Annotated in this window: 63 protein-coding genes, 4 tRNA genes and 1 rRNA gene; 56 read left to right on the top strand and 12 right to left on the bottom strand. The window is 57.2% G+C overall.

The features are described from left to right. The first annotated feature begins 199 nt into the window (after positions 1–199). The 51 genes from rrf to bfr all read left to right on the top strand — a co-directional run bounded on the left by rrf (position 200) and on the right by bfr (position 37071). Positions 200–315: ribosomal RNA gene (gene rrf, locus MKZ87_RS08205) — 5S ribosomal RNA — on the top strand. Between the two features lie 132 nt (positions 316–447). Beyond that, on the top strand, positions 448–1401 hold the full coding sequence (gene birA, locus MKZ87_RS08210) for a bifunctional biotin--[acetyl-CoA-carboxylase] ligase/biotin operon repressor BirA (protein WP_085705133.1): 954 nt from the start codon (positions 448–450) through the stop codon (positions 1399–1401). Next, positions 1391–2140 (top strand): pantothenate kinase, encoded by a 750-nt coding sequence (locus MKZ87_RS08215; protein ID WP_085705130.1) that lies wholly within the window; start codon positions 1391–1393, stop codon positions 2138–2140. Before birA ends, MKZ87_RS08215 begins: the two co-directional genes overlap by 11 nt. A 7-nt stretch (positions 2141–2147) precedes the next feature. Further along, on the top strand, positions 2148–2588 hold the full coding sequence (locus tag MKZ87_RS08220; RefSeq protein ID WP_085705128.1) for a hypothetical protein: 441 nt from the start codon (positions 2148–2150) through the stop codon (positions 2586–2588). A gap of 144 nt (positions 2589–2732) precedes the next feature. Next, a tRNA-Tyr gene (locus MKZ87_RS08225) sits at positions 2733–2817 on the top strand. 25 nt (positions 2818–2842) lie between these two features. Then, positions 2843–2916: transfer RNA gene (locus MKZ87_RS08230), tRNA-Gly, on the top strand. Between the two features lie 26 nt (positions 2917–2942). After that, positions 2943–3018 (top strand) — tRNA-Thr (locus MKZ87_RS08235). Between the two features lie 85 nt (positions 3019–3103). Then, a complete protein-coding gene (tuf, locus tag MKZ87_RS08240; RefSeq protein WP_028614144.1) occupies positions 3104–4297 on the top strand; it encodes an elongation factor Tu in 1194 nt (397 codons plus the stop codon). 53 nt (positions 4298–4350) lie between these two features. Then, a tRNA-Trp gene (locus tag MKZ87_RS08245) sits at positions 4351–4426 on the top strand. Positions 4427–4471: 45 nt separating this feature from the next. Further along, positions 4472–4840, top strand: coding sequence for a preprotein translocase subunit SecE (gene secE, locus MKZ87_RS08250; RefSeq protein WP_007957600.1), 369 nt, complete (start codon positions 4472–4474; stop codon positions 4838–4840). Positions 4841–4849: 9 nt separating this feature from the next. Then, a complete protein-coding gene (gene nusG, locus MKZ87_RS08255) occupies positions 4850–5383 on the top strand; it encodes a transcription termination/antitermination protein NusG (protein ID WP_007957598.1) in 534 nt (177 codons plus the stop codon). A gap of 117 nt (positions 5384–5500) precedes the next feature. After that, on the top strand, positions 5501–5932 hold the full coding sequence (gene rplK / locus MKZ87_RS08260) for a 50S ribosomal protein L11 (protein ID WP_003228756.1): 432 nt from the start codon (positions 5501–5503) through the stop codon (positions 5930–5932). Next, complete coding sequence (rplA, locus tag MKZ87_RS08265; RefSeq protein WP_011336175.1) at positions 5932–6627, top strand: 50S ribosomal protein L1; 696 nt, start codon at positions 5932–5934, stop codon at positions 6625–6627. The genes rplK and rplA overlap by 1 nt, the downstream gene beginning before the upstream one ends. Positions 6628–6825: 198 nt before the next feature. Then, a complete protein-coding gene (rplJ, locus tag MKZ87_RS08270) occupies positions 6826–7326 on the top strand; it encodes a 50S ribosomal protein L10 (RefSeq protein ID WP_007957597.1) in 501 nt (166 codons plus the stop codon). Between the two features lie 79 nt (positions 7327–7405). Continuing rightward, on the top strand, positions 7406–7771 hold the full coding sequence (gene rplL / locus MKZ87_RS08275) for a 50S ribosomal protein L7/L12 (protein ID WP_003255496.1): 366 nt from the start codon (positions 7406–7408) through the stop codon (positions 7769–7771). Positions 7772–7991: 220 nt separating this feature from the next. Then, a complete protein-coding gene (rpoB, locus tag MKZ87_RS08280; RefSeq protein ID WP_085697681.1) occupies positions 7992–12065 on the top strand; it encodes a DNA-directed RNA polymerase subunit beta in 4074 nt (1357 codons plus the stop codon). A gap of 63 nt (positions 12066–12128) precedes the next feature. Further along, on the top strand, positions 12129–16328 hold the full coding sequence (rpoC, locus tag MKZ87_RS08285) for a DNA-directed RNA polymerase subunit beta' (RefSeq protein ID WP_085697680.1): 4200 nt from the start codon (positions 12129–12131) through the stop codon (positions 16326–16328). Positions 16329–16543: 215 nt separating this feature from the next. Continuing rightward, the gene (rpsL, locus tag MKZ87_RS08290) at positions 16544–16915 is read left to right on the top strand and encodes a 30S ribosomal protein S12 (protein WP_003186084.1); all 372 of its coding nucleotides are present in this window, start codon (positions 16544–16546) and stop codon (positions 16913–16915) included. 109 nt (positions 16916–17024) lie between these two features. Then, complete coding sequence (gene rpsG / locus MKZ87_RS08295; protein ID WP_007957592.1) at positions 17025–17498, top strand: 30S ribosomal protein S7; 474 nt, start codon at positions 17025–17027, stop codon at positions 17496–17498. Between the two features lie 30 nt (positions 17499–17528). Then, positions 17529–19676, top strand: coding sequence for an elongation factor G (gene fusA / locus MKZ87_RS08300; protein ID WP_085697679.1), 2148 nt, complete (start codon positions 17529–17531; stop codon positions 19674–19676). Positions 19677–19709: 33 nt separating this feature from the next. Continuing rightward, positions 19710–20903, top strand: coding sequence for an elongation factor Tu (tuf, locus tag MKZ87_RS08305; protein ID WP_028614144.1), 1194 nt, complete (start codon positions 19710–19712; stop codon positions 20901–20903). Positions 20904–21060: 157 nt separating this feature from the next. Then, on the top strand, positions 21061–21372 hold the full coding sequence (gene rpsJ / locus MKZ87_RS08310) for a 30S ribosomal protein S10 (RefSeq protein WP_003186070.1): 312 nt from the start codon (positions 21061–21063) through the stop codon (positions 21370–21372). An 80-nt stretch (positions 21373–21452) separates the two neighbouring features. After that, positions 21453–22088, top strand: coding sequence for a 50S ribosomal protein L3 (gene rplC, locus MKZ87_RS08315; RefSeq protein ID WP_007955641.1), 636 nt, complete (start codon positions 21453–21455; stop codon positions 22086–22088). Positions 22089–22100: 12 nt separating this feature from the next. Then, complete coding sequence (rplD, locus tag MKZ87_RS08320) at positions 22101–22703, top strand: 50S ribosomal protein L4 (protein ID WP_003228735.1); 603 nt, start codon at positions 22101–22103, stop codon at positions 22701–22703. Then, positions 22700–22999, top strand: coding sequence for a 50S ribosomal protein L23 (gene rplW / locus MKZ87_RS08325; RefSeq protein WP_002555488.1), 300 nt, complete (start codon positions 22700–22702; stop codon positions 22997–22999). Before rplD ends, rplW begins: the two co-directional genes overlap by 4 nt. A 14-nt stretch (positions 23000–23013) precedes the next feature. Beyond that, positions 23014–23838, top strand: coding sequence for a 50S ribosomal protein L2 (gene rplB, locus MKZ87_RS08330; RefSeq protein ID WP_007924198.1), 825 nt, complete (start codon positions 23014–23016; stop codon positions 23836–23838). A gap of 16 nt (positions 23839–23854) precedes the next feature. Then, a complete protein-coding gene (gene rpsS, locus MKZ87_RS08335; RefSeq protein ID WP_003228731.1) occupies positions 23855–24130 on the top strand; it encodes a 30S ribosomal protein S19 in 276 nt (91 codons plus the stop codon). A gap of 11 nt (positions 24131–24141) precedes the next feature. Next, positions 24142–24474, top strand: a complete 333-nt coding sequence (rplV, locus tag MKZ87_RS08340) for a 50S ribosomal protein L22 (protein ID WP_003103908.1) — start codon at positions 24142–24144, stop codon at positions 24472–24474. 13 nt (positions 24475–24487) lie between these two features. Beyond that, positions 24488–25174, top strand: a complete 687-nt coding sequence (gene rpsC / locus MKZ87_RS08345; RefSeq protein WP_085688068.1) for a 30S ribosomal protein S3 — start codon at positions 24488–24490, stop codon at positions 25172–25174. Between the two features lie 12 nt (positions 25175–25186). Continuing rightward, positions 25187–25600, top strand: coding sequence for a 50S ribosomal protein L16 (gene rplP / locus MKZ87_RS08350; RefSeq protein WP_003228729.1), 414 nt, complete (start codon positions 25187–25189; stop codon positions 25598–25600). Further along, positions 25600–25791 (top strand): 50S ribosomal protein L29, encoded by a 192-nt coding sequence (gene rpmC / locus MKZ87_RS08355; RefSeq protein WP_002555481.1) that lies wholly within the window; start codon positions 25600–25602, stop codon positions 25789–25791. Before rplP ends, rpmC begins: the two co-directional genes overlap by 1 nt. Before the next feature lie 2 nt (positions 25792–25793). Beyond that, on the top strand, positions 25794–26060 hold the full coding sequence (gene rpsQ / locus MKZ87_RS08360) for a 30S ribosomal protein S17 (protein WP_003194644.1): 267 nt from the start codon (positions 25794–25796) through the stop codon (positions 26058–26060). Between the two features lie 23 nt (positions 26061–26083). Continuing rightward, on the top strand, positions 26084–26452 hold the full coding sequence (gene rplN, locus MKZ87_RS08365) for a 50S ribosomal protein L14 (RefSeq protein ID WP_002555479.1): 369 nt from the start codon (positions 26084–26086) through the stop codon (positions 26450–26452). An 11-nt stretch (positions 26453–26463) separates the two neighbouring features. Further along, positions 26464–26778, top strand: coding sequence for a 50S ribosomal protein L24 (gene rplX, locus MKZ87_RS08370; protein WP_003186046.1), 315 nt, complete (start codon positions 26464–26466; stop codon positions 26776–26778). Positions 26779–26798: 20 nt separating this feature from the next. After that, positions 26799–27338 carry a 50S ribosomal protein L5 gene (gene rplE, locus MKZ87_RS08375; protein WP_003194642.1) on the top strand — a complete coding sequence of 180 codons (540 nt, stop codon included), beginning with the start codon at positions 26799–26801 and terminating at the stop codon, positions 27336–27338. A 13-nt stretch (positions 27339–27351) separates the two neighbouring features. Next, positions 27352–27657, top strand: coding sequence for a 30S ribosomal protein S14 (gene rpsN / locus MKZ87_RS08380; RefSeq protein WP_007955639.1), 306 nt, complete (start codon positions 27352–27354; stop codon positions 27655–27657). Between the two features lie 208 nt (positions 27658–27865). Continuing rightward, on the top strand, positions 27866–28258 hold the full coding sequence (rpsH, locus tag MKZ87_RS08385) for a 30S ribosomal protein S8 (protein ID WP_011336171.1): 393 nt from the start codon (positions 27866–27868) through the stop codon (positions 28256–28258). Between the two features lie 12 nt (positions 28259–28270). After that, positions 28271–28804: a 50S ribosomal protein L6 gene (gene rplF, locus MKZ87_RS08390; protein ID WP_085697678.1), complete on the top strand. Its 534-nt coding sequence runs from the start codon at positions 28271–28273 to the stop codon at positions 28802–28804. A 10-nt stretch (positions 28805–28814) separates the two neighbouring features. After that, a complete protein-coding gene (gene rplR / locus MKZ87_RS08395) occupies positions 28815–29165 on the top strand; it encodes a 50S ribosomal protein L18 (RefSeq protein ID WP_003186037.1) in 351 nt (116 codons plus the stop codon). A gap of 3 nt (positions 29166–29168) precedes the next feature. Beyond that, a complete protein-coding gene (rpsE, locus tag MKZ87_RS08400) occupies positions 29169–29669 on the top strand; it encodes a 30S ribosomal protein S5 (protein WP_007955637.1) in 501 nt (166 codons plus the stop codon). 2 nt (positions 29670–29671) lie between these two features. Next, positions 29672–29848 carry a 50S ribosomal protein L30 gene (rpmD, locus tag MKZ87_RS08405; RefSeq protein WP_003176408.1) on the top strand — a complete coding sequence of 59 codons (177 nt, stop codon included), beginning with the start codon at positions 29672–29674 and terminating at the stop codon, positions 29846–29848. A 3-nt stretch (positions 29849–29851) separates the two neighbouring features. Then, complete coding sequence (rplO, locus tag MKZ87_RS08410) at positions 29852–30289, top strand: 50S ribosomal protein L15 (protein WP_011336169.1); 438 nt, start codon at positions 29852–29854, stop codon at positions 30287–30289. Then, complete coding sequence (secY, locus tag MKZ87_RS08415) at positions 30290–31618, top strand: preprotein translocase subunit SecY (protein WP_003228718.1); 1329 nt, start codon at positions 30290–30292, stop codon at positions 31616–31618. 27 nt (positions 31619–31645) lie between these two features. Then, positions 31646–31762 (top strand): 50S ribosomal protein L36, encoded by a 117-nt coding sequence (rpmJ, locus tag MKZ87_RS08420; RefSeq protein WP_002555468.1) that lies wholly within the window; start codon positions 31646–31648, stop codon positions 31760–31762. A gap of 130 nt (positions 31763–31892) precedes the next feature. Beyond that, positions 31893–32249 carry a 30S ribosomal protein S13 gene (gene rpsM, locus MKZ87_RS08425; RefSeq protein ID WP_009045849.1) on the top strand — a complete coding sequence of 119 codons (357 nt, stop codon included), beginning with the start codon at positions 31893–31895 and terminating at the stop codon, positions 32247–32249. Positions 32250–32279: 30 nt separating this feature from the next. Next, complete coding sequence (gene rpsK / locus MKZ87_RS08430) at positions 32280–32669, top strand: 30S ribosomal protein S11 (RefSeq protein WP_002555466.1); 390 nt, start codon at positions 32280–32282, stop codon at positions 32667–32669. An 18-nt stretch (positions 32670–32687) separates the two neighbouring features. After that, positions 32688–33308: a 30S ribosomal protein S4 gene (rpsD, locus tag MKZ87_RS08435; RefSeq protein ID WP_003176404.1), complete on the top strand. Its 621-nt coding sequence runs from the start codon at positions 32688–32690 to the stop codon at positions 33306–33308. A gap of 22 nt (positions 33309–33330) precedes the next feature. Next, the gene (locus tag MKZ87_RS08440; protein WP_003186012.1) at positions 33331–34332 is read left to right on the top strand and encodes a DNA-directed RNA polymerase subunit alpha; all 1002 of its coding nucleotides are present in this window, start codon (positions 33331–33333) and stop codon (positions 34330–34332) included. A 42-nt stretch (positions 34333–34374) separates the two neighbouring features. Further along, positions 34375–34761, top strand: coding sequence for a 50S ribosomal protein L17 (rplQ, locus tag MKZ87_RS08445; RefSeq protein WP_007955635.1), 387 nt, complete (start codon positions 34375–34377; stop codon positions 34759–34761). A gap of 238 nt (positions 34762–34999) precedes the next feature. Continuing rightward, positions 35000–36454, top strand: coding sequence for a catalase (locus tag MKZ87_RS08450; protein ID WP_085697677.1), 1455 nt, complete (start codon positions 35000–35002; stop codon positions 36452–36454). Positions 36455–36603: 149 nt separating this feature from the next. Next, a complete protein-coding gene (gene bfr / locus MKZ87_RS08455; protein ID WP_085697676.1) occupies positions 36604–37071 on the top strand; it encodes a bacterioferritin in 468 nt (155 codons plus the stop codon). Positions 37072–37136: 65 nt separating this feature from the next. Here bfr and uvrA read toward each other — a convergent pair whose 3' ends face one another. Next, complete coding sequence (uvrA, locus tag MKZ87_RS08460; protein ID WP_266200604.1) at positions 37137–39971, bottom strand: excinuclease ABC subunit UvrA; 2835 nt, start codon at positions 39969–39971, stop codon at positions 37137–37139. A 191-nt stretch (positions 39972–40162) separates the two neighbouring features. On the opposite strand from uvrA, the gene MKZ87_RS08465 reads away from it, so the two are divergent. Together MKZ87_RS08465 and MKZ87_RS08470 are read left to right on the top strand one after the other, a co-directional pair. After that, entirely contained in the window at positions 40163–41560 is a 1398-nt protein-coding gene (locus MKZ87_RS08465; RefSeq protein WP_085697674.1) for an MFS transporter, read from the top strand. Positions 41561–41569: 9 nt separating this feature from the next. Beyond that, the gene (locus tag MKZ87_RS08470; RefSeq protein WP_007966163.1) at positions 41570–42088 is read left to right on the top strand and encodes a single-stranded DNA-binding protein; all 519 of its coding nucleotides are present in this window, start codon (positions 41570–41572) and stop codon (positions 42086–42088) included. Between the two features lie 76 nt (positions 42089–42164). Here the strand turns inward: MKZ87_RS08470 and MKZ87_RS08475 are convergent, their stop codons facing one another. From MKZ87_RS08475 to MKZ87_RS08505, 7 genes are all read right to left on the bottom strand, one after another. After that, entirely contained in the window at positions 42165–43322 is a 1158-nt protein-coding gene (locus MKZ87_RS08475; RefSeq protein WP_266200605.1) for a glutathionylspermidine synthase family protein, read from the bottom strand. Between the two features lie 2 nt (positions 43323–43324). After that, positions 43325–44017, bottom strand: coding sequence for a DUF1190 domain-containing protein (locus MKZ87_RS08480; protein WP_039771974.1), 693 nt, complete (start codon positions 44015–44017; stop codon positions 43325–43327). A gap of 17 nt (positions 44018–44034) precedes the next feature. Next, complete coding sequence (locus MKZ87_RS08485; RefSeq protein WP_085697671.1) at positions 44035–44460, bottom strand: DUF350 domain-containing protein; 426 nt, start codon at positions 44458–44460, stop codon at positions 44035–44037. A 13-nt stretch (positions 44461–44473) separates the two neighbouring features. After that, positions 44474–45124 (bottom strand): DUF2491 family protein, encoded by a 651-nt coding sequence (locus MKZ87_RS08490; protein ID WP_085697670.1) that lies wholly within the window; start codon positions 45122–45124, stop codon positions 44474–44476. A 123-nt stretch (positions 45125–45247) separates the two neighbouring features. Further along, complete coding sequence (locus tag MKZ87_RS08495; protein WP_007955625.1) at positions 45248–45946, bottom strand: PspA/IM30 family protein; 699 nt, start codon at positions 45944–45946, stop codon at positions 45248–45250. Between the two features lie 17 nt (positions 45947–45963). Continuing rightward, the gene (locus tag MKZ87_RS08500; RefSeq protein WP_007955624.1) at positions 45964–46632 is read right to left on the bottom strand and encodes a YjfI family protein; all 669 of its coding nucleotides are present in this window, start codon (positions 46630–46632) and stop codon (positions 45964–45966) included. A gap of 155 nt (positions 46633–46787) precedes the next feature. Then, positions 46788–47342 carry a cysteine hydrolase family protein gene (locus MKZ87_RS08505; protein ID WP_266200606.1) on the bottom strand — a complete coding sequence of 185 codons (555 nt, stop codon included), beginning with the start codon at positions 47340–47342 and terminating at the stop codon, positions 46788–46790. Between the two features lie 101 nt (positions 47343–47443). Between MKZ87_RS08505 and MKZ87_RS08510 the strand changes: the two genes are divergently transcribed. From MKZ87_RS08510 to MKZ87_RS08520, 3 genes are all read left to right on the top strand, one after another. Beyond that, complete coding sequence (locus MKZ87_RS08510; protein WP_085697668.1) at positions 47444–48439, top strand: GlxA family transcriptional regulator; 996 nt, start codon at positions 47444–47446, stop codon at positions 48437–48439. A 177-nt stretch (positions 48440–48616) separates the two neighbouring features. After that, the gene (locus MKZ87_RS08515; RefSeq protein WP_266200608.1) at positions 48617–49723 is read left to right on the top strand and encodes a DUF3182 family protein; all 1107 of its coding nucleotides are present in this window, start codon (positions 48617–48619) and stop codon (positions 49721–49723) included. Then, the gene (locus MKZ87_RS08520) at positions 49713–50471 is read left to right on the top strand and encodes an alpha/beta hydrolase family protein (protein WP_085705118.1); all 759 of its coding nucleotides are present in this window, start codon (positions 49713–49715) and stop codon (positions 50469–50471) included. The genes MKZ87_RS08515 and MKZ87_RS08520 overlap by 11 nt, the downstream gene beginning before the upstream one ends. A 111-nt stretch (positions 50472–50582) precedes the next feature. On the opposite strand, the gene MKZ87_RS08525 is transcribed toward MKZ87_RS08520, so the two are convergent. From MKZ87_RS08525 to MKZ87_RS08540, 4 genes are read right to left on the bottom strand one after another with little or no spacing between them, the layout of a single operon-like run. After that, positions 50583–51569 carry a lysylphosphatidylglycerol synthase domain-containing protein gene (locus MKZ87_RS08525; RefSeq protein ID WP_085697666.1) on the bottom strand — a complete coding sequence of 329 codons (987 nt, stop codon included), beginning with the start codon at positions 51567–51569 and terminating at the stop codon, positions 50583–50585. Then, positions 51566–52852 (bottom strand): cardiolipin synthase ClsB, encoded by a 1287-nt coding sequence (gene clsB / locus MKZ87_RS08530; RefSeq protein ID WP_085697665.1) that lies wholly within the window; start codon positions 52850–52852, stop codon positions 51566–51568. The genes MKZ87_RS08525 and clsB overlap by 4 nt, the downstream gene beginning before the upstream one ends. Then, entirely contained in the window at positions 52849–53646 is a 798-nt protein-coding gene (locus tag MKZ87_RS08535) for an endonuclease/exonuclease/phosphatase family protein (RefSeq protein ID WP_085697664.1), read from the bottom strand. Before MKZ87_RS08535 ends, clsB begins: the two co-directional genes overlap by 4 nt. Further along, a complete protein-coding gene (locus MKZ87_RS08540) occupies positions 53643–54569 on the bottom strand; it encodes a DUF72 domain-containing protein (protein WP_085705116.1) in 927 nt (308 codons plus the stop codon). Before MKZ87_RS08540 ends, MKZ87_RS08535 begins: the two co-directional genes overlap by 4 nt. Positions 54570–54580 lie beyond the last annotated feature (11 nt).

Consider the following 54580-nt stretch of genomic DNA (forward strand, 5'->3'; position numbering starts at 1 on the left):
GCGTTGAGCTAACCAATACTAATTGCCCGTGAGGCTTGACCATATAACACCCAAGCAATCTGCAGACTCGAAAGAGACCAGATTGCGGTGTGTGAAGACGCAATGAACCGAAAGTTCGACGCTCACAAAACACCGAAAGCTGTCACATACCCAATTTGCTGAAGCGAGGCCATCTGGTCACGAGTCAGTACCCGAATTTCTTGACGACCATAGAGCGTTGGAACCACCTGATCCCATCCCGAACTCAGAAGTGAAACGATGCATCGCCGATGGTAGTGTGGGGTTTCCCCATGTGAGAGTAGGTCATCGTCAAGATTAAATTCCGAAACCCCAATTGCGAAAGCAGTTGGGGTTTTGTTTTGCCCGCAGGAAAGTGGATTTTTTGAATTCTATGCAACGGCCCGGTGCATGGCTATTATTCGGGCCTCATTCAGAGGCGAGACCTGCATGCTGACGTTGTTGAATCTCCTGAAGGATGGTCGATTCCATTCCGGTCAGGCTTTGGGTGCTGCCTTGGGAGTTAGTCGAAGTGCGGTGTGGAAGCAGCTTCAACACCTGGAGGCTGAGCTTGGATTGTCCATACATAAAGTTCGGGGGCGGGGCTATCAATTGGCCTCGCCATTGACATTGCTTGACGTGCTCAAGATAGAGGAAGGCCTTTGCGGCTGGTCTGTCAGTATCTTCGATTCTGTCGACTCTACTAATGCTGAATCGCTGCGCGCGGTGGATGGGGGGCGGGCGGCTCCCTTTATTGTATTGGCTGAGCGCCAGAGCTCAGGGCGTGGGCGCAGAGGCCGTAAATGGGTGAGCCCGTTCGCTGAAAATCTCTATTACAGCCTCGTGTTGCGTATTGATGGTGGGATGCGTCAGCTTGAGGGGCTGAGTCTTGTTGTCGGGCTCGCCGTCATGCAAGCCTTGCATGTGCTTGGAGTGCCAGGTGCAGGTTTGAAGTGGCCCAATGATGTATTGGTCGGGCGAAAAAAAATCGCCGGGATTCTGTTGGAGCTGGTTGGGGATCCTGCTGACGTGTGTCACGTAGTGTTGGGTATAGGCATCAATGTGAACATGCAGACTACGGATGAAGTCGATCAGCAATGGACTTCAATGCGTTTGGAGTCGGGGCAGGCGTGTGATCGCAATATTCTGGCGATTGAGCTAAGTAAGCAGCTGCAGCTTTATTTGCAGCGTCACCAATCGGACGGCTTCGCTGCGCTACAGGCGGAATGGGAGGCGAGCCACTTGTGGCAAGGGCAGCCGGTTTCCCTCACTGCTGGTGTCAACCAGGTGGATGGTGTGGTGCTGGGAATCGATAATCAAGGCGCGCTGCGGCTGAAGGTAGATGGCGTGGAAAAAGTCTTTAGTGGCGGTGAGCTCAGCTTGAGGTTGCGTGATGATTCTTGAGCTCGATTGTGGAAACAGCTTTATCAAGTGGCGTGTGCTGCGCGTTGAGGCGGGTACCGTGATCGCGGAAGGTGTGGCCGACTCTGATGAGGCATTGGTAAGCAGTCTTCGATCGCTAGAGAAGGTGTCTCTCGATAAGTGCCGTCTCGTCAGCGTAAGAACTGAAGATGAGACTAATTTGCTGATTGGCGTGCTCAAACATGAGTTCGGCGTTTCCGTTGTTTGTGCGGCGCCGGCTCGCGAGATGTCCGGTGTTAAGAATGGTTACGACGATTATGAGCGCCTTGGCCTTGATCGCTGGTTGGCAATGCTTGGTGGTTTTTACTTGGCTAAAGGGGCTTGTCTGGTTCTTGATTTTGGCACTGCGGTGACTGCTGATTTCATCTCGCCGGAAGGTGAGCATCTAGGAGGTTTCATTTGTCCTGGCATGCCGCTAATGCGTAATCAGTTGCGTACTCATACTCGAAAAATTCGCTATGGAGACCTCGCAGCGGAGCAGGCATTGACGAGTCAGGCGCCTGGACGCAATACGGCTGAGGCTGTCGAGCGTGGTTGTGCGTTGATGCTCAGAGGATTCGTACTGACGCAGTTGGAGATGGCGCGTGCCTACTGGGGTGGTGATTACAGTCTCTACATTACGGGGGGGGACGCCGAGCTGGTCTCGGATATCGCGCCTGAGGCTAGGGTTGTTCCCGATTTGGTATTCGTGGGTTTGGCTATGGCGTGTCCTTTGTCCTGAGGTTTGTATGCGTTGGTTGTTCCTTCTGCTCCTGGTACTCAATGTTTTTTATTACGTCTGGCATCAGCAGGAGGCGCCGCTACGCGCAAAGGATGTCACGCCGCTCAGTCTCTATCGTAGCTCGCAACAGGATATTCGCTTGCTGAGTGAGGCTGGTGGTGATGCTTCTAGTGAAAAAAGGACTGGAGGAAAGCCTGATGTTCAGTGTCTATATATAGGTGGTTTGAGTCGCCCTGAGTCCGCCCAGGCATTGGAGCAGCGTTTGGCAGGGCTTGGGGCAAAAGCTCTTCCTTCGGCCAAAGAGTCTTCCGGCAGTTCGTATTGGTTCCAGATTACGCCCGAAACCCAGCGTTTGCTGGGTGATGCTCAGCTGCAAAACCTTTCTAAGGAATTCAATGAGTTAAAACATAAAATAATGCTGTGCGAGGGGGTTGCACCTACTGAGTAGTTTGCATAGAATGGCGCCCGCTCCACAGCGAAGACCTGAAAAGGTCACTGCGGCGGGGTGATGTCAATGCAGCTAACCTCATGTTTTTTAAATGAGAAAATGCTTGACAGGGGGTTGGCATAGTATAGAATGCCGGCCTGATTAGGAGGGGTTCCCGAGCGGCCAAAGGGATCAGACTGTAAATCTGACGTCTACGACTTCGAAGGTTCGAATCCTTCTCCCTCCACCAGATTTTAGCGTGAGCTGCAGGCTCCGCGGGTATAGTTTAGTGGTAGAACCTCAGCCTTCCAAGCTGATGATGCGGGTTCGATTCCCGCTACCCGCTCCAAGTTTGCAGGTTGTGCAAAGTGTTACGCTCTTGTAGCTCAGTTGGTAGAGCACACCCTTGGTAAGGGTGAGGTCAGCGGTTCAAATCCGCTCAAGAGCTCCATATGACAAGGCAGATATGAAAATATCTGCCTTTGTTTTAATGGCTTGTGTTGTTTGCTCAATTTCTTCTGTTAGGGGTGATATCGATGGCTAAGGAAAAATTTGATCGTTCCCTGCCGCACGTCAACGTTGGCACCATCGGTCACGTAGACCACGGTAAAACCACGCTGACCGCTGCTCTGACTCGCGTCTGCTCCGAAGTTTTCGGTTCGGCCGTAGTTGAATTCGACAAGATCGACAGCGCTCCAGAAGAAAAAGCTCGCGGTATCACCATCAACACCGCGCACGTTGAGTACAACTCGAACATTCGTCACTACGCTCACGTTGACTGCCCAGGTCACGCTGACTACGTGAAGAACATGATCACCGGTGCTGCCCAGATGGACGGCGCGATCCTGGTTTGCTCGGCTGCCGATGGTCCGATGCCACAAACTCGTGAGCACATCCTGCTGTCCCGTCAGGTAGGTGTTCCGTACATCGTGGTTTTCCTGAACAAGGCTGATCTGGTAGACGACGCAGAGCTGCTGGAACTGGTTGAGATGGAAGTTCGCGACCTGCTGTCCACCTATGACTTCCCAGGTGACGACACTCCGATCATCATCGGTTCGGCTCGTATGGCGCTGGAAGGCAAAGACGACAACGAAATGGGCACCACTGCTGTCAAGAAGCTGGTGGAAACTCTGGACAGCTACATCCCAGAGCCAGAGCGTGCTATCGACAAGCCGTTCCTGATGCCAATCGAAGACGTGTTCTCGATTTCGGGTCGCGGTACTGTTGTGACCGGTCGTATCGAGCGCGGTATCGTTCGCGTTCAGGATCCGCTGGAAATCGTTGGTCTGCGTGACACCACCACCACCACCTGCACCGGTGTTGAGATGTTCCGCAAGCTGCTGGACGAAGGCCGTGCTGGCGAGAACTGCGGCGTTCTGCTGCGTGGTACCAAGCGTGACGACGTTGAGCGTGGTCAGGTTCTGGTCAAGCCAGGTTCGGTTAAGCCGCACACCAAGTTCACCGCAGAAGTTTACGTTCTGAGCAAGGAAGAAGGCGGTCGTCACACTCCGTTCTTCAAAGGCTACCGTCCACAGTTCTACTTCCGTACTACTGACGTGACCGGTAACTGCGAACTGCCAGAAGGCGTTGAAATGGTAATGCCAGGTGACAACATTCAAATGACTGTTACCCTGATCAAAACCATCGCGATGGAAGACGGTCTGCGTTTCGCAATCCGTGAAGGCGGCCGTACCGTTGGTGCTGGTGTCGTTGCCAAGATCATCGAGTAAACAGTTGTAATGTCTTTTTCGGGCCGGCATAATGGTCGGCCTGATTTTGTTTTAGGTCAGTAGCTCAATTGGCAGAGCGACGGTCTCCAAAACCGTAGGTTGGGGGTTCGATTCCCTCCTGACCTGCCAGATTCACTCGGTGTTTCTGGCTTTCTTTTCACAGGATCTTCATAGATGACTCCTAAAGCTGAAGCTCAAGGCTCTCGCTTCGATTTGCTCAAGTGGCTGGTAGTAGTCGCTTTGGTAATTGTTGGCGTTGTCGGCAATCAGTATTACGCTGCTTCGCCGATCCTGTACCGTGTACTCGCATTGCTTGTCATTGCTGCTGTGGCTGCCTTTGTAGGTCTGCAGACTGCCAAGGGCAAGTCTTTCTTTGTACTGGTTAAGGAAGCTCGCACCGAGATTCGTAAAGTCGTTTGGCCAACTCGCCAAGAAACCACGCAGACCACGCTGATAGTTGTGGCTGTTGTCCTGGTTATGGCGTTGCTGTTGTGGGGGCTTGATTCCCTGCTCGGCTGGCTTGTTTCCTTGATTGTTGGCTAAGGGTGTCCCGTGGCTAAGCGTTGGTACGTTGTGCATGCTTACTCGGGTTACGAGAAGCATGTCATGCGTTCGTTAATCGAGCGCGTAAAGCTGGCTGGCATGGAAGATGGCTTCGGCGAAATTCTGGTTCCCACTGAAGAAGTGGTTGAAATGCGTAATGGCCAGAAACGCAAAAGCGAGCGCAAATTCTTCCCAGGTTATGTGCTGGTCCAGATGGATATGAACGAGGGTACTTGGCACTTGGTCAAAGATACTCCTCGGGTGATGGGTTTTATTGGCGGTACTGCTGATAAGCCGGCGCCAATCACCGATAAAGAAGCTGAGGCGATTCTGCGTCGCGTTGCCGATGGTAGCGACAAGCCGAAGCCGAAGACTCTGTTTGAGCCAGGCGAAACCGTTCGAGTCAATGACGGGCCGTTCGCTGACTTTAACGGTGTTGTCGAAGAAGTTAACTACGAAAAGAGCCGGATCCAAGTGGCAGTGCTTATTTTCGGACGCTCTACTCCGGTAGAGTTGGAGTTCAGTCAGGTCGAAAAGGTCTAGCTGAACAAGCATCCCAACCCCGCAGCCCTAGGCTGTGGGGTTTTGTCGTCACTGGGATAAACGCGCAAGTAACCGGGGAGCCTTTCGAGGCGTTCGAACCCGTAATTGGAGTGCCTCATGGCCAAGAAGATTACCGCTTACATCAAGCTGCAAGTGAAGGCCGCTCAGGCTAACCCAAGCCCACCTGTTGGTCCTGCTTTGGGTCAGCACGGCGTGAACATCATGGAATTCTGCAAAGCTTTCAACGCCCGTACCCAGGGCCTGGAAGCTGGTCTGCCGACTCCAGTGATCATCACTGTCTACAGCGACCGTAGCTTCACTTTCGAAACCAAATCCACCCCTGCTTCGGTTCTGCTGAAGAAGGCGGCCGGTCTGACCAGCGGTTCCGCTCGTCCGAACACCGTTAAGGTTGGCACTGTTACCCGTGCTCAGCTGGAAGAAATCGCGAAAACCAAAAACGCGGATCTGACTGCAGCTGATATGGATGCAGCCGTGCGCACTATCGCCGGTTCTGCTCGTAGCATGGGCCTTAACGTGGAGGGTGTGTAATGGCTAAGCTGACCAAGCGCCAAAAGGCTATCGCTGAAAAAATCGAAGCGGGCAAGTCCTACAACTTCGAAGAGGCCGCAACTCTGCTGGCTTCGCTGCCAGCTGCCAAATTCGTCGAGTCGTTCGACGTAGCTGTAAACCTGGGTGTAGACCCGCGTAAATCCGACCAGGTCGTTCGTAGCGCTACTGTGCTGCCGCACGGCACTGGCAAGACTGTTCGCGTTGCTGTTTTCACCCAGGGTCCAGCTGCTGAGGCCGCTCTGGCTGCAGGCGCTGACCGTGTAGGTATGGACGAGCTGGCTGCAGAAATGAAAGGCGGCGACTTGAACTATGACGTAGTGATCGCGTCCCCGGATGCAATGCGCGTTGTAGGTCAACTGGGTCAGATCCTTGGTCCACGTGGTCTGATGCCTAACCCGAAAGTCGGCACTGTTACCCCAGACGTCGCTACCGCGGTTAAAAATGCCAAGGCTGGTCAGGTTCGTTATCGCACCGACAAAAACGGCATCATCCACACTTCCGTTGGCAAGATCGGCTTCGATGCCGTCAAGCTGAAGGAAAACGTTGAAGCTCTGATCGCTGATCTGAAGCGTATCAAGCCAGCTTCTTCGAAAGGTATCTACGTCAAGCGCGTTACCCTGAGCACCACTATGGGCCCAGGTCTGGTTATCGACCAGAGCTCGCTGGACGCTTAAGACAAAAATTGGCGCAGTTGACTGCGCCAATTGAAAGATTGGGGTCCCTGCCTGGCGGGGGCTATCCAAGACCGTAGGCGACGCAAGTCTTAAACCTCAAGCCTACGCAGATGGTGCTCCCGGTTCCTTACCGAATCAGACACCAAAACGACATTCGGTTCCGATCGAATGAAACGGTAACAAGCAGGAGTTAAACCCGTGGCAATTAATCTCGAAGACAAGAAGGCCATCGTCGCTGAAGTCAACGAGGCTGCCAAAGTCGCTCTGTCCGCTGTCGTGGTTGATGCCCGTGGCGTAACAGTAGGCGCAATGACCGGACTCCGTAAAGAGGCTCGTGAAGCTGGCGTTTACGTACGTGTTGTACGTAACACCCTGCTCAAGCGCGCTGTTGCTGACACTCCTTACAGTGTCCTCAACGACGTGTTCACCGGCCCGACCCTGATTGCATTCTCCAACGAACACCCGGGCGCTGCTGCTCGTCTGTTCAAGGAATTTGCCAAGGGTCAGGATAAGTTCGAGATCAAGGCAGCTTCGTTCGAGGGCAAGTTCCTCGCAGCGAATGAGATCGACGTGCTGGCAAGCCTGCCAACTCGCGACGAAGCTATTGCGAAACTGATGAGCGTGATTCAAGGCGCTACCAGCAAGCTGGCTCGTACTCTGGCGGCAATTCGCGATCAGAAAGAAGCAGCTGCAGCCTGAGGCTGAGCGTTTCCACTCTCGCGTATTTTTGTTTATTTCGACGGCCGTACAGGCTGTCCACCAAATCAGGAATTGAGTCATGTCTCTGACTAACGAACAAATCATCGAAGCAATCGGCCAGAAAACCGTTCTGGAAGTTGTTGAGCTGATCAAAGCAATGGAAGAAACCTTCGGCGTGACCGCTGCTGTTGCTGCTGCTGGTCCAGCTGCTGCTGCCGCTGTTGTTGAAGAGCAAACCGAGTTCAACGTTGTTCTGGTTGAAGCCGGCGACAAGAAAGTAAACGTGATCAAGGCAGTTCGTGAACTGACCGGTCTGGGCCTGAAAGAAGCCAAAGAGAAAGTCGACGGCGCTCCTCAGGTTGTAGCTGAAGGCGTTTCGAAAGAAGCTGCTGAAGACGCTAAGAAGAAGCTGGAAGAAGCAGGCGCTAAAGTCGAGCTGAAGTAAGCATCGACTTTGCTCCTCCAGCCCGAGCGTCAAGCGACAGGCTGATGGCTGGTGGCTCTTGCCACCGGCCTTTTTCCGTTATTGGCAGCCGACTGGGTCGGTGCCGATAGCGAGCTGTAACCACCCGATGTGGTGGCGCAAACCATGGGGTTTGCACGATTTTCTGGCTGCTCCCGTCGGGAGGGGCCAAACAAGCAGGTGACCAAGCTGGGGAACGCTGATGGCTTACTCATATACTGAGAAAAAACGTATCCGCAAGGACTTTAGCAAGTTGCCGGACGTCATGGATGTGCCTTACCTCCTGGCCATCCAGCTGGATTCGTATCGTGAATTCTTGCAAGCGGGAGCGACTAAAGATCAGTTCCGCGACGTGGGCCTGCATGCGGCCTTCAAATCCGTTTTCCCGATCATCAGCTACTCCGGCAATGCTGCGCTGGAGTACGTCGGTTATCGCCTGGGCGAACCGGCATTTGATGTCAAAGAATGCGTATTGCGCGGTGTAACTTTCGCCGTACCTTTGCGGGTAAAAGTGCGCCTGATCATTTTCGACAAAGAATCGTCGAACAAAGCGATCAAGGACATCAAAGAGCAAGAAGTCTACATGGGCGAAATCCCATTGATGACTGAGAACGGTACCTTCGTAATCAACGGTACCGAGCGTGTTATCGTTTCCCAGCTGCACCGTTCCCCGGGCGTGTTCTTCGACCACGACCGTGGCAAGACGCACAGCTCCGGCAAACTGCTGTACTCCGCGCGCATCATTCCTTACCGCGGTTCGTGGCTGGATTTCGAGTTCGACCCGAAAGACTGCGTATTCGTGCGTATCGACCGTCGTCGCAAGCTGCCGGCCTCGGTACTGTTGCGCGCGCTCGGTTATACCACCGAGGAAGTACTGGACGCGTTCTACACCACCAACGTATTCCACGTAAAAGGCGAAGGCCTGAGCCTGGAGCTGGTGCCCCAGCGCCTGCGTGGTGAAGTTGCGGTTCTTGATATCCAGGACGACAAAGGCAAGGTGATCGTTGAGCAGGGTCGTCGTATTACTGCCCGCCACATCAACCAGCTGGAAAAAGCCGGGATCAAAGAGCTGGACGTGCCTCTGGATTACGTTCTGGGTCGTACCACCGCCAAGGCCATCGTGCATCCGGCTACAGGTGAAATCCTGGCAGAGTGCAACACCGAGCTGTCGACCGAAATCCTGGCGAAAATCGCCAAGGCTGGCGTCGTACGCATCGAAACTCTGTACACCAACGACATCGACTGCGGTCCGTTCGTCTCCGACACGCTGAAGATCGATTCCACCAGCAACCAATTGGAAGCGCTGGTCGAGATCTATCGCATGATGCGTCCAGGCGAGCCGCCAACCAAAGACGCTGCCGAGACCTTGTTCAACAACCTGTTCTTCAGCCCTGAGCGTTACGACCTGTCTGCGGTCGGCCGGATGAAGTTCAACCGTCGTATCGGTCGTACCGAGATCGAAGGTTCGGGCGTGCTATGCAAGGAAGACATCGTCGCAGTACTGAAGACTCTGGTCGACATCCGTAACGGTAAAGGCATCGTCGACGACATCGACCACCTTGGTAACCGTCGTGTTCGCTGCGTGGGCGAAATGGCCGAGAACCAGTTCCGCGTTGGCCTGGTACGTGTTGAGCGTGCGGTCAAAGAGCGTCTGTCGATGGCTGAAAGCGAAGGCCTGATGCCGCAAGACCTGATCAACGCCAAGCCAGTGGCTGCGGCGGTGAAAGAGTTCTTCGGTTCCAGCCAGCTGTCGCAGTTCATGGACCAGAACAACCCGCTGTCCGAGATCACCCACAAGCGTCGTGTCTCCGCACTCGGCCCTGGCGGTCTGACTCGTGAGCGCGCGGGCTTCGAAGTCCGTGACGTACACCCGACTCACTACGGTCGTGTCTGCCCGATTGAAACGCCGGAAGGCCCGAACATCGGTCTGATCAACTCCCTGGCCGCTTACGCTCGCACCAACCAGTACGGCTTCCTCGAGAGCCCGTACCGTGTGGTGAAAGAGGGCGTGGTCACCGATGACATCGTGTTCCTGTCCGCCATTGAAGAAGCCGATCATGTGATCGCGCAGGCTTCGGCGACCATGAACGAGCAGAAAGTCCTCATCGACGAACTGGTAGCCGTACGTCACCTGAACGAATTCACCGTTAAGGCGCCGGAAGACGTCACCTTGATGGACGTTTCGCCGAAGCAGGTAGTTTCGGTTGCAGCGTCGCTGATTCCGTTCCTCGAGCACGACGACGCCAACCGTGCGTTGATGGGTTCGAACATGCAGCGTCAAGCTGTACCTACCCTGCGCGCTGACAAGCCGCTGGTCGGTACCGGCATGGAGCGTAACGTGGCTCGCGACTCCGGCGTTTGCGTCGTGGCTCGTCGTGGCGGCGTGATCGACTCCGTTGATGCCAGCCGTATCGTGGTTCGCGTTGCCGATGACGAAGTTGAAACCGGCGAAGCGGGTGTCGACATCTACAACCTGACCAAGTACACCCGCTCGAACCAGAACACCTGCATCAACCAGCGTCCGCTGGTGAGCAAGGGTGATCGTGTTCAGCGTGGTGACATCATGGCCGACGGTCCGTCCACCGACATGGGTGAACTGGCTCTGGGTCAGAACATGCGCATCGCGTTCATGGCATGGAACGGCTTCAACTTCGAAGACTCCATCTGTCTGTCCGAGCGTGTGGTTCAGGAAGACCGCTTCACCACGATCCATATCCAGGAACTGACCTGTGTGGCTCGTGACACCAAGCTTGGCCCAGAGGAAATCACTGCGGACATCCCGAACGTGGGTGAAGCTGCACTGAACAAGCTGGACGAAGCCGGTATCGTTTATGTAGGTGCCGAAGTCGGCCCGGGCGACATTCTGGTCGGTAAAGTCACTCCGAAAGGCGAGACTCAACTGACCCCGGAAGAAAAGCTGCTTCGCGCAATTTTCGGTGAGAAGGCCAGCGACGTTAAAGACACTTCCCTGCGCGTGCCGACCGGCACCAAAGGTACTGTCATCGACGTTCAGGTTTTCACCCGTGATGGCGTTGAGCGCGACAGCCGTGCCCTGTCGATCGAAAAGTCCCAGCTGGACGAGATCCGCAAGGATCTGAACGAAGAGTTCCGCATCGTTGAAGGCGCAACCTTCGAGCGTCTGCGTTCCGCTCTGGTAGGCCACAAGGCTGAAGGCGGCGCGGGTCTGAAGAAAGGCCAGGACATCACCGACGAAGTGCTCGACGGTCTCGAGCATGGTCAGTGGTTCAAGCTGCGCATGGCTGAAGATGCTCTGAACGAGCAGCTCGAGAAGGCTCAGGCCTACATCGTTGATCGTCGCCGTCTGCTGGACGACAAGTTCGAAGACAAGAAGCGCAAACTGCAGCAAGGCGATGACCTGGCTCCAGGCGTGCTGAAGATCGTCAAGGTTTACCTGGCAATCCGTCGTCGCATCCAGCCGGGCGACAAGATGGCCGGTCGTCACGGTAACAAAGGTGTGGTCTCCGTGATCATGCCGGTTGAAGACATGCCGCACGATGCCAATGGCACCCCGGTCGACGTGGTCCTCAACCCGCTGGGCGTACCTTCGCGTATGAACGTTGGTCAGATCCTTGAAACCCACCTCGGCCTCGCGGCCAAAGGTCTGGGCGAGAAGATCAACCGGATGGTCGAAGAGCAGCGCAAAGTTGCTGAACTGCGTACCTTCCTGGACGAGATCTACAACCAGATCGGCGGTCGTAACGAAGATCTGGACAGCTTCTCCGATCAGGAAATCCTGGATCTGGCGAAGAACCTGCGTGGCGGCGTTCCTATGGCCACTCCGGTGTTCGACGGTGCCAAGGAAGTTGAAATCAAGGCCATGCTGAAACTGGCGGATCTGCCAGAAAGCGGCCAGATGCAGCTGACCGACGGCCGTACCGGCAACAAGTTCGAGCGTCCAGTTACCGTTGGCTACATGTACATGCTGAAGCTGAACCACTTGGTAGACGACAAGATGCACGCGCGTTCTACCGGTTCGTACAGCCTGGTTACTCAGCAGCCGCTGGGTGGTAAGGCGCAGTTCGGTGGTCAGCGTTTCGGGGAGATGGAGGTCTGGGCACTGGAAGCATACGGTGCTGCTTACACTCTGCAAGAAATGCTCACAGTGAAGTCGGACGATGTGAACGGTCGGACCAAGATGTACAAAAACATCGTGGACGGCGATCACCGTATGGAGCCGGGCATGCCCGAGTCCTTCAACGTGTTGATCAAGGAAATTCGTTCCCTCGGCATCGATATCGATCTGGAAACCGAATAACACGTGACGCGATCGAGAGCGGGGCAGGATTGCCCGCTCTCTGCTCCGCCAGGAGGAAAGGCCTTGAAAGACCTACTGAATTTGCTGAAAAACCAGGGTCAAGTCGAAGAGTTCGACGCCATCCGTATCGGATTGGCCTCGCCTGAGATGATCCGCTCGTGGTCGTTCGGTGAAGTTAAAAAGCCGGAAACCATCAACTACCGTACGTTCAAACCCGAGCGTGACGGTCTGTTCTGCGCCAAGATCTTTGGCCCGGTAAAGGATTACGAGTGCCTGTGCGGTAAGTACAAGCGCTTGAAGCATCGTGGTGTGATCTGCGAGAAGTGCGGCGTTGAAGTTGCACTGGCCAAGGTTCGTCGTGAGCGCATGGCGCACATCGAACTGGCTTCGCCGGTTGCCCACATCTGGTTCCTGAAATCGCTGCCGTCCCGTATCGGCCTGCTGATGGACATGACCCTGCGTGATATCGAACGCGTTCTCTACTTCGAGAGCTATGTCGTTATCGATCCGGGCATGACCACTCTCGAAAAAGGTCAGCTGCTGAACGACGAGCAGTACTTCGAAGCGCTGGAAGAGTTCGGTGACGATTTCGACGCCCGCATGGGTGCCGAGGCTGTCCGCGAACTGCTGCACGCTATCGACCTGGAACATGAGATTGGCCGTCTGCGTGAAGAGATTCCGCAAACCAACTCCGAAACCAAGATCAAGAAGCTGTCCAAGCGTCTGAAGTTGATGGAAGCCTTCCAGGGTTCCGGCAACCTGCCAGAGTGGATGGTGCTGACCGTTCTGCCGGTTCTGCCGCCGGATCTGCGTCCACTGGTCCCGCTGGATGGCGGTCGTTTCGCGACTTCCGACCTCAACGATCTGTATCGTCGAGTGATCAACCGTAACAACCGTTTGAAGCGCCTGCTGGATCTGTCCGCTCCGGACATCATCGTGCGCAACGAAAAGCGTATGTTGCAGGAAGCTGTCGATGCACTGCTCGACAACGGTCGTCGTGGCCGCGCTATCACCGGTTCGAACAAGCGTCCTCTGAAATCCCTGGCTGACATGATCAAGGGTAAGCAAGGTCGTTTCCGTCAGAACTTGCTCGGTAAGCGTGTTGACTACTCCGGTCGTTCGGTAATTACCGTAGGTCCGACCCTGCGTCTGCACCAGTGCGGTCTGCCGAAGAAGATGGCTCTCGAGCTGTTCAAACCGTTCATTTTCGGCAAGCTGGAAATGCGTGGTCTGGCGACTACCATCAAAGCGGCCAAGAAAATGGTCGAGCGCGAGCTGCCGGAAGTTTGGGACGTTCTCGCCGAAGTGATTCGCGAACACCCGGTTCTTCTCAACCGTGCACCGACCCTTCACCGTCTGGGTATCCAGGCGTTTGAACCGGTACTGATCGAAGGTAAGGCTATCCAGCTGCACCCTCTGGTCTGTGCTGCGTACAACGCCGACTTCGACGGCGACCAAATGGCCGTGCACGTACCGCTGACGCTGGAAGCCCAGCTCGAAGCGCGTGCGTTGATGATGTCGACCAACAACATTCTGTCGCCAGCAAACGGTGAGCCAATCATCGTTCCGTCGCAGGACGTTGTATTGGGTCTGTACTACATGACTCGTGAAGCGATCAACGCCAAGGGTGAAGGTCGTGTGTTCGCGGATCTGCAGGAAGTTGACCGTGTGTTCCGTGCCGGCGAAGCCGCACTGCACGCCAAGATCAAGGTTCGTATCAACGAAACCGTGAACGATCGTGACGGCAACAGCGTGGACAACACCCGTATCGTCGACACTACTGTCGGCCGTGCGCTGCTGTTCCAGGTTGTACCGAAAGGTCTGTCGTTCGACGTCGTCAACCTGCCGATGAAGAAAAAGGCGATCTCCAAGCTGATCAACCAGTGCTACCGCGTGGTTGGTCTTAAAGAGACCGTGATCTTCGCTGACCAGTTGATGTACACCGGTTTTGCCTATTCGACCATTTCCGGCGTTTCCATCGGTGTTAACGACTTCGTTATCCCGGATGAAAAAGCCCGCATCATCGGTGCTGCCACCGACGAAGTGAAAGAAATCGAGAGCCAGTACGCCTCCGGCCTGGTAACTCAGGGCGAGAAGTACAACAAAGTGATCGACCTTTGGTCGAAAGCGAACGACGAAGTCTCCAAGGCGATGATGGCCAACCTCTCGAAAGAGAAAGTCATCGACCGTCACGGCGACGAGGTCGAGCAAGAGTCTTTCAACTCGATGTACATGATGGCCGACTCGGGTGCGCGGGGTTCCGCAGCACAGATTCGTCAGCTGGCCGGTATGCGTGGTCTGATGGCCAAGCCGGACGGTTCCATCATTGAAACGCCGATTACTGCGAACTTCCGTGAAGGTCTGAGCGTACTCCAGTACTTCATCTCGACTCACGGTGCTCGTAAAGGTCTGGCGGATACCGCGTTGAAAACTGCGAACTCCGGTTACCTGACTCGTCGTCTGGTAGACGTGGCGCAGGATCTGGTTGTGACCGAGATCGATTGCGGCACCGAACACGGCCTGGTAATGACTCCGCACATTGAAGGCGGTGACGTTGTAGAGCCGTTGGGTGAGCGCGTATTGGGTCGTGTCATTGCCCGTGACGTATTCAAGCCGGGTACCGAGGACGTCATCGTTCCTGCCGGCACTCTGGTAGATGAGAAGTGGGTCGAGTTCATCGAGCTGAATAGCATCGACGAAGTGATCGTGCGTTCGCCGATCAGCTGCGAAACCCGCTACGGTATCTGCGCCAAGTGCTACGGCCGTGACCTGGCTCGTGGTCACCAGGTGAACATCGGTGAGTCGGTCGGCGTTATCGCTGCCCAGTCCATCGGTGAGCCGGGTACCCAGCTGACGATGCGTACGTTCCACATCGGTGGTGCGGCAAGCCGTACTTCCGCAGCCGACAGCGTTCAGGTGAAGAATGGCGGTACCGTCCGTCTGCACAACCTGAAGCACGTTGAGCGCGTGGATGGCAACCTGGTTGCCGTGTCCCGTTCCGGTGAGCTGGCGATTGCTGACGACTTCGGTCGTGAGCGCGAGCGTTACAAGCTGCCGTACGGTGCCGTGATTTCGGTTAAAGAAGGTGACAAGGTCGACGCTGGTGCCATCGTGGCCAAGTGGGATCCGCACACTCACCCGATCGTTACCGAAATGAAAGGTACCGTGACCTACGTGGGCATGGAAGAAGGCATCACGATCAAGCGTCAGACTGACGAATTGACCGGTATGACCAACATTGAAGTACTTGATCCGAAAGATCGTCCAGCCGCCGGCAAGGACATCCGTCCTGCTGTGAAGATGGTCGACGACAACGGCAAGGATCTGCTGCTGCCAGGCACTGACGTTATCGCTCAGTACTTCCTGCCAGCCAACGCCCTGGTCGGTGTTGCGGACGGTGCGAAGATTGCGATCGGTGATGTTATCGCTCGTATCCCGCAAGAAACTTCGAAAACCCGTGACATCACCGGTGGTCTGCCGCGTGTTGCCGACCTGTTCGAAGCTCGTCGTCCGAAAGAGGCGTCGATTCTGGCTGAAGTCAGCGGCACCATCGCGTTCGGTAAAGAGACCAAGGGCAAGCGTCGTCTGGTCATCACCCCGAACGACGGTAGCGATCCGTACGAAGAGCTGATTCCGAAGTGGCGTCACCTGAACGTGTTCGAAGGCGAACAGGTAAACCGCGGCGAAGTTATCTCCGACGGTCCGAGCGATCCGCACGACATCCTGCGTCTGCTGGGTGTCAGCGCGCTGGCCAAGTACATCGTCAACGAAATCCAGGACGTTTACCGTCTGCAAGGCGTGAAGATCAACGACAAGCACATCGAGACCATCCTGCGTCAGATGCTGCGTAAAGTTGAGATCTCCGAGTCGGGCGACTCCAGCTTCATCAAGGGCGACCAGATGGAACTGACTCACGTTCTGGTAGAGAACGAGCGTCTGAATGCGGAAGACAAGTTTGTCTCCAAGTTCACCCGTGTTCTGCTGGGTATCACCAAGGCGTCGTTGTCGACCGAATCGTTCATCTCGGCGGCTTCCTTCCAGGAAACCACCCGCGTACTGACCGAGGCGGCGGTAACCGGCAAGCGCGATTACCTGCGCGGCCTGAAAGAAAACGTGGTCGTGGGTCGTCTGATCCCAGCTGGTACCGGTCTGGCTTATCACAGCGAGCGCAAGCGTCGTCGTGATGCGGACAAACCGTTGCGCGTAAGCGCCAGTGAAGTGGAAGCTGCACTGACCGAAGCGCTGAACTCAAGCGGTAACTGAGTTCTGCGAAAAATGAGCTGAGGCCCTGATCGCGCCGTTCATCGAATCGAGACAATTTGTCGAAGTTCGATGGGCGGGGAGGTCGGGGCCTTGCCTTGACTGGGGGCAAGATCCTCTTTAGACTCTTGATCCCCTAAATTTGGCGGGAATCCGTTCCTGTCATTTTGCTTTTCTTGCAAGACAATAGCGTCGCAAGACAACAGTGGAGCTAGTAGATGGCAACTATCAACCAGCTGGTACGTCAGCCGCGTAAGCGTATCGTCGAGAAATCCGACGTACCTGCGCTGCAGAACTGCCCGCAACGTCGTGGCGTATGCACCCGTGTGTACACCACTACGCCGAAAAAACCTAACTCGGCACTGCGTAAAGTATGCCGTGTGCGCCTGACCAACGGTTTCGAGGTTTCCTCGTATATCGGTGGTGAAGGCCACAACCTGCAAGAGCACAGCGTGGTTCTGATCCGTGGCGGTCGTGTAAAAGACTTGCCAGGTGTTCGTTACCACACCGTTCGCGGCTCCTTGGATACTTCGGGCGTTAAAGGCCGTAACCAGGGTCGTTCGAAGTACGGTACCAAACGTCCGAAGTAATCGGCCGTTTTGCAGATTTTTATTTTACTGAGTCGATAAGAGTAAGGTCGGGCGCGCATCCTCGCGGATCTGTCCCGAACTAACCTGAAGACCGTTTGAGGGCTTATCAATGCCAAGACGTCGCGTAGCAGCAAAGCGTGAGATTCTGGACGATCCGAAATACGGAAGCCAAATCCTCGCCAAATTCATGAACCACGTTATGGAAAGCGGCAAGAAAGCCGTTGCCGAACGTATCGTTTATGGTGCCCTGGAAACCGTTGCGGCTCGCAAGACCGGCACCGATCCCCTGGAACTCTTCGAAAAAGCACTCGACGCCATCGCTCCGCTGGTCGAAGTGAAGTCGCGCCGCGTTGGTGGTGCTACTTACCAGGTTCCGGTCGAGGTTCGTCCGTCCCGTCGTAACGCTCTGGCAATGCGCTGGTTGGTAGACTTCGCCCGCAAGCGTGGCGAGAAGTCTATGGCTCTGCGCTTGGCTGGCGAGCTGCTGGATGCTGCTGAAGGTAAAGGTGCTGCTGTTAAGAAGCGTGAAGACGTGCACCGTATGGCCGAAGCTAACAAAGCTTTCTCGCACTACCGCTTCTAATTTTAGCTTCACTAATTTTGCGAGGGCTTTATGGCTCGTACTACTGCAATCAACCGCTATCGTAACATTGGTATCTGTGCTCACGTTGACGCGGGCAAGACCACCACTACCGAGCGGATCCTGTTTTACACAGGTCTGAGCCACAAAATGGGCGAGGTGCATGATGGCGCCGCGACCACCGACTGGATGGTGCAGGAGCAGGAGCGGGGTATTACCATTACTTCCGCTGCTGTTACCACTTTCTGGAAGGGTTCCCGTGGTCAGTATGACAACTATCGCGTGAACGTTATCGATACCCCGGGTCACGTTGACTTCACAATTGAAGTAGAGCGTTCCCTGCGCGTGCTTGACGGCGCTGTGGTTGTATTCTGCGGTACCTCCGGTGTTGAGCCTCAGTCCGAAACAGTATGGCGTCAAGCCAACAAGTACGGTGTTCCACGTATTGTTTACGTGAACAAGATGGACCGTGCCGGTGCGGACTTCCTGCGCGTTGTCGGCCAGATCAAGAATCGTCTGGGTCATACTCCGGTTCCAGTACAGCTGGCCATCGGTGCAGAAGATAACTTCGAAGGTCAGGTTGATCTGATCAAGATGAAGGCTATCTATTGGAACGAAGACGACAAGGGCACTACCTATCGTGAGGAAGAAATTCCTGCGAATCTGGTAGAGCTGGCCAACGAGTGGCGCAACAACATGGTTGAGGCGGCTGCCGAAGCCAGCGAAGAACTGATGAACAAGTACCTTGAAGAAGGTGAGCTGACCGTCGAAGAGATCAAGGCAGGCCTGCGTGCGCGCACCCTGGCCAGCGAGATCGTTCCGGCTGTCTGCGGTTCGTCGTTCAAGAACAAGGGTGTTCCCCTGGTTCTCGACGCCGTTATCGACTTCCTGCCTGCTCCGACCGAGATCCCTGCGATCAAGGGTATCCACCCTGATCTGATCGACGTGCCGAAAGACGAAGTCAAACCAGAGCAGTACGACGAGCGTCACGCTGATGACGACGAGCCGTTCTCGGCGCTGGCGTTCAAGATTGCCACCGACCCGTTCGTGGGTACTCTGACCTTCGTTCGCGTTTACTCGGGCTTCTTGACCTCCGGTGACTCCGTCATCAACTCGGTCAAGGGCAAGAAAGAGCGCGTTGGTCGTATGGTTCAGATGCACGCCAACCAGCGTGAAGAGATCAAGGAAGTACGTGCGGGCGACATCGCCGCTCTGATCGGCATGAAGGACGTCACCACCGGTGATACCCTGTGCAACGCCGACAAGCCGATCATCCTCGAGCGTATGGATTTCCCTGAGCCTGTGATTTCGCTCTCCGTTGAGCCGAAAACCAAGCAGGACCAGGAAAAGATGGGTATCGCACTGGGCAAGCTGGCCCAGGAAGACCCGTCGTTCCGCGTCAAGACCGATGAAGAAACCGGTCAGACCATCATCTCCGGTATGGGTGAGCTGCACCTGGACATCCTCGTTGACCGCATGAAGCGCGAGTTCAACGTCGAGGCCAACATCGGCAAGCCGCAGGTTTCGTACCGCGAGAAGATCACCAAGTCCAACGTCGAGATCGAAGGCAAGTTCGTTCGTCAGTCGGGTGGTCGTGGTCAGTTCGGTCACTGCTGGATCCGCTTCTCCGAGCCGGATGCCGACGAAAAAGGCAACATCACCGAAGGTCTGGTTTTCACCAACGAAGTTGTTGGTGGTGTGGTTCCTAAGGAATACATTCCAGCGATTCAGAAGGGTATCGAAGAGCAGATGAAGAACGGCGTTGTTGCCGGCTATCCGCTGATCGGCCTGAAGGCTACCGTGTTTGACGGTTCCTACCATGACGTCGACTCCAACGAGATGGCGTTCAAGGTCGCTGCTTCGATGGCAACCAAGCAACTGGCCCAGAAGGGTGGTGGCGTGGTTCTCGAGCCGATCATGAAGGTGGAAGTTGTTACTCCGGAAGACTACCTGGGTGACGTGATGGGTGACCTGAACCGTCGTCGTGGTCTGGTTCAGGGCATGGAGGACTCGGTTTCCGGTCGTGTCGTTCGTGCTGAAGTTCCGCTCGGAGAGATGTTCGGTTACGCAACCGACGTTCGTTCCATGTCTCAGGGTCGCGCGAGCTACTCCATGGAATTCTCCAAATACGCCGAAGCTCCGTCGAACATCGTCGAAGCTCTCGTTAAAAAACAAGGCTGATTCAGCCCCCCTTTAGGCTAGGAGTTAATTGTCGTGGCTAAAGAAAAATTTGATCGTTCCCTACCGCACGTAAACGTTGGCACCATCGGCCACGTTGACCACGGTAAAACCACTCTGACCGCTGCTCTGACTCGCGTCTGCTCCGAAGTTTTCGGTTCGGCCGTAGTTGAATTCGACAAGATCGACAGCGCTCCAGAAGAAAAAGCTCGCGGTATCACCATCAACACCGCGCACGTTGAGTACAACTCGAACATTCGTCACTACGCTCACGTTGACTGCCCAGGTCACGCTGACTACGTGAAGAACATGATCACCGGTGCTGCCCAGATGGACGGCGCGATCCTGGTTTGCTCGGCTGCCGATGGTCCGATGCCACAAACTCGTGAGCACATCCTGCTGTCCCGTCAGGTAGGTGTTCCGTACATCGTGGTTTTCCTGAACAAGGCTGATCTGGTAGACGACGCAGAGCTGCTGGAACTGGTTGAGATGGAAGTTCGCGACCTGCTGTCCACCTATGACTTCCCAGGTGACGACACTCCGATCATCATCGGTTCGGCTCGTATGGCGCTGGAAGGCAAAGACGACAACGAAATGGGCACCACTGCTGTCAAGAAGCTGGTGGAAACTCTGGACAGCTACATCCCAGAGCCAGAGCGTGCTATCGACAAGCCGTTCCTGATGCCAATCGAAGACGTGTTCTCGATTTCGGGTCGCGGTACTGTTGTGACCGGTCGTATCGAGCGCGGTATCGTTCGCGTTCAGGATCCGCTGGAAATCGTTGGTCTGCGTGACACCACCACCACCACCTGCACCGGTGTTGAGATGTTCCGCAAGCTGCTGGACGAAGGCCGTGCTGGCGAGAACTGCGGCGTTCTGCTGCGTGGTACCAAGCGTGACGACGTTGAGCGTGGTCAGGTTCTGGTCAAGCCAGGTTCGGTTAAGCCGCACACCAAGTTCACCGCAGAAGTTTACGTTCTGAGCAAGGAAGAAGGCGGTCGTCACACTCCGTTCTTCAAAGGCTACCGTCCACAGTTCTACTTCCGTACTACTGACGTGACCGGTAACTGCGAACTGCCAGAAGGCGTTGAAATGGTAATGCCAGGTGACAACATTCAAATGACTGTTACCCTGATCAAAACCATCGCGATGGAAGACGGTCTGCGTTTCGCAATCCGTGAAGGCGGCCGTACCGTTGGTGCTGGCGTCGTAGCTAAAATCATCGAGTGATCTCTTTGTTGAGATAGCTTTGATGAGTTGAAAAAGCCCCCGCTTAGCGGGGGCTTTTTTATTGGGTTGACACCTATCGGGGGCGTCTATAGAATTGCGCCTCCTTTTAACGGGCGTATTGCGCCCGGTGGGAATAGCAGCCGGAGTCTGAAATCCAATGCAAAATCAGCAAATCCGTATCAGGTTGAAGGCTTTTGACCATCGCCTGATCGACCAATCAACCCAGGAAATCGTGGAAACCGCGAAACGTACTGGTGCTCAAGTGCGTGGTCCAATTCCACTGCCTACCCGTAAAGAGCGGTTCACCGTTCTGGTTTCCCCGCACGTCAACAAAGACGCGCGTGACCAGTACGAGATCCGCACTCATAAGCGCGTTCTGGACATCGTCCAGCCAACGGATAAAACCGTTGATGCTCTTATGAAGCTTGATCTTGCGGCCGGTGTGGAAGTGCAGATCAGCCTCGGCTAAGACTCGGTCTTGGTCGTGTAACGCTCTGAAATGGGCGGCCATAGCGGGTGAAAGCCCCGTACACTCATGAGGTTTACAACATGACTATTGGTGTAGTCGGTCGTAAAGCGGGTATGACCCGTATTTTCACCGAAGAAGGTGTCTCCATTCCGGTCACGGTCATTGAGATCGAGCCGAATCGCGTCACCCAGTTCAAAACTGAAGAAACCGATGGCTATCGTGCAGTGCAAGTCACTGTCGGCGAGCGTCGTGCTTCCCGTGTTACAGCTGCTCAAGCTGGCCACTTCGCCAAGGCGAACGTTGCCGCTGGTCGTACCGTTATGGAATTTCGTCTTGAAGAAGGCGAGTACCAGGCCGGCGATCTGATCAACGCTGAAATCTTCGCTGCTGGTCAACTGGTTGATGTAACCGGTCAGTCCAAAGGTAAAGGCTTCCAGGGTACGATCAAGCGTTGGAACTTCCGCGGGCAAGATAACACCCACGGTAACTCCGTATCCCACCGCGTCCCAGGCTCTATCGGCCAGTGCCAGACTCCTGGTCGTGTATTCAAGGGCAAAAAAATGTCCGGTCATATGGGCGCTGAGCGCGTGACCGTGCAGTCCCTGGAAGTAGTGCGCGTGGACGCTGAACGCAATCTGTTGTTGGTCAAGGGCGCTGTACCTGGCGCTACTGGCGGCAACCTGGTTGTACGTCCGGCAGCCAAGGCTCGCGGTTAAGGGGAAGCTGACATGCAATTAAATGTAAATGACGCTCAAGCGATCGAAGTTTCCGAACTGACATTTGGCGGCGAGTTCAACGAGACGCTGGTTCACCAAGCAGTCGTGGCCTACATGGCTGGCGGCCGTCAGGGTAGCAAGCAGCAGAAGACCCGTTCCGACGTTCGTGGTGGCGGCAAGCGCCCATGGCGTCAGAAAGGTACTGGCCGTGCTCGTGCCGGTACTATCCGCAGCCCAATCTGGCGCGGCGGCGGCACCACCTTCGCAGCTCGTCCACAGGATCACTCCCAGAAGCTGAACAAGAAGATGTATCGCGCAGCAATGCGCTCCATCCTTGCTGAGCTGGTGCGTACTGATCGTCTGGTCGTGGTTCAGGATTTCGCAGTTGAAACTCCGAAAACCAAAGACCTGCTGGGCAAACTGAACAACATGAGCCTGACCGACGTTCTGATCGTGTCGGACGCTGTTGATCAGAACCTGTACCTGGCTGCTCGTAACCTGCCACACGTAGATGTACGTGACGTGCAAGGTTCCGATCCAGTTAGTCTGATCGCATACGACAAGGTGTTGATCACCGTGTCGGCCGTGAAGAAATTCGAGGAGCTGCTGGGATGAACCAGGAACGCGTATTTAAAGTTCTGCTTGGCCCGCACGTTTCCGAGAAGGCTACGGTTCTGGCAGACAAGAAAGGCCAGTTCGTTTTCAAGGTTGCTACTGACGCAACCAAGCTGGAAATCAAGAAGGCCGTCGAAAGCCTGTTCAGCGTGAAAGTTGAGCGTGTTACTACCCTGAACGTTCTGGGTAAGAGCAAGCGCACCGCTCGCGGTCTGGGCAAGCGTAATGACTGGAAGAAGGCAGTTATCTCCCTTCAGCCAGGCCAAGATCTCGATTTCAGCAGCAGTGCTGAGTAAGGAAGGGGTGCATCATGGCAATCGTTAAATGCAAACCGACTTCCCCTGGCCGCCGTTTTGTGGTCAAGGTGGTCAACCAGGAGCTGCATAAAGGAGCTCCTCACGCACCGCTGCTCGAGAAAAAATCGAAGTCTGGTGGTCGTAACAACAATGGCCGCATTACCACTCGTCACGTCGGTGGTGGTCATAAGCAGCATTATCGTCTGGTCGACTTCCGTCGCAACGACAAAGATGGCATCGCTGCCACTGTCGAGCGTATCGAATACGATCCAAACCGTACTGCTCACATCGCTCTGCTGCTGTACGCAGATGGCGAGCGTCGCTACATCATCGCCCCTAAAGGCGTGAGCGCTGGCGACCAGCTGATCGCAGGTGCTCTGGCGCCGATCAAGCCGGGCAACGCTCTGCAACTGCGCAACATTCCAGTTGGTAGCACCGTACACGGCATCGAACTGAAGCCAGGTAAAGGCGCGCAAATCGCTCGTTCCGCTGGTGCTTCGGCTCAGCTGATCGCTCGTGAAGGCGTTTACGTGACCCTGCGTCTGCGTTCCGGTGAAATGCGTAAAGTACTGGCTGAGTGCCGTGCGACCCTGGGCGAAGTCTCGAACTCCGAGCACAGCCTGCGTTCGCTGGGTAAAGCTGGTGCCAAGCGCTGGCGTGGCGTTCGCCCAACCGTTCGTGGTGTTGCCATGAACCCGGTTGACCACCCACATGGTGGTGGTGAAGGTCGTACCTCTGGTGGTCGTCATCCGGTATCGCCATGGGGCTTCCCGACTAAGGGCGCGAAGACTCGTGGTAATAAGCGTACCGACAAAATGATCGTCCGTCGTCGCAAGTAAATAGAGGGATACGACAGTGCCACGTTCTCTGAAAAAAGGTCCTTTTATTGATCTTCACCTACTGAAGAAGATCGAAGTGGCGGCGGAAAAAAACGATCGCAAACCAATTAAGACTTGGTCGCGTCGTTCGATGATCCTGCCACAAATGGTCGGTCTGACCATCGCTGTACACAACGGTCGTCAGCACGTCCCAGTTCTCGTAAACGAAGACATGGTCGGCCACAAACTGGGCGAGTTCGCCGGTACCCGCACTTATCGCGGGCACGTGGCAGACAAGAAAGCCAAGCGTTAAGGGGTAAGGAAATGGAAGTAGCCGCTAAGTTGTCGGGCGCTCGAATCTCCGCCCAGAAAGCCCGCTTGGTCGCCGACCAGATCCGCGGGAAGAAGGTGGGCGAAGCGCTCAACCTGTTGGCTTTCAGCAGTAAGAAAGCCGCCGAGATCATGAAAAAAGTGCTGGAGTCGGCCGTAGCCAACGCCGAGCATAACGAAGGCGCAGACGTTGATGACCTGAAGGTCAGCACCGTTTTCGTCAACGAAGGGCGTTCGCTGAAGCGCATCATGCCACGTGCCAAAGGCCGTGCTGATCGCATCGTCAAGCGGTCTTGCCATATCACTGTCAAGGTTGCTGACAAGTAACGGAGTCGAAGAGATGGGTCAGAAAGTACATCCCATTGGCATTCGCCTGGGAATCGTCAAGGAGCACACCTCCGTCTGGTACGCAGACGGTCGGACTTATGCGGACTATTTGCTCGCAGATCTGAAGGTGCGTGAGTATCTCCAAGACAAACTAAAAAGCGCGTCCGTAAGCCGTATCGATATCCATCGCCCGGCTCAAACTGCACGCATCACCATCCACACCGCTCGTCCAGGTATCGTTATCGGGAAGAAAGGTGAGGATGTTGAAAAACTGCGTCAGGACCTGACCAAGCAAATGGGTGTGCCTGTGCACATCAATATCGAAGAGATCCGCAAGCCGGAGCTCGACGGTATGCTGGTTGCCCAGAGCGTAGCTCAGCAGCTGGAGCGTCGTGTGATGTTCCGTCGCGCCATGAAGCGCGCCGTACAGAACGCCATGCGCATTGGTGCCAAAGGCATCAAAATCCAAGTGAGCGGTCGTCTCGGCGGTGCTGAAATCGCACGTACTGAATGGTATCGCGAAGGTCGTGTGCCACTGCACACCCTGCGTGCCGATATCGACTATGCCACCTACGAAGCTCACACCACCTACGGTGTGATCGGTGTAAAGGTTTGGATCTTCAAAGGCGAAGTAATTGGTGGTCGCCAAGAAGAACTGAAACCACAAGCACCAGCGCCTCGTAAAAAAGCTGCTAAGTAAGGGGTACGCCAAATGTTGCAACCAAAGCGTACGAAGTTCCGCAAGCAGATGACCGGCCACAATCGTGGTCTGGCACTGCGCGGTAGCAAAGTCAGCTTCGGCGAGTTCGCGCTGAAGTCTGTTGCTCGTGGTCGTCTCACCGCTCGTCAGATCGAGTCAGCGCGTCGTGCTCTGACCCGTCACGTAAAACGTGGTGGCAAGATCTGGATCCGTGTATTCCCGGACAAGCCGATCTCCAAGAAGCCTCTCGAGGTTCGTATGGGTAAAGGTAAGGGTAACGTGGAATACTGGGTTGCCCAGATTCAGCCAGGCAAAGTCCTGTATGAAATCGAGGGTGTTTCTGAAGAGCTGGCGCGTGAGGCTTTCGCCCTGGCTGCTGCAAAGCTGCCGCTCGCCACCTCCTTTGTTAAACGGACGGTGATGTGATGAAAGCGAATGAACTTCGTGAAAAATCCGCACAGCAGCTGAACGAGCAACTGCTCGGCTTGCTGCGCGACCAGTTCAATCTGCGCATGCAGAAAGCAACTGGCCAGTTGGGGCAGTCTCATCTGCTCTCGCAAGTTAAGCGTGACATCGCTCGCGTGAAGACTGTGCTCAACCAGCAGGCAGGTAAGTGATCATGGCTGAAGCCGAAAAAACTGTCCGTACGCTGACTGGCCGTGTTGTCAGCGACAAGATGGACAAAACCATCACCGTTCTGATCGAGCGTCGCGTTAAGCACCCGATCTACGGTAAATACGTTAAGCGTTCGACTAAGCTGCACGCGCACGACGAAACCAATCAGTGCCACATCGGCGACAAAGTCACTATTCGTGAAACTCGTCCGATGGCCAAGACCAAGTCTTGGGCGCTGGTTGATGTTCTCGAACGCGCTGTGGAAGTCTAAGGGCTAGGGGTCGGAGAAATTATATGATTCAGACTCAATCCATGCTCGATGTGGCCGATAACAGCGGCGCTCGCCGCGTTATGTGCATCAAGGTGCTGGGTGGCTCCCATCGTCGTTACGCTGGTATCGGTGACATCATCAAAGTTACCGTGAAGGAAGCAATTCCTCGCGGTAAGGTGAAAAAAGGCCAAGTGATGACTGCTGTTGTAGTCCGCACTCGTCACGGCGTACGTCGTGCTGATGGCTCCATTATCCGCTTTGATGGCAACGCTGCTGTTCTGCTGAACAACAAGCAAGAGCCGATCGGCACCCGTATCTTTGGGCCAGTGACCCGTGAACTTCGTACCGAGAAGTTCATGAAGATCGTCTCGCTCGCCCCAGAAGTGCTGTAAGGAGATCCGACATGCAAAAGATTCGTCGTGACGACGAGATCATCGTGATCGCCGGCAAAGACAAAGGTAAGCGCGGTAAGGTGCTGAAGGTTCTCGCTGACAACCGTCTGGTTGTTGGTGGTCTGAACCTGGTCAAGCGTCATACCAAGCCTAACCCGATGTCGGGCGTACAGGGCGGTATCGTCGAGAAAGAAGCGCCACTGCACGCTTCCAACGTTGCCATCTTCAACGGCGAAACCAACAAGGCTGATCGCGTTGGTTTCAAAGTGGAAGACGGTAAGAAAATTCGTGTCTTCAAGTCGACCCAAAAAGCGGTTGATGCTTGAACACTGCTAGGTAGAAGACCATGGCACGACTACAAGAGATTTACCGGAAGGAAATCGCTCCCAAGCTGAAGGAAGAACTGAAGCTTGGCAACGTGATGGAAGTTCCGCGCGTTACCAAAATCACCCTGAACATGGGTCTGGGCGAAGCGATCGGTGACAAAAAAGTCATCGAGCACGCTGTTGCTGACCTGGAAAAGATCACCGGCCAGAAAGTCGTTGTGACCTACGCTCGCAAATCCATCGCTGGCTTTAAAGTCCGTGAAGGTTGGCCGATCGGCGTCAAAGTGACCCTGCGCCGTGAGCGTATGTACGAGTTCCTGGATCGTCTGCTGTCGATCTCCCTGCCTCGGGTTCGCGACTTCCGCGGCCTGAATGCCAAGTCCTTCGACGGTCGTGGCAACTACAGCATGGGCGTGAAAGAGCAGATCATTTTCCCGGAAATCGACTACGACAAGATCGATGCTCTCCGCGGTCTGGACATTACCCTGACCACCACTGCCAAGAACGATGACGAAGGCCGCGCTCTGCTGCGTGCTTTCAAATTCCCGTTCCGCAACTGATTGGAGTAGGAAAATGGCCAAGAAGAGCATGAAAAACCGTGAGCTGAAGCGTCAACTCACCGTTGCCAAGTACGCCGTCAAGCGTGCAGCGCTGAAAGCTATCATCGTCGATCTGAACGCAAGTCCAGAAGCGCGTTGGGAAGCTACCGTAGCTCTGCAGAAGCAACCACGTGACGCTAGCGCTTCGCGCATGCGTAACCGTTGCCGTCTGACCGGTCGTCCGCATGGCGTTTACCGCAAGTTCGGCCTGGGCCGTAACAAGCTGCGTGAAGCTGCAATGCGTGGTGACGTTCCAGGTCTGGTTAAAGCCAGCTGGTAATTGCTGTCAAAGTCTCGATGGTCGGGGTCGCAAGAACCTGACCATCGGTGGCCTTGAACATGAATCAAGCCCCTTTTGGGGCTTGATTCATTTCTGGGGTGTGTCTAGAATGACCGGCTCGCCTGAGCCCGTGTTTTTCTGCCCGGAATTTCTCGGCGACAAGTAGTAGCCGCAAGGCTAATTTTTCTGTATTAGGAGCGTCTAGCCCATGAGTATGCAGGACCCGTTAGCGGACATGCTAACTCGAATCCGTAATGCCCAGATGGCTGAAAAGTCCGTCGTAAGCATGCCTTCTTCCACGTTGAAGGTGGCTGTAGCTAAAGTTCTTAAGGACGAAGGTTACATCGCGGGTTATCAGATCAGCAGCGAAACCAAACCACTGCTGTCTATCGAGCTGAAATATTTCGAAGGCCGTCCGGTTATCGAAGAAGTCAAGCGCGTTAGCCGTCCAGGCTTGCGTCAGTACAAGTCCGTCGAAGAACTGCCAAAAGTACGTGGCGGTCTCGGCGTGTCTATCGTCTCCACCAACAAAGGTGTGATGACTGATCGTGCTGCGCGCGCTGCCGGTGTCGGCGGCGAAGTTCTTTGCACTGTGTTCTAAGGGGGGATAAGCATGTCTCGCGTCGCTAAGAACCCCGTTAAGCTGCCAGCCGGTGTCGAAGTAAAATTCGCAGGCCAACAGCTTTCGGTGAAGGGTGCCAAGGGTACTCTTGAACTGAACGTCCATTCGTCCGTTGAGATCGTTGAAGAAGCCGGTGAGCTGCGTTTTGCTGCTCGCAATGGCGATCAGCAGACTCGCGCAATGGCCGGTACCACTCGTGCGTTGGTAAACAACATGGTCCAGGGCGTAAGCCAAGGCTTCGAGCGCAAGCTCCAGCTGATCGGTGTTGGTTATAAAGCGCAAGCAAAAGGTCAGGTGCTGAACTTGGCTCTTGGCTTCTCGCACCCAGTGGATTACGAACTGCCGGAAGGCATCACCGCTGAGACTCCTAGCCAGACCGATATCCTGATCAAGGGCATCGACAAGCAGCTGGTAGGTCAAGTGGCCGCCGAGATCCGCGACTTCCGTCCACCAGAGCCGTACAAAGGCAAAGGTGTGCGCTACGCGGACGAAGTCGTCCGTCGTAAAGAAGCCAAGAAGAAGTAGGGCATAGCAAATGACCGACAAAAAAGTTACTCGACTGCGTCGCGCTCGCAAAGCACGCCTGAAAATGCACGAACTCGAAGTCGTGCGTCTCTGCGTGTTCCGCTCTTCGCAGCACATCTACGCCCAGGTCATTTCGGCCGACGGCAACAAAGTCCTGGCAAGCGCCTCGACTTTGGATAAAGAACTGCGTGATGGCGCCACTGGCAACATCGACGCGGCCACTAAGGTTGGCCAGCTGGTCGCTACGCGTGCTAAGGCCGCTGGCGTCTCGCAGGTGGCTTTCGACCGCTCTGGCTTCAAGTACCATGGCCGCGTTAAAGCGCTGGCTGATGCTGCTCGTGAAGCTGGGCTGGAGTTCTAAGTTATGTCAAATAACGACCAAAAGCGCGACGAAGGCTACATCGAGAAGCTGGTTCAAGTTAACCGCGTAGCCAAAACCGTTAAAGGCGGCCGTATCTTCACTTTCACCGCGTTGACCGTGGTTGGTGATGGTAAAGGGCGTGTTGGCTTCGGCCGTGGCAAGTCGCGTGAAGTGCCTGCTGCGATCCAGAAGGCAATGGAAGCTGCTCGCCGCAACATGATCCAGGTTGATCTGAACGGCACCACTCTGCAGTACGCAATGAAGTCTGCCCATGGCGCTTCGAAGGTGTACATGCAGCCTGCTTCTGAAGGTACCGGTATCATCGCTGGCGGCGCTATGCGTGCTGTCCTCGAAGTTGCTGGCGTTCAGAACGTTCTGGCCAAGTGCTACGGCTCGACTAACCCAGTAAACGTGGTTCACGCCACTTTCAAGGGTCTGAAAGCTATGCAGTCTCCTGAATCCATTGCAGCCAAGCGTGGCCTGCGTGTTGAGGAGATCAAGTAATCATGGCTACCGTTAAAGTTACGCTGATCAAAAGCATGACCGGCCGCATCCCTAACCACAAACTGTGCGTTAAGGGTCTGGGTCTGCGTCGCATCGGTCACACTGTAGAAGTCCAGGATACTCCCGAGAATCGCGGGATGATCAACAAGGCTTACTACATGCTGCGTGTCGAGGGTTAATCGATGAAACTCAATGATCTGAGTCCAGCGCCGGGTTCCCGTCGCGAAAAGCATCGTCCGGGCCGTGGTATCGGTAGTGGTTTGGGTAAGACTGGTGGCCGTGGTCACAAAGGTCAGACTTCCCGCTCCGGTGGCACCATCGCTCCAGGCTTTGAAGGCGGTCAACAGCCGCTGCATCGTCGCCTGCCGAAGTTCGGTTTCGTTTCCCTGAAAGCCATGGACCGCGCAGAAGTGCGTCTGTCCGAGCTGGCTAAAGTGGAAGGCGACATCGTCACCGTGCAGTCCCTGAAAGATGCCAACGTGATCAACGTCAACGTACAGCGCGTGAAAATCATGCTGTCCGGTGAAGTGGCTCGCGCTGTCACTATCGGCAAGGGAATCGGCGCCACCAAAGGTGCGCGTGCGGCTATCGAAGCAGCTGGCGGCAAGTTCGAGGAATAAATGGCTAAGCAAGGTGCTCTCTCTGCGCTCGGCAAAGGCGGTATGTCTGAACTTTGGGCTCGTCTGCGTTTTCTGTTCCTGGCGATTATCGTCTACCGAATAGGCGCACACATCCCGGTTCCAGGTATCAACCCGGATCGACTCGCGGACCTGTTTCGACAGAATGAGGGGACCATTCTTAGCTTGTTCAACATGTTTTCCGGCGGCGCGCTGGAGCGGATGAGCATCTTTGCACTGGGGATCATGCCGTACATTTCGGCATCGATCATCATGCAGTTGATGACCGCCGTCAGCCCGCAGCTGGAGCAGTTGAAGAAGGAAGGTGAAGCTGGCCGTCGCAAGATCAGCCAGTACACCCGCTACGGCACCGTCGTCCTCGCTCTCGTTCAGGCCATTGGCATGTCCATTGGTCTGGCGGGGCAGGGCGTTGCGTTCACTGGTGACTTTGGCTTCCATTTCGTTGCGGTCTCCACGTTTGTGGCTGGCGCGATGTTCATGATGTGGCTGGGTGAGCAGATTACTGAGCGTGGTGTAGGCAACGGTATCTCGATGTTGATTTTTTCGGGTATCGTCGCCGGTCTTCCGAGAGCAATCGGGCAGTCTTTCGAGTCTGCGCGTCAGGGCGATATCAACATCTTCGCTTTGGTTGCCATCGGTTTGCTGGCAGTAGCGATTATCGGTTTCGTGGTGTTTATTGAGCGTGGTCAGCGTCGTATCGCTGTTCACTACGCCAAGCGTCAGCAGGGCCGCAAGGTTTTTGCTGCGCAGACAAGCCACTTGCCGCTGAAGGTGAACATGGCCGGTGTTATTCCGGCTATTTTCGCGAGCAGCATTTTGCTGTTCCCGGCTTCGTTGGGTGCCTGGTTCGGTCAGTCTGAAGGTATGGGCTGGTTGCAGGACATCTCGCAGTCGATCGCTCCTGGTCAGCCGTTGAATATTCTGCTGTTTAGTGCAGGGATTATTTTCTTCTGCTTCTTCTATACGGCGTTGATGTTCAATCCGAAAGACGTAGCGGAAAACCTGAAGAAGTCCGGTGCCTTTATTCCGGGCATCCGTCCAGGTGAGCAGTCCGCGCGCTATATTGATGGCGTTTTGACTCGCTTGACCATGTTCGGTGCTCTTTACATGACGGCCGTGTGCTTGTTGCCCCAGTTCCTGGTGGTAGCGGCAAACGTTCCGTTCTACCTTGGCGGGACCTCGTTGCTGATCGTGGTCGTGGTTGTGATGGACTTCATGTCCCAAGTACAATCGCACCTCGTTTCGCACCAGTACGAATCCCTGATGAAGAAAGCCAACCTGAAGGGTTACGGCAGCGGCATGTTGCGCTGAGTACCCATAAGGTTCGAGGAGTTGGTGATGAAAGTTCGTGCATCGGTGAAAAAGCTGTGCCGTAACTGCAAGATTATTCGCCGCGAAGGTGTTGTTCGAGTAATTTGCAGCGCGGAACCGCGTCACAAACAGCGCCAAGGCTGAGTGTGATTGTGCTTCAAGCCCGGTAGCTAGTGCGCTACCGGGTTGATTATTTGTTATTACAGCGATATTATCTCGCGCCCTATTTCTTGGCTTCCGGGGCGTAGGTAGCTGTCAATTGGAGTCCCACTGAATGGCCCGTATTGCAGGCGTTAACATTCCAGATAACAAGCATACTGTTATCTCGCTGACCTACATCTATGGTGTTGGTCGCACTACTGCACAGAAGATCTGTGCAGAGACTGGGGTAAACCCAGCCGCAAAGATCAAGGATCTGAGCGACGAGCAGATTGAACAGCTGCGTGGCGAAGTGGCGAAGTTCACCACTGAAGGTGACCTGCGTCGCGAAATCAACATGAAAATCAAGCGCTTGATGGACCTCGGTTGCTATCGCGGTCTGCGTCATCGTCGTGGTCTGCCAGTACGCGGTCAGCGTACCAAGACCAACGCGCGTACCCGTAAAGGTCCGCGTAAGCCGATCCGCAAGTAATCGCCCCAGCGAATCGACAGGAATTTAATCATGGCAAAACCTGCTGCTCGTCCTCGTAAAAAAGTTAAAAAGACAGTGGTTGATGGCATCGCCCACATCCATGCTTCTTTTAACAACACCATCGTGACCATCACCGACCGTCAAGGTAACGCTCTTTCCTGGGCTACCTCCGGTGGTTCGGGTTTCCGCGGTTCCCGCAAGTCCACCCCGTTCGCTGCTCAAGTAGCTGCTGAGCGTGCTGGTCAAGCTGCGCTGGAATACGGCCTGAAAAACCTCGACGTGAACGTCAAGGGTCCAGGTCCAGGTCGTGAATCCGCAGTCCGCGCTTTGAACGGCTGTGGCTACAAGATCGCCAGCATCACCGACGTGACGCCAATCCCGCACAACGGGTGCCGTCCGCCGAAGAAGCGCCGCGTGTAATCCAGGAGATTGTAAAGAATGGCTCGTTACATTGGTCCAAAATGCAAACTCGCTCGTCGCGAAGGCACCGATCTCTTCCTGAAGAGCGGCGTGCGCGCGATCGAATCGAAGTGCAACATTGAAGCAGCACCTGGTATCCACGGCCAACGCCGCGGTCGCCAGTCCGACTACGGCACCCAACTGCGTGAAAAGCAGAAGGTCCGTCGTATCTACGGCGTTCTCGAGCGTCAGTTCAGCGGCTACTACAAAGAAGCTGCTGGCAAGAAAGGTGCAACCGGTGAGAACCTGCTGCAACTGCTCGAATGCCGTCTGGACAACGTTGTATACCGTATGGGCTTTGGTTCGACTCGTGCCGAATCCCGTCAGCTGGTATCGCACAAGTCGATCAGCGTTAACGGTCAGACCGTGAACGTTCCGTCCTACCAGGTTCGTGCTGGTGACGTGGTTGCTGTTCGCGAGAAAGCAAAAAACCAACTTCGCATTGTCCAAGCTCTCGATCTGTGTGCCCAACGTGGCCGCGTAGAATGGGTAGAAGTAGACACTGAGAAGAAGTCGGGCGTTTTCAAGAACGTTCCTGCTCGCAGTGATCTGTCCGCCGACATCAACGAAAGCCTGATTGTCGAGCTCTACTCCAAGTAAGGGCTAGAAAATAGGTGCATCCATGCAGATTTCGGTAAATGAGTTCCTGACACCCCGCCACATTGATGTGCAGGTTGTCAGTCCAACCCGCGCCAAGATCACTCTCGAGCCTCTCGAGCGTGGTTTTGGCCACACCCTGGGCAACGCGCTGCGCCGCATCCTGTTGTCCTCAATGCCCGGCTGCGCAGTAGTCGAGGCCGAGATTGACGGTGTGCTCCACGAGTACAGCGCCATCGAAGGTGTACAGGAAGACGTAATTGAAATCCTGTTGAACCTTAAAGGTCTGGCCATCAAGCTGCACGGTCGTGACGAAGTTACGCTGACCTTGTCGAAGAAGGGTTCGGGGGTGGTTACCGCTGCCGATATTCAGCTGGATCATGATGTCGAGATCGTTAATCCCGATCACGTAATCGCTAACCTGGCGTCTAACGGCGCCCTGAACATGAAGCTCACCGTAGCTCGTGGTCGTGGTTATGAACCAGCAGACTCGCGTCAGAGCGATGAAGACGAAAGCCGCAGCATCGGTCGCTTGCAGCTTGACTCTTCGTTCAGCCCGGTTCGCCGTATCGCATATGTGGTGGAAAACGCCCGTGTCGAACAGCGTACCAACCTGGACAAGCTGGTTATTGATCTGGAAACCAACGGTACTCTGGATCCTGAAGAGGCTATCCGCCGCGCTGCAACCATCCTGCAACAGCAGTTGGCTGCGTTCGTCGACCTCAAAGGTGACAGTGAGCCAGTGGTTGTCGAGCAGGAAGACGAGATCGATCCGATCCTGCTTCGCCCGGTTGACGATCTGGAACTGACTGTACGTTCGGCTAACTGCCTTAAGGCGGAAAACATCTACTACATCGGCGACCTGATTCAGCGTACCGAAGTAGAGCTGTTGAAGACTCCGAACCTGGGCAAGAAATCCTTGACTGAAATCAAGGACGTTCTGGCCTCCCGCGGTCTGTCCCTCGGCATGCGCCTCGACAACTGGCCGCCTGCAAGTCTTAAGAAGGACGACAAGGCGACTGCCTGATCGTCGTAATCACCGAACGTAGTGTTTGGTAAGGAATGAACCATGCGTCATCGTAAAAGTGGGCGTCACCTGAGCCGCACCAGCTCGCACCGCAAGGCCATGTTCCAGAACATGGCGGTGTCGCTGTTCGAGCACGAGCTGATCAAAACTACTCTGCCAAAAGCCAAAGAACTGCGCCGCGTTGCCGAGCCGCTGATCACTCTGGCCAAGACAGACAGCGTTGCTAACCGTCGTCTGGCTTTCGACCGTACTCGTTCGAAAGCTATCGTTGGTAAGCTCTTCAACGACCTGGGCAAGCGTTACGCTACCCGTGAGGGTGGCTACCTGCGCATCCTCAAGTGCGGTTTCCGCGCTGGCGACAACGCGCCTATGGCGTACGTCGAACTGGTTGATCGTGCTGTCGGCGGTGAAGCTGTATCCGCTGAGTAAGACATCAGTCTGAAACAAGGAACCGGGCCCAGTGCCCGGTTTTTTGTGCCTGTAAGAAATGCTCCGTTCGTACAAGCATCTACCCTGTTTGGGTCTGCACTATGTGCGGGGATATGTCGTTAGTTTTTCTCTATTGCTGACCACGAGTTAATGAATTTGTGGCTGTCATATTGATGATCGATACTCCCCAACAAGCCGATTAGCCGGCAGTTCAAGACCGATAGAGGAAGAAGATCGCATGAGCCAGAACAAGACGCTTACGACCGCCAGTGGCGCACCTGTCGCCGATAACCAGAACTCTCGCTCCGCCGGCCCTCGTGGTCCGTTGTTGCTCGATGATTTTCATCTGATCGAAAAACTTGCTCACTTCAACCGGGAAAACATCCCTGAGCGTCGTGTGCACGCCAAGGGTTCGGGCGCATACGGCACTTTCACGGTCACTCGCGACATTACGCAGTACACCAGTGCCAAGCTGTTCTCTGCTGTCGGCAAACAGACGCCGACCTTCCTGCGCTTTTCGACGGTGGGTGGCGAGCGTGGCTCGGCCGACACCGAGCGCGATCCGCGTGGCTTCGCCCTCAAGTTCTACACCGAAGAAGGCAACTGGGACATCGTTGGCAACAACACGCCGGTGTTCTTCATTCGCGATCCGCTGAAATTTCCTGACTTTATCCACACCCAGAAACGCCTGCCGCAAAGCAACCTGAAAAGCGCGCAGATGATGTGGGACTTCTGGTCGCATTCGCCTGAAGCGCTGCACCAAGTCACCATTCTGTTTTCTGATCGCGGGATCCCGGACGGCTATCGCCACATGCACGGCTTCGGCAGCCACACCTACAGCCTTATCAACGCTCAAGGCGAGCGGCACTGGGTGAAGTGGCACTACAAGACCAAGCAAGGGATCAAAAACCTCGCGCCGGCAGACGCGGCACGTCTGGCGGGCACAGACCCTGATTACGCCCAGCGCGATCTGTTCGAAGCCATCGAGCGTGGTGACTTCCCGAAATGGAGCGTGTGCATCCAGATCATGACCGAGGCCCAGGCTGCTGCTCACTACGAGAACCCGTTCGACGTAACCAAAACCTGGTCGCAGAAGGAGTTTCCACTGATCGAAGTGGGTGAGCTGGAACTGAACCGTAATCCGCTCAACTACTTTGCTGAAGTCGAGCAAGCTGCGTTCGGTCCAAGCAACATGGTGCCTGGCGTAGGTCTGTCTCCGGATCGCATGCTGCAGGGTCGTGTATTCGCATACGCCGATGCCCACCGCTACCGCGTAGGCACCAACCACCAGCAACTGCCAGTGAACGCCCCGCGCAGCCCGGTGAATACTTACCAGCGCGACGGTTCGATGGCTTTTGGCAGCAATGGCGGCGCAGCGCCTAACTATGAGCCGAACAGCTACGTAGAGTCGCCGAAACAAGCGCCGCACTATGCCGAGCCTGCGCTGGCGTTGAACGGTGCGGCTGATCGCTACGATCACCGTGAAGATACTGACTATTACAGCCACGCCGGTGCGCTGTTCCGCTTGATGAGCGAGGAACAGAAAGCGTTGCTGGTCAGCAATATCGCCGGCGCGATGGCAGGTGTGTCGAGTGATGTCGTCGACCGTCAGTTGCAGCATTTCTACAAGGCCGATCCGGCGTACGGAGAAGCAATCGCAAAGCTGCTTAACGTACAGCTTAGCGAAGTCTAAACGAGAAGCAGAACCGCCCTCATTCGGGCGGTTTTTGCGTTATTTAGGCTGCTTTTCTCAGAATATCTTCGCTTTTATTGCGCGAAGTGGGTGACCTTCCAGTCAGGTTGGTTCAAACTACAGACTTTCAAGCAGGGAGATGTAGGGCGATGCAAGGCCACCCAGACGTTATCGATTACCTCAACACGTTGCTGACCGGCGAACTGGCCGCGCGTGACCAATATTTCGTTCACTCGCGGATGTATGAGGACTGGGGATTCACCAAGCTCTACGAACGAATCAACCACGAGATGGAAGAAGAGGCCGGTCACGCCGATGCACTGATGCGCCGGATCCTGATGCTCGAAGGCACCCCGCGCATGCGCCCGGATGACCTGGATGTTGGTACCACGGTAGAGACCATGCTCGAAGCGGATCTGCGCCTTGAGTACAAGGTGCGTGCCGCGCTGTGCAAAGGCATCGAACTGTGCGAACAACACAATGACTATGTCAGCCGCGAAATCTTGCGCGTTCAGCTCAACGACACTGAAGAAGATCACACCTACTGGCTTGAAAAGCAGCTGGGTCTGATCAAGCTGATCGGTATCCAGAACTATCTGCAGTCGCACGCCTCCTGATCGCAACGGATACGAAAAAGCCCCTGTTACTGACGAAGTGACAGGGGCTTTTTCATGTCCGGCGATCAGGCGCGATCGCGGATCAGCAGCGGCTTGAGGTAATGCCCGGTGTGAGACTGCTTCATCTCGGCCACTTCCTCCGGCGTACCGGTGGCGATGATCTGCCCACCTTTCGAACCACCCTCGGGACCGAGATCCACCAGCCAGTCGGCTGTCTTGATCACGTCGAGGTTGTGCTCGATCACCACCACAGTATTGCCGTGGTCGCGCAGGCGATGCAGTACGTCGAGCAATTGCTGGATGTCCGCGAAGTGCAGACCGGTGGTCGGCTCGTCGAGGATGTACAGGGTCTTGCCGGTGTCGCGCTTGGACAGCTCACGGGACAACTTGACCCGCTGCGCTTCACCACCAGACAACGTGGTCGCCGACTGCCCGAGCTTGATGTACGACAGGCCCACATCCATCAGTGTTTGCAGCTTGCGCGCCAGCGCCGGTACCGCGTCGAAGAACTCCCGAGCTTCCTCAATGGTCATCTCGAGGGTTTCGTGGATGCTCTTGCCCTTGTATTTGATCTCCAGGGTTTCGCGGTTGTAGCGCTTGCTCTTGCACACGTCACACGAAACGTAGATGTCCGGCAGGAAGTGCATTTCCACCTTGATCAGACCGTCGCCCTGGCAGGCTTCGCAACGACCGCCCTTGACGTTGAACGAGAAACGCCCCGGGCCGTAACCACGGGAGCGGGATTCGGGCACGCCGGCGAACAGTTCGCGGATCGGTGTGAACAGACCGGTATAGGTCGCCGGGTTGGAGCGCGGCGTACGGCCAATCGGGCTCTGGTCGATGTCGACGACCTTGTCCAGATGTTCCAAGCCCTTGATGCTGTCGTGGGCTGCCGCCTCCAGGGTGGTCGCGCCATTGAGTGCCGTGGCGCTCAGCGGGAACAGCGTGTTGTTGATCAGCGTCGATTTGCCGGAGCCGGAGACACCGGTCACGCAGGTCAGCAAGCCGATCGGGATTTCCAGGTCTACGTTGCGCAGGTTGTTGCCCCGCGCGCCCTTGAGCGACAGCACCTGCTTCTTGTTGCGCGGTGTGCGTTTGGCCGGCACTTCGATCTTGACGCGGCCCGACAGGTATTTACCGGTCAGCGAGTCCGGATGCGCCATGACCTCGTCCGGCGTGCCTTCGGCGACGATCTGCCCGCCATGAACGCCGGCGCCGGGGCCGATATCCACTACGTAGTCAGCGAGACGGATCGCGTCTTCATCATGTTCGACCACGATCACCGTATTGCCGATGTCGCGCAGATGCTTGAGGGTGCCGAGCAGGCGATCGTTGTCGCGCTGGTGCAGACCAATGGAGGGTTCATCGAGGATATAGAGAACACCTACAAGGCCTGCGCCGATCTGGCTGGCCAGACGAATGCGCTGTGCCTCGCCGCCGGACAGGGTATCGGCACTACGATCCAGCGACAGATAGTCGAGACCGACGTTGACCAGGAATTGCAGGCGCTCGCGGATCTCCTTGAGAATCTTGTCGGCGATTTCACCACGGCGACCGGTCATCTTCAGCGCGCCGAAATAGTCGCAAGCGTCGCCGATCGGCAGGTTGGTCACCGCCGGCAGGGTTTTCTCGCCGACCCACACGTGTCGCGCTTCGCGACGCAGGCGGGTGCCACGGCAATCCGGGCACGACTGGGTGCTGAGGAACTTCGCCAGTTCTTCGCGCACGCTCGCCGATTCGGTTTCGCGGTAGCGGCGCTCGAGGTTCGGCACGATGCCTTCGAACGGATGCGAGCGCTTGACGATGTCGCCCCGGTCGTTGAGGTATTTGAAATCGACGCTCTGCGAACCGCTGCCGTGCAGAATGTATTTCTGCTGGTCGGCCGGCAGCTCGTTGAACGGCTGCTCCAGGCTGAAACCGTAATGTGCGGCCAGTGAGCCGAGCATCTGGAAGTAATAGACGTTGCGCCTGTCCCAGCCGCGGATCGCGCCTTCGGCCAGGGTCAGTTCTCCGTTGACCAGGCGCTTGATGTCGAAGAATTGCTTCACGCCCAGACCGTCGCAGGTCGGGCAGGCACCGGCCGGGTTGTTGAAGGAAAACAGCTTGGGTTCCAGCTCACTGATGGCATGGCCGCAGATCGGGCAGGCGAAACGCGCGGAGAAGATCATTTCTTCGCCCGGCTCGTCGTCCATCGGCGCCACCAGGGCGATGCCGTCGGCCAGCTTCAGCGCTGTCTCGAAGGATTCCGCCAGACGCTGTTGCAGGTCGGCGCGTACCTTGAAGCGATCGACCACGACTTCAATCGTGTGCTTCTTCTGTTTATCCAGTTTCGGCAGTTCGTCCAGCTCGCAGAGCCGGCCGTTGACCCGGGCACGGACGAAGCCCTGGGCGCGCAGTTCCTCGAACACCGACAAGTGCTCGCCCTTGCGCTCGCGAATCACCGGCGCCAGCAGCATCAGCTTGCTGCCTTCCGGCTGAGCCAGCACCAGGTCGACCATCTGGCTGACAGTCTGTGCTTCCAGCGGAATGTCGTGATCCGGGCAGCGCGGCGTACCGACGCGGGCATAAAGCAGGCGCAGGTAGTCGTAGATTTCGGTGATGGTGCCGACCGTGGAACGCGGGTTGTGCGAAGTCGACTTCTGTTCGATGGAGATCGCCGGCGACAGGCCTTCGATGGTGTCGACGTCGGGTTTTTCCATCATCGACAGGAACTGCCGGGCATAGGCCGACAGGGATTCGACATAGCGGCGCTGACCTTCGGCGTACAGCGTGTCGAAGGCCAGGGACGACTTGCCGGATCCGGACAGGCCGGTGATGACGATCAGTTTGTCCCGTGGCAGGGTCAGGTCGATGTTCTTCAGGTTGTGGGTGCGGGCCCCACGAATCAGGATCTTGTCCAAAATGGCCTCGCTCGGCGGGCGTCGAAAACACAGGAGTATACGGCCAAATACTGGATGGATGCACACTATCAAGTGAAGGGTTTTTTGCCTTACATGAAGAGAGTTTCATCTGTACGCGTCAAAGCGTCGCGATATACCCCGTCTCTCGATGGGACTGGTAGAATCGCCGCCGGTTCACACGAGGTTTTTCCATGCACGATCCCCACAGCGAACGCATGAGTGGCAGCGAGACCCGCGCGGCGAGCGGTCTGGCCCTGGTGTTCGCCTTCCGTATGCTTGGCATGTTCATGGTGTTGCCGGTACTGGCCACCTACGGCATGGATCTGGCGGGAGCGACCCCGGCCCTGATCGGGCTGGCGATCGGCGCTTACGGCCTGACCCAGGCGATTTTCCAGATTCCGTTCGGGATCATTTCCGACCGCATCGGCCGGCGTCCGGTGATTTACCTCGGGCTGATCGTCTTTGCCCTCGGCAGCGTGCTGGCGGCTCAGGCCGATTCGATCTGGGGCGTGATTGCCGGGCGGATCCTGCAAGGCGCCGGTGCTATTTCCGCCGCGGTCATGGCGCTGCTTTCCGATCTCACTCGCGAGCAGCACCGCACCAAGGCCATGGCCATGATCGGCATGACCATCGGCCTGTCGTTCGCCGTAGCGATGGTGGTCGGCCCGCTGCTCACCCGTGCGTTCGGTCTGTCGGGTCTGTTCCTTGCTACCGGCGGCATGGCGCTGCTCGGGATCGTGATCGTGATGTTCATGGTGCCGAAATCCACCGGGCCGCTGAGTCATCGCGAATCCGGTGTTGCGCGCCAGGCGCTGATGCCGACGCTCAAGCATCCGGACCTGCTGCGGCTGGATCTGGGCATTTTTGTGTTACATGCGATGTTGATGTCGAGCTTCGTCGCTTTGCCCCTGGCGCTGGTCGAAAAGGCCGGTCTGCCCAAGGAACAGCACTGGTGGGTCTACCTCACAGCCTTGCTGATCTCTTTCTTCGCCATGATCCCGTTCATTATCTACGGCGAGAAGAAACGCAAAATGAAACGAGTTTTGCTCGGCGCCGTGATGACGCTGATGCTCACTGAGCTATTCTTCTGGCAATTCGGCGACAGCCTGCGGGCTCTGGTGATCGGGACGGTGGTGTTCTTCACTGCGTTCAATCTGCTGGAAGCTTCGCTGCCGTCGCTGATCAGCAAGGTTTCACCGGCGGGTGGCAAGGGCACGGCCATGGGCGTGTATTCCACCAGTCAGTTCCTCGGTTCGGCACTCGGCGGGATTCTCGGCGGCTGGATGTTCCAGCATGGCGGTCTGTCGGTTGTGTTCCTCGGATGTGCCGGGCTGGCTGCACTTTGGCTGGCCTTTGCTGTTACCATGCGCGAACCTCCCTACGTGACGAGCCTGCGCCTGCCGCTGTCGCCCGAAGCGATCCGCGAAGCGGGTCTGGTCGAGCGTCTCAAGGCCCTCGTAGGGGTAACTGATGCAGTGATAGTTGCTGATGAAGCGGCGATCTACATCAAACTGGACACCGAATTAATGGATCGCACCACTCTCGAACGCCTGGTGAACAACCCGGCGCAGACTGCGTGCGAAGCCTAGGAGAACGTTATGGCCCGTGGGGTTAACAAAGTCATTCTGGTCGGTACTTGCGGCCAGGATCCCGAAGTACGCTACCTGCCCAACGGTAACGCCGTGACCAACCTGAGTCTGGCGACCAGCGAGCAGTGGACCGACAAGCAGACCGGTCAGAAGGTCGAGAAGACCGAGTGGCACCGCGTATCGATGTTCGGCAAGGTTGCCGAGATCGCTGGCGAATACCTGCGCAAGGGTTCGCAGGTTTACATCGAAGGCAAGCTGCAGACCCGTGAGTGGGAAAAAGACGGTATCAAACGTTACACCACCGAAATCGTGGTCGACATGCAAGGTACCATGCAACTGCTCGGCGGCCGTCCACAACAGGGCGACCAACAAGGCGGTGGCAACAATTATCAGCAGCAGGCGCCACGCCAACAGGCTCCGCGTCCGCAGCAGTCGGCACCTCAGCAGCGTCCGGCCCCGGCTCCGCAGCAGGCTGCACCGCAACCGGCTCCGGATTTCGACAGCTTCGATGACGACATTCCGTTCTGATTCGCTGCTGAGTCCGCTCCAGACAAAAAAGGCCCGTCGCTGAATGCGACGGGCCTTTTTCATGCGCGCAGGTTTTTCAATCGAGAATCAGATGTGGCAGAAACCGGCTCGAATCCTTGGTGATCAGGCTGTTGTCTTCCCGCACACCAATCCCCGCCGCCTGATCGCCGATCACCCATGAGCCGATCAACGTGTAGCTGTCGTCGAATTTCGGCAATGGGGCAAATTCCTGCAGGATGAAGGGCGCATCGGTGTAGGGCCCATCCTCTTTGACGATCAGACCGTCGGCGGTCTGCAACTCGATGTTGGCGCCTTCCCGGGAGAAGTACGGTTTGCGCACCCAGCCCTTGGGCACCGCGCTGCCCGGATTCGGGTCGAGGTGCGCGGCCAGCAGATTCGGGTGGCCCTTGTGCAACTCCCATAGCAGGGGCAGGGCGCCCTTGTTGGAGAGGATCGACTTCCACGCCGGTTCAAAAAACTGGGTGTCGCACCCGGCAATCGCCGCGCCGAACGGCTCGTGGAAGATGAATTCCCAGGCGTGCAGTTTGAACAGGTGCGGGATCCAGCGATCCTCAAGATCCACGAAACGACCGTCAGCGCTCAGGCCGATGTCTTCGATGTCGATATGCCGCGATTCGATGCCGACTTTCTCTGCGATCAGCCGCAGATAATCCGTGGTGCCTTTGTCTTCCACCGAGTCTTTCATCGAGGCGAAGTAAAACGGCCGCGTGAGTTTCAGTTGGGCAAAGGCTTCGTGCAGACGGGTGTCGATGCTGTTGAACTGGTCGGCATGGCGCGGCAGCAGCCCGCGCTCGATGCATTGCTCCAGCCAGCCCCACTGGAACGCCGACGCCTCATAAAGGCTGGTGGGCGTGTCGTAGTTGAGTTCGAGCAGCTTCGCCGGGCCGTTGCCGCTGTAGGAGAAGTCCATGCGCCCGTACAGATGCGGATGACCTTCCAGCCAGGACGTTCGGATCATGTCGTAGTACGGCGTCGGAATGCTCAGACGATCCAGCAGTTCTTCGCTGTGCACGACGCGGTCGACCAGGTCCATGCACATCTCGTGCAGCTCGGTGGTTGGATCCTCCAGATCGTTCTCGATCTGCGCGAGCGTGAACTGGTAGTAGGCGCTCTCGTCCCAGTACGGCTCGTCGTCGATGGTATGAAACAGAAAGCCGAGGCTTTCGGCGGTCTGCTTCCAGTCGTGGCGCTCGGCGCAGTGGATCTTCTTCATGGTCAGCTGCTCGAACGGCCCCAGCCGCCCCAACCACTGCGTGCGCTGGACTGGCTGCCGAAGCCGCCACGGGAGGTGGACGCAGCGACGTTGACCGGTTTGCGGTAATCGCTGTCGTAGTCCCGCTGGCTGCGGCTCGGCGCCGATTCGATGCGGCGGTTCAGCGTCGAGGTGTCGTAGGTCTGGCGGGTATTGCGCTCACGATAAACCGGCCGCGAGTCGATCGCGCGGTTGTTGCTCATGGCATTGCCGATCAGCCATCCGGTGAGCCAGCCGTTGCCTGCACCGCTGGACGAGTGCGAAGTGCTGGTCTGATTGCTCTGCACGGCGGCGGCGTCGCCGGCGGGCATCTGGGCATTGGCGATCGCATCGAGGTTCTGCGCCGGCTCACCGTCCTGCGGCACCTTGAAGCCGCCGAGTTTCGGCACGAAACGGCCGGCGGAATTTTTCTGACACCAGTCGGCGGCAAAGTCCGCGTCGCAGGCAGCCTTGTCGTCGTAGGCCGGGGAAATACGGCGGTGCTCGGCCAGGGCTGCGACATAGGCGTTCGAGCAGACATCCGGTGCCACTTCGGCGTCGACGCATTGTTCGACGCTCTGGAAGTTGCGTTGCTGTTCCTGGGCGGCCACTTCACCGGAAATCGCCAGGGCCACCGAAGCGGCCAGCGACAGTTGAACGTACTTGCTTCGTTTCATCTCAGGCTTCCTGCCGATCAGTAGGACGGGGTCATGCATGCGGCGTTGAGCATACCGACGCTGATCGCCACCGCCGCCACATAAATGCCCGAGGCGATTTCACCGTTGGCAATACGCTGGGACGTGCCCTTGAGCACCAGCCCGGTCGCCAGGAACGCCAGCAATTGCACCACCGCCGCGATCACCGCCCAGAGGACGAAGTCGAGGACGTTGATCGAGTGAGCGATCACGTTGCTCGCCGGAATCGCGAAGCCAATGATTGCGCCGGACAGAGCGATGGCGGCGGCAACGTTGCCGGAACGGATCAGCTCGAATTCCTTGTGCGGCGTGACGCGGGTGTAGACGAACTGAAACAGCATGAACAGCAGCACGGCGCCGATCAGGTAGGCGACGAAACCGACCAGTGCGGCTTTGTTCAGGGAAATGGACAACGCTTCCAGCATGGAAAACTTCCTTTTAAATAGTGCTCAAGTCGGTGGTGTACAGCGAGATGCCCAGCGAAGTGCTCAGGCTGACCGTGCCTTCTTCGTCCTGCTCGACGGAGAACAGCAAGAGCTCGCGGCGATCGGTCAGGCCGGTTTCCCGGGCGTAGAGCATCGAGTGATGGTTGATGGTGTAGGACTCGTCGGGGTTGATCACCTGTTCGGTGAGCGGCACCAGTTCGGTCTGGCCGCGTTCGGTGCCCCATTCACGGGTGTATTCGACACCTTCATGGCGATAGGTCGGGAGGCCGATCAGGCTGTTCGGGCCGGCCAGACGCTGCAGCTCGGCGTTACTGTTGACCGTCACATAGCTGACGTAATTGAACAGCGTCACCGACTCGATCTGGTCGTCACCGGTGACATGGACCTGTACCCAGAATTCTTCATCGTTCAGGTAGTAGCGATGCAGTTTGTTCGACTGACCGAGGTCGATCCAGCCGGCGCTCCAGATGGCCTGGGCGTCGGGAACCCGTACCGAGGTGCTGCCCTCCAGCAACAGGCCGAGGGTCGTGTCGAAGCGGATCGCCTTGCCCTGCGCCAGTCCGAGCGGGCCGCCGGCAGACCTGGACGCCGGTGCGGCCGACTGCCAGTTGCTGGTGCCGAGCAAATCTTTGAACCATCCCATGGGTACATTCCTTGAAGCGGGTGGAGGTATTCGTTGGCAAAACGCCGCTAGTGTACCGGCGTCGTGACAAACCGGCAGGCAAAAAAGAAGGGCACCCGGTGCCCTTCTTTTTTCTTGCCGCCGTTACTGGGCGGACTTCTGCTTCAGACGCTCGAGGATGGCGTTGGCGCTGCCTTCGTTCGGCGTGATGCCGGCTTCGCGCAGCTTGCGATCCAGGTCGTTGCCGGTCGAAGCATCGGCCAGTTCGTCGGCAGCACTCAGCTCGGCCGCGCGTTGCTGCTGCTTGGCTTGCAGACGGTTAAGGGTGCCGACAGCGGTTTCCAGTTTGCCGTTGGCGCCGCCGCTGGCGATCGAAGCGCTGACCTGAGCCTTCTGCACGCTTTCACGGGCCTTGGCCATGTCCACTTGCTGGCGCAGGCTCTTGATCCGCGCTTCGGCCTTGTTGATGTCCTTGCGCATGTTGTCGGCGTAGGTGCCGAATTCGTCGCTCTGTTTTTTCTCGACGCCCAGGTCGTTGGTCAGGGTCGAGATGGCTTCGGCCACTTCCAGTGCCAGATCTTCACGGCCGGCGTTCAGGGCGGAAACGGCCTTGGCTTCCAGGTCCTTGATCTTGGCTTCGTACTCGCTCACGCGGTCGGCAGACAGTTTGTGCTTGGCCATGATGGTGACCAGTTCGCGACGGGCGTTGGACAGCGCGCTGTCGGCGTCACGGATTTCCTGATCGAGGATGCGCAGGGCCTGTTGGTCGGCGATCGCTTCGCCGACTTCGTTGGCGCCGCCGCGCAGCGCGGTGAACAACTTGCTCCAGATGGACTGAGTCATTGGATATTCCCTGTTGATTACTTGAAGAAGTGTTCGAAGGCTTCGCTGGCGCGCTGCACGTTGTCGACCAGGGTTTTCACCTCGGTGACCACGTTGGTCAGGCTCGAATCGGCACTCAGTGCACCAAACATGTTGTAGACGGTCTGGCCGTTGGGCATGGTCTCGATGCCGATCGACGACAGCGGGAACATTTCCCGGCTGCGCAGCACGGCGTCGTTGAAAGCGCGCACGTCGGTGATCGAATCGATGTCCACCAGCACGGTGTCGACGATGATCTGCTGACCGGCGAGGGCGATGTGAATCGGCAGACCGCCGAATTCGTTCATTTCCAGCTTGAGGCTGGGTTCGGAGCTCTGGATCAGAGACAGCGTGATCTCTTGCGAAGCCACCTCGTCCAGCGCCTTGAAAGCGTTGTAGAGGCTATCGATGTTCCAGTTATTGCCTGCGCTCATGTAATTCTCCGACATGAAAGAGCCAGCCAGAATCGGTTGGCGTAGCTGTTGCTCCATTTGCTTGAGCAAGCTCCGGTTTTCCGGAAGCACCCAAGTTTCGTGTTTCACATAACCGGCGGCAGCCAGGCCCGCGCGCATCTGCTTCATGTAGAAGCTCGACGGTTTTTTCGCGGACGGTGTCGAGCGCACTCCCTTTGGGCTCTCTGACTTGGTGGCGGGGGAGCGGCTTTTCATGGCGATGACTCCGTTATGAACATCTCACGCGTGAGCGACACTACAGCCAAATCAAAATGCCATCAATGGCTCACGCGTGAGATTTTTGTGACACACAAACAAAAGCGCCCGCAACGAGGCGGGCGCAGGTTTTTCCGGGTGTGTCCGCGCAGGGCTCAGCGGCTGGCGGCGAGGAACTCGTCGGTGGATACCACGCTGGCATAGGCAAACCCCAGCGCCGACATGAATGCCGCATGCACATGGGCGGCAGGCACGGTCAGGCCGTTGAATTCCAGGTCGCGGGTGGCGCAGGCGTCGTGGATTACCGTGACGGTGTAACCCAGATCTGCCGCCGCACGGGTGATGCCGTCGACGCACATGTGGCTCATGCTACCGACCACCACCAGTTCCTTGATGCCTTGTTCGTCGAGGATCGATTGCAGTTCGGTTTCGCGGAACGAGTTGACGAAATGCTTGAGCACTACCGGCTCGTCGGCGCGGTTGAGCACTTTCGGATGCAGTTTCGCGCCTTCGGAGCCGGGTGTGAAAAACGGCGCCTCGGGCGAGGTGAATTCGTGGCGGATGTGCACCACCGAATCGCCGGCCTCGCGGAATGCCGCGATCAACCGGGCGGCGTTGTCGGCGGCGGCGTCGGCGCCGGCCAGCGGCCACTTGCCTTGGGGGAAGTAGTCGTTCTGGATATCGACTACGATGAGCGCTTGCTTGGCCATGGGTGTGTCCTCGACGTTATGGGTGGGTGTGGATTCAGTATTGGTGCTGGCCACGTTTTCGAGGATTGGCCGCACCGACAATACACAGGGGAAAACTGACAATGGCTGCTGAAAGGATCGTCGCGGAGCTCGGCGTGCTGATCTATCCCGGCGCGCAAATGGCGGCGGTACATGGCCTGACCGATCTGTTCGGGGTGGCCAACCGGATCGCTGCCGAGCATCAGACGGCACAGCTGCCACTGCTGCGGATCAGTCATTGGCAGGTCGACGGTGATCAGCCCCCCGTGCGCGTTTACGACAGCCTTCCCGGTGCCGAAAACGGTTTGCTGGCGGTACTGATCCCACCGTCCATCGCCGGTTTTTCCGCTGCACAGATGCCGGCCGGTCTGATCCCCTGGTTACGTGAGCAACATGCGCGGGGCGCGACACTCGGTGGGGTCTGTGTCGGCTCGTGGTTGCTGGCCGAAAGCGGCTTGCTCGACGGTCGCAGCGCGACCACGCACTGGACGTCGGCCAAGGCCTTCGCCGAGTGTTACCCCAACATCAGGCTCAAGGCCGACACGCCGATTGTCGACGATGGTGACCTGATTACCACGGCAGGGCTGATGGCCTGGTCCGAGCTTGGCTTGCGGCTGGTGGACCGCTTGCTCGGGCCGAGCATCGCCAGCAGCACTGCGCGGTTTCTGGTGGTGGAGCACAGCGACAGCGCAAGCGAGTGCGGAAGCAATTTTGCGCCGATTCTCAATCACGGCGACGGCGCGATTCTCAAGGTTCAGCACTGGCTGCAAGGCAATGGCGCGACCGATGTCTCACTGACGGCGATGGCCGAACGCGCAGGCCTGGAGGAGCGCACTTTCCTGCGGCGGTTTCGTGCGGCGACCGGCCTTAAACCCACCGAATACTGTCAGCATCTGCGGGTCGGCAAGGCTCGGGAAATGCTCGAGTTCACCAATGGCACCATCGACCATATTGCCTGGACGGTGGGTTATCAGGACCCGGGAGCTTTTCGCGCGACGTTCAAGAAAATCACCGGGCTGGCGCCGAGTGAATACCGCACCCGATTCGGCGTCAGCCCGCCGCCGACCGTCGCGAAGTAAACCCGCCTGTCGTGCAAAATGCCGGAGCCGACAGAGCCGTCGTGCAGATTGAAACAGGCGCGGTGCCAGCACGGGGTGTCCAAGTGGCTGATTAACGGGATGTTTCCACTGAGCGCCCGTTGGCCTGATCTCTGCACCCTCTGACCTACATTCAAACCGCCGTTGGAAGGGGGACGCATGACCCCGACATCCCGCAGGAAAGTGGTCGTCGCCCATTCGATTCGGCCCGGCGCGCCACAACATGAAGCGCAGACCAACAAGGCCCTCGCGCGATGGCTGGCGCAGATCCTCGGCCTGAAGTTTGGCGGCAGTTACGACGCCGAAAAACATCGCGGCCGGGATATTTATCTGCTGCCGACCCAGACCCTCGTCGGCGCGGCGGCTCGCGAACTGGGCGTGAGCGGCCCGGACGATTTGTGGGGCGGTTTCGTCGAGCACGACTTCATCTGCACCAAAGCCATCAGCCACGGTTTGCGCAGCCATCAGGCTCATGCACCGCAAGGCTGGTCGCCGCTGTTTTCCGATCGGGTGCGCACCGTGGTGCTGGACGGGCTCAGCGTCTTTGCGCTGGAAGATGCGCGGCCCGCCGCCGAACATCTTTTGTACAGCGGGCCGATCCGTCTCAAGCCGATTCACGCCTGTGCAGGGCGCGGACAGGAAGTGATCAAGAGCCTGGATGCGTTCGACGAAATTCTCGCCCGACCTGACGCTGAAAAACTGTTCAGCGATGGCGTGGTACTGGAGCAGGACTTGAGTCAGGTAACCACCCACAGCGTTGGGCAGTCGTTCATCGGCGACAAAGTGTTGAGTTACTGCGGTGATCAATACTTGACCAGGGACGCCCACGGCGAAGAGGTGTACGGCGGCTCGAACCTGCTGGTGGTACAGGGTGGCTATGAGGACTTACTAAAGCTGGATCTGGCTGACGACGTGCGTCTGGCGATCCGGCAGGCGCAGGTGTTCGACCGGGCGGCGGACGAAGCCTATCCGCGCTTCTACGCTTCGCGGCGCAATTACGACATCGCCCAAGGCCTGGACAGTGAAGGCCGACCGCGCAGCGGCGTGCTCGAACAGTCCTGGCGCATGGGCGGTGCCAGCAGCGCGGAAGTGGCGGCGCTGCAAAGCTTCGTCAACGACCCCTCGATGCGCGCGATCCGCGTGTCGTCGGTGGAAACCTATACCGATCAGGCTCTGCCGGCGGATGCCATCGAGGTGTATCGCGGCCCGGCCGAGAACAGCGACTTTCTCCTCAAATACGTAACGGTCAAATCCTATGACGGCTAGAAGCGAAAGCATTCAAATCGACATTGATGATGAACAGATGAGCGGGACGTTCCTCAGTCCCAAATCGAAAGTCCCCGGCGTATTGTTCGTGCACGGCTGGGGTGGCAGTCAGGAGCGCGATCTGGAACGGGCCAAAGGCATCGCCGGCCTGGGCTGCGTGTGCCTGACGTTCGACTTGCGCGGGCACACCGGCGGCACCGGCATTCCGCTGAGCCGGGTCACCCGCGAAGACAACCTGCGTGACTTGATGGCGGCCTACGACCGGCTGCTCGCCCATCCGGCGCTGGACACCTCGGCGATCGCGGTGGTTGGCACCAGCTACGGCGGTTATCTCGCCTCGATCCTGACCTCGCTGCGGCCGGTGCGCTGGCTGGCGCTGCGGGTGCCCGCGCTGTACCGAGACGAACAATGGCACACGCCCAAGCGCGATCTGGACAAGGCCGACCTGCGCGATTATCGCGGTACGCTGGTGCGTGCCGACAGCAACCGCGCCTTGCACGCCTGCTCGCAATTCACCGGGGACGTGCTGCTGGTGCAATCGGAAACCGACGACTATGTGCCTCACGCGACGATCATGAGTTATCGCGCCGCGTGCCAGCAGACTCACTCGCTGACCCACCGCATCATCGACGGCGCCGACCACGCCCTGAGCGATCCGACCTCGCAGCAGGCCTACACCTCGATTCTCGTCGACTGGATCACCGAAATGGTGGTGGGCGAGCGGTTGAGCATTATTCAGTCCTCATGATTTGTGGTGTTTCTTCGGACGCCTTCGCGGGCAAGCGCGCTCCCACATTTTGAATGCATTGCGCCTGTGGGAGCGGGCTTGCTCGCGAAGGGGCCACCAGCCATAAAAAAATCAGGACGGCTTCTTCTCGATCCGCAACGCCTTGGCCTTGGCTTCCACCACCAGGTACATCAGCACGGTGATCAGCAGCGGCAGCAGGAAATAGATCGCCCGATAGGCCAGCAACCCGGCCACCAGACTGCCGCGCGAAGCCTCGTGTTGCAGCAGCGCCACGAACACTGCTTCGAGCACGCCGAGCCCGGCGGGAATGTGGGTGATGACCCCGGCAATCGCGCTGATCAGCAGCACCCCGAGCACCAACGGGTAATCGAGCTTGCTCGGCAGCAACGTGAAAATCACCGCTGCCATCAGCGACCAGTTCAGCGCCCCGAGCAGCAATTGCAGAACCGCCATGCGCAGCGACGGCAGATTGATTTCCACCCCGCGAATCGACCACTCGCGCCGCCGGGAAAACTGGCAGGCGATCAGATAACCAGCGCTCACCAACAGCAGCAACACACCAATGCCCTGCAACGCGCCGCTGCTGACTTTCCAGCCCGGCGGCATGCGTACCAGCCCGCTGGCAAACACCACGCCAGCGATGGTCATGTAGCCGAACCAGTTGGTCGCCAGGCTCAGGCCGAGGATCTTGGCGATGTTGCTTTTGCTCACCCCGAGCCGCGAATACAGCCGATAGCGCATGGCAATCCCGCCGACCCATGCGCTCAAGTTGAGGTTGAACGCATAGCTGATGACGCCCACCGGCAGGATCTGTTTCCAGGTCAAGTCCTGGCGAATGTAGGTGCGGCCGATCAGGTCGAAACTGGCGTACACCAGAAAGCTCAGCAAGGTCAGGCTGGAGGCGATGATCAGCGTGCGCACCTTGAAGTCGGCGAGGGTTTGCAGGACCTCGGCCCATTCGATACGGCTGGCGAACATCGTCAGCAGGACGATCAGCGCAAGAAAAAACAGCAGGGTCAGCGGACGTTTCCAGCGACTCCAGCGGGACTTGCCCGCCGGTGCCGGATGCACCGCCGCGTGGGCTTCGGAATGGCTCATGAAGGATCCCTCCCGGAGGCCTGGAAAAAGGGTTTGAGTCGTGGCTTGTGTGCCGGCAGCCAGCCGGCCATTGCCGGGAAATGCCGCAGGAAGTGAAACACCAGAAAGCCCACGGTCATGTGCCAGATTCGCCCCCGTGGCGACTTCGTGGCGTCCATCGCCTTGCAGTGGTTGTGGCTGAGGTCTTCAAGGCGTTCGAACAGCAGACGATTGAAGGCTCGGTCGCGAATCAGCACGTTGGCTTCCAGGTTCAGCGACAGGCTCAACGGGTCGAGATTGCTTGAGCCGACGGTGCTCCATTCTTCATCCACCAGCGCCACTTTGCCGTGCAGCGGCCGCTCGCAATATTCATGAATCTGCACACCGGCCTTGAGCAGGTAGTCGTAGGTCATGCGCGCGGCGAGTTTGGCCACCAGCATGTCCGGCTGTCCCTGCAGAATCAGCCGCACCTCGACCCCGCGCCGGGCTGCGTTGCGGATCTCGCGCAGCAGGCGATAGCCGGGAAAGAAGTAGGCGTTGGCGATCACCACCCGCCGTTGGGCGCGGCGCAGCACCTGCAAATAGACGTCTTCGATATCGGTGTTGTGCTGGTCGTTGTCGCGGAACACCAGACGCACCTGGCCGTCGTGATCATCGAACGCCATTTCCGCGCGACGTTGCCGACGCCGTTGCCACCAAAACCTTGCGCGTCCCGGTCGGCCGCTTTGCAGCAGGGCGAAATGATGGATGTCGGTCACCGCCGGGCCCTGAACTTCTACCGAATAATCCTGCTTCGCTTCGGGGCCGAAATCGGCCAGGTGATCGCCGGAAAAATTGATCCCGCCAATGAACGCGACCAACCCGTCGACCACCACGATCTTGCGATGCAACCGCCGGAACCAGTTGGTGCGAATCCCCAAATGCTTGGGGGCCGGATCGAAGATCTGCAGATGCACGCCAGCATCGCTCAACGCGGTCAGATAACCGGCGCTCAGTTCGCCACAACCGAAGCCGTCGAGGCTGACGGTGGTGCGCACGCCGCGCCGGGCGGCATCGATAAGAATTTCCTGCAACTCCTTGCCGACCTTGTCTTCGAAGACGATGAAGGTCTCCAGCAGGATTTCGCTTTTCGCCGCGCGCATCGCTTCGAACACCCGGGGGAAAAATTCCTCGCCGTTTTCCAGCAGCTCGACGCGGTTGTTGCCCTGCCAGCGATACTCGACATCGACGGTGCCCGGCTCGCGTACGGGCGGGGTGATGCTGACCGGCTCCACGGCGGATTTCTCCAACGGTGCACTGCTCATAGTTCAATCTCCACCGATAGTGGTGCGTGGTCGGAAAGGTGTGACCAGGGACGGTTCGCCAGCACTTTTGGCTGACTGGCCTTGAGGTTGCGCACATAGATCCTGTCCAGGCGCAGCAACGGCATGCGGGCGGGGAAACTGCGCGCCGGTTTGCCGTGATGCGCCGCAAACACTTCGCGCAGGCCACAGGGTTCAAGCAAGGCATCGGCGCGCTGGCGCCAGTCGTTGAAATCGCCGGCGACGATCACCGGCGCGTCATCAGGCAGCTCGGCCAGGCGCTCTCGCAGCAGACGCAACTGATCGTTGCGATGGCTTTCGCGCAGGCCCAGATGGACACAGATCGCATGCACTTCACGGTCGTCTTCCGGCAGGCGCAGCACACAGTGCAGCAACCCCCGGTTTTCATGGCCGCTGATCGAAACGTCGAGATTGTCATGGCGCACGATCTGGAATTTCGACAGCACGGCATTGCCGTGATCGCCGTCCGGATACACCGCGTTACGCCCGTAGGCGAACTGCGGCCAGAGACTGTCGGCGAGAAACTCGTACTGCGGCATCGTCGGCCAGTTTGCGTAGCGTTTGGGGTGATGCTCGTGGGTGCCGTGGACTTCCTGAAGAAACACCACATCGGCGGACACGCTGCGCACCGCTTCGCGCAATTCCGGCAGGATGAAACGCCGGTTCAGTGCGGTGAAACCCTTGTGGGTGTTGACCGTCAGCACGGTGAAACGGCGTACCGTGTTGATGACTGTGGTCTGTTCGTCGGTGAAGCCGACCGGCTCGGGAATGCTCATGCGAGTACTCCTTCGGCGGCCGGCTCACCTGGCATGGTTTCGAGGTTTTTATCCAGATCGAAACGCTGCAACAGGCTGCGGGCATTGAAAGGCGCGCGGACCTTGATGTCGTTGTCGAAGTAGCAGAAAACCTCACGGGATTTACGGGCCCGAGGTTTCAGACGCGGCGCGATCAAATGGGCGTCGTCCGGTTGCCGGCCATGGTGCCAGGCGTCGATCCGCTCGGCCCAGCGTTGCAGCGCGGCGTCGGTGTAACCGCTGGCGTAAAGCTCCTCGGCACCGTGCAGGCGCAGGTAGACGAAATCGCTGGTGAGGTCTTCGCGGTACGGCCATTTCCCGGCGGTGTCGGCGATCACCAGCGCGGTGTTGTAGCGTTTGAGCAAACGCACGAAGTCCGGGTCGATGAAACTGTCGTTGCGGATTTCCACGGCATGGCGCAGCGGTTTTTTGCTGTAAGCCTTCATGCTCGCGTGGCCGTGCAGGTGCGAATCGTGCTGGCGGGCGAGCTCGGCGGCCGCCTGGGTGTCGTGGGGCAACTGGTCGAGAAAGGCTTCGAAGCGTTCGGGGTCGAACGTGAAGTTGGGCGGGAATTGCCAGAGGATCGGGCCGAACTTTTCCTTCAGTTCCAGCACCCCGGAGGCGAAGAAATTGGCCAGGGGTTTTTCGATATCGCGCAGGCGGCGAATGTGGGTGATGAAGCGCGGCGCCTTGATGCTGAACACGAAGTCATCCGGTGTTTCGGCGTACCACTGGGCGTAGCGTTCGGGCCGTTGCAGGGCGTAGAACGATCCGTTTATTTCGATGCTGTTGACCGCCCGTGAGGCGAACTGCAATTCGCGTTTTTGCGCCAGCCCCTTCGGGTAAAAGTCCCCGCGCCACGGGGCGTAACGCCAGCCTGAAATACCGATATGAATCGTTGCCATGCCGCCCTCCC

It is taken from the genome of Pseudomonas sp. MCal1 (assembly GCF_026341415.1).
Lineage (GTDB): Bacteria > Pseudomonadota > Gammaproteobacteria > Pseudomonadales > Pseudomonadaceae > Aquipseudomonas.

Excerpts from the sequence above, each read along its gene's own strand:
- MKZ87_RS08525 (WP_085697666.1), bottom strand. The coding sequence starts at position 51,569 with ATGAGCCATTCCGAAGCCCACGCGGCGGTGCATCCGGCACCGGCGGGC.
- birA (WP_085705133.1), top strand. The coding sequence starts at position 448 with ATGCTGACGTTGTTGAATCTCCTGAAGGATGGTCGATTCCATTCCGGT.
- MKZ87_RS08450 (WP_085697677.1), top strand. The coding sequence starts at position 35,000 with ATGAGCCAGAACAAGACGCTTACGACCGCCAGTGGCGCACCTGTCGCC.
- rplN (WP_002555479.1), top strand. The coding sequence starts at position 26,084 with ATGATTCAGACTCAATCCATGCTCGATGTGGCCGATAACAGCGGCGCT.
- MKZ87_RS08470 (WP_007966163.1), top strand. The coding sequence starts at position 41,570 with ATGGCCCGTGGGGTTAACAAAGTCATTCTGGTCGGTACTTGCGGCCAG.
- MKZ87_RS08500 (WP_007955624.1), bottom strand. The coding sequence starts at position 46,632 with ATGAAAAGCCGCTCCCCCGCCACCAAGTCAGAGAGCCCAAAGGGAGTG.
- rplW (WP_002555488.1), top strand. The coding sequence starts at position 22,700 with ATGAACCAGGAACGCGTATTTAAAGTTCTGCTTGGCCCGCACGTTTCC.
- MKZ87_RS08440 (WP_003186012.1), top strand. The coding sequence starts at position 33,331 with ATGCAGATTTCGGTAAATGAGTTCCTGACACCCCGCCACATTGATGTG.
- MKZ87_RS08215 (WP_085705130.1), top strand. The coding sequence starts at position 1,391 with ATGATTCTTGAGCTCGATTGTGGAAACAGCTTTATCAAGTGGCGTGTG.
- MKZ87_RS08520 (WP_085705118.1), top strand. The coding sequence starts at position 49,713 with ATGACGGCTAGAAGCGAAAGCATTCAAATCGACATTGATGATGAACAG.
- rpmD (WP_003176408.1), top strand. The coding sequence starts at position 29,672 with ATGGCTACCGTTAAAGTTACGCTGATCAAAAGCATGACCGGCCGCATC.
- rplF (WP_085697678.1), top strand. The coding sequence starts at position 28,271 with ATGTCTCGCGTCGCTAAGAACCCCGTTAAGCTGCCAGCCGGTGTCGAA.
- rplA (WP_011336175.1), top strand. The coding sequence starts at position 5,932 with ATGGCTAAGCTGACCAAGCGCCAAAAGGCTATCGCTGAAAAAATCGAA.
- rpsN (WP_007955639.1), top strand. The coding sequence starts at position 27,352 with ATGGCCAAGAAGAGCATGAAAAACCGTGAGCTGAAGCGTCAACTCACC.
- MKZ87_RS08535 (WP_085697664.1), bottom strand. The coding sequence starts at position 53,646 with ATGAGCATTCCCGAGCCGGTCGGCTTCACCGACGAACAGACCACAGTC.
- rplQ (WP_007955635.1), top strand. The coding sequence starts at position 34,375 with ATGCGTCATCGTAAAAGTGGGCGTCACCTGAGCCGCACCAGCTCGCAC.
- tuf (WP_028614144.1), top strand. The coding sequence starts at position 3,104 with ATGGCTAAGGAAAAATTTGATCGTTCCCTGCCGCACGTCAACGTTGGC.
- rpmC (WP_002555481.1), top strand. The coding sequence starts at position 25,600 with ATGAAAGCGAATGAACTTCGTGAAAAATCCGCACAGCAGCTGAACGAG.
- rpmJ (WP_002555468.1), top strand. The coding sequence starts at position 31,646 with ATGAAAGTTCGTGCATCGGTGAAAAAGCTGTGCCGTAACTGCAAGATT.
- rplD (WP_003228735.1), top strand. The coding sequence starts at position 22,101 with ATGCAATTAAATGTAAATGACGCTCAAGCGATCGAAGTTTCCGAACTG.
- MKZ87_RS08220 (WP_085705128.1), top strand. The coding sequence starts at position 2,148 with ATGCGTTGGTTGTTCCTTCTGCTCCTGGTACTCAATGTTTTTTATTAC.
- rpsK (WP_002555466.1), top strand. The coding sequence starts at position 32,280 with ATGGCAAAACCTGCTGCTCGTCCTCGTAAAAAAGTTAAAAAGACAGTG.
- MKZ87_RS08515 (WP_266200608.1), top strand. The coding sequence starts at position 48,617 with ATGACCCCGACATCCCGCAGGAAAGTGGTCGTCGCCCATTCGATTCGG.
- MKZ87_RS08485 (WP_085697671.1), bottom strand. The coding sequence starts at position 44,460 with ATGCTGGAAGCGTTGTCCATTTCCCTGAACAAAGCCGCACTGGTCGGT.
- rpsL (WP_003186084.1), top strand. The coding sequence starts at position 16,544 with ATGGCAACTATCAACCAGCTGGTACGTCAGCCGCGTAAGCGTATCGTC.
- rplK (WP_003228756.1), top strand. The coding sequence starts at position 5,501 with ATGGCCAAGAAGATTACCGCTTACATCAAGCTGCAAGTGAAGGCCGCT.
- rplP (WP_003228729.1), top strand. The coding sequence starts at position 25,187 with ATGTTGCAACCAAAGCGTACGAAGTTCCGCAAGCAGATGACCGGCCAC.
- secE (WP_007957600.1), top strand. The coding sequence starts at position 4,472 with ATGACTCCTAAAGCTGAAGCTCAAGGCTCTCGCTTCGATTTGCTCAAG.
- fusA (WP_085697679.1), top strand. The coding sequence starts at position 17,529 with ATGGCTCGTACTACTGCAATCAACCGCTATCGTAACATTGGTATCTGT.
- MKZ87_RS08465 (WP_085697674.1), top strand. The coding sequence starts at position 40,163 with ATGCACGATCCCCACAGCGAACGCATGAGTGGCAGCGAGACCCGCGCG.
- rplX (WP_003186046.1), top strand. The coding sequence starts at position 26,464 with ATGCAAAAGATTCGTCGTGACGACGAGATCATCGTGATCGCCGGCAAA.
- rplC (WP_007955641.1), top strand. The coding sequence starts at position 21,453 with ATGACTATTGGTGTAGTCGGTCGTAAAGCGGGTATGACCCGTATTTTC.
- rpsJ (WP_003186070.1), top strand. The coding sequence starts at position 21,061 with ATGCAAAATCAGCAAATCCGTATCAGGTTGAAGGCTTTTGACCATCGC.
- rpsH (WP_011336171.1), top strand. The coding sequence starts at position 27,866 with ATGAGTATGCAGGACCCGTTAGCGGACATGCTAACTCGAATCCGTAAT.
- rplB (WP_007924198.1), top strand. The coding sequence starts at position 23,014 with ATGGCAATCGTTAAATGCAAACCGACTTCCCCTGGCCGCCGTTTTGTG.
- rpsC (WP_085688068.1), top strand. The coding sequence starts at position 24,488 with ATGGGTCAGAAAGTACATCCCATTGGCATTCGCCTGGGAATCGTCAAG.
- MKZ87_RS08505 (WP_266200606.1), bottom strand. The coding sequence starts at position 47,342 with ATGGCCAAGCAAGCGCTCATCGTAGTCGATATCCAGAACGACTACTTC.
- rplV (WP_003103908.1), top strand. The coding sequence starts at position 24,142 with ATGGAAGTAGCCGCTAAGTTGTCGGGCGCTCGAATCTCCGCCCAGAAA.
- MKZ87_RS08475 (WP_266200605.1), bottom strand. The coding sequence starts at position 43,322 with ATGAAGAAGATCCACTGCGCCGAGCGCCACGACTGGAAGCAGACCGCC.
- bfr (WP_085697676.1), top strand. The coding sequence starts at position 36,604 with ATGCAAGGCCACCCAGACGTTATCGATTACCTCAACACGTTGCTGACC.
- rpsQ (WP_003194644.1), top strand. The coding sequence starts at position 25,794 with ATGGCTGAAGCCGAAAAAACTGTCCGTACGCTGACTGGCCGTGTTGTC.
- rpsE (WP_007955637.1), top strand. The coding sequence starts at position 29,169 with ATGTCAAATAACGACCAAAAGCGCGACGAAGGCTACATCGAGAAGCTG.
- MKZ87_RS08540 (WP_085705116.1), bottom strand. The coding sequence starts at position 54,569 with ATGGCAACGATTCATATCGGTATTTCAGGCTGGCGTTACGCCCCGTGG.
- rpsM (WP_009045849.1), top strand. The coding sequence starts at position 31,893 with ATGGCCCGTATTGCAGGCGTTAACATTCCAGATAACAAGCATACTGTT.
- rplE (WP_003194642.1), top strand. The coding sequence starts at position 26,799 with ATGGCACGACTACAAGAGATTTACCGGAAGGAAATCGCTCCCAAGCTG.
- rpsD (WP_003176404.1), top strand. The coding sequence starts at position 32,688 with ATGGCTCGTTACATTGGTCCAAAATGCAAACTCGCTCGTCGCGAAGGC.
- rpsG (WP_007957592.1), top strand. The coding sequence starts at position 17,025 with ATGCCAAGACGTCGCGTAGCAGCAAAGCGTGAGATTCTGGACGATCCG.
- MKZ87_RS08495 (WP_007955625.1), bottom strand. The coding sequence starts at position 45,946 with ATGACTCAGTCCATCTGGAGCAAGTTGTTCACCGCGCTGCGCGGCGGC.
- MKZ87_RS08510 (WP_085697668.1), top strand. The coding sequence starts at position 47,444 with ATGGCTGCTGAAAGGATCGTCGCGGAGCTCGGCGTGCTGATCTATCCC.
- rplL (WP_003255496.1), top strand. The coding sequence starts at position 7,406 with ATGTCTCTGACTAACGAACAAATCATCGAAGCAATCGGCCAGAAAACC.
- rplR (WP_003186037.1), top strand. The coding sequence starts at position 28,815 with ATGACCGACAAAAAAGTTACTCGACTGCGTCGCGCTCGCAAAGCACGC.
- MKZ87_RS08480 (WP_039771974.1), bottom strand. The coding sequence starts at position 44,017 with ATGAAACGAAGCAAGTACGTTCAACTGTCGCTGGCCGCTTCGGTGGCC.
- MKZ87_RS08490 (WP_085697670.1), bottom strand. The coding sequence starts at position 45,124 with ATGGGATGGTTCAAAGATTTGCTCGGCACCAGCAACTGGCAGTCGGCC.
- rpoB (WP_085697681.1), top strand. The coding sequence starts at position 7,992 with ATGGCTTACTCATATACTGAGAAAAAACGTATCCGCAAGGACTTTAGC.
- clsB (WP_085697665.1), bottom strand. The coding sequence starts at position 52,852 with ATGAGCAGTGCACCGTTGGAGAAATCCGCCGTGGAGCCGGTCAGCATC.
- rplO (WP_011336169.1), top strand. The coding sequence starts at position 29,852 with ATGAAACTCAATGATCTGAGTCCAGCGCCGGGTTCCCGTCGCGAAAAG.
- secY (WP_003228718.1), top strand. The coding sequence starts at position 30,290 with ATGGCTAAGCAAGGTGCTCTCTCTGCGCTCGGCAAAGGCGGTATGTCT.